Annotated in this window: 58 protein-coding genes and 1 pseudogene (2 of these 59 only partly in view); 39 read left to right on the top strand and 20 right to left on the bottom strand. The window is 67.7% G+C overall.

Annotated elements, in window-relative coordinates; all coding sequences use genetic code 11:
- The 8 genes from RT282_RS02820 to RT282_RS02855 all read right to left on the bottom strand — a co-directional run.
- A protein-coding gene (locus RT282_RS02820; RefSeq protein ID WP_313311644.1) for an ABC transporter substrate-binding protein crosses the window boundary here: on the bottom strand, positions 1–296 show its 5' portion. 949 nt of this gene lie to the left of the window's left edge; the window shows 296 of its 1,245 coding nt (coding positions 1–296); the start codon lies at positions 294–296; its stop codon lies beyond the left edge, outside the window.
- A 72-nt stretch (positions 297–368) separates the two neighbouring features.
- On the bottom strand, positions 369–1,469 hold the full coding sequence (locus RT282_RS02825; protein ID WP_313311645.1) for a cyclase family protein: 1,101 nt from the start codon (positions 1,467–1,469) through the stop codon (positions 369–371).
- A 233-nt stretch (positions 1,470–1,702) separates the two neighbouring features.
- Positions 1,703–2,680: a threonine dehydratase gene (locus RT282_RS02830; RefSeq protein ID WP_313311647.1), complete on the bottom strand. Its 978-nt coding sequence runs from the start codon at positions 2,678–2,680 to the stop codon at positions 1,703–1,705.
- 20 nt (positions 2,681–2,700) lie between these two features.
- Positions 2,701–3,411, bottom strand: coding sequence for a VOC family protein (locus tag RT282_RS02835; RefSeq protein WP_313311649.1), 711 nt, complete (start codon positions 3,409–3,411; stop codon positions 2,701–2,703).
- A complete protein-coding gene (locus RT282_RS02840) occupies positions 3,408–4,289 on the bottom strand; it encodes a PhzF family phenazine biosynthesis protein (protein WP_313311650.1) in 882 nt (293 codons plus the stop codon). Before RT282_RS02840 ends, RT282_RS02835 begins: the two co-directional genes overlap by 4 nt.
- Positions 4,290–4,471: 182 nt before the next feature.
- Complete coding sequence (locus RT282_RS02845; protein WP_312307123.1) at positions 4,472–5,653, bottom strand: PLP-dependent aminotransferase family protein; 1,182 nt, start codon at positions 5,651–5,653, stop codon at positions 4,472–4,474.
- A 135-nt stretch (positions 5,654–5,788) separates the two neighbouring features.
- Positions 5,789–6,658, bottom strand: a complete 870-nt coding sequence (locus RT282_RS02850; RefSeq protein ID WP_313312595.1) for a DMT family transporter — start codon at positions 6,656–6,658, stop codon at positions 5,789–5,791.
- 185 nt (positions 6,659–6,843) lie between these two features.
- Entirely contained in the window at positions 6,844–7,443 is a 600-nt protein-coding gene (locus RT282_RS02855; protein ID WP_313311652.1) for a LysE family translocator, read from the bottom strand.
- Between the two features lie 121 nt (positions 7,444–7,564).
- Between RT282_RS02855 and RT282_RS02860 the strand changes: the two genes are divergently transcribed.
- Positions 7,565–9,019: a PLP-dependent aminotransferase family protein gene (locus RT282_RS02860; protein ID WP_313311654.1), complete on the top strand. Its 1,455-nt coding sequence runs from the start codon at positions 7,565–7,567 to the stop codon at positions 9,017–9,019.
- A 111-nt stretch (positions 9,020–9,130) separates the two neighbouring features.
- Here the strand turns inward: RT282_RS02860 and RT282_RS02865 are convergent, their stop codons facing one another.
- The 9 genes from RT282_RS02865 to hppD all read right to left on the bottom strand — a co-directional run bounded on the left by RT282_RS02865 (position 9,131) and on the right by hppD (position 20,803).
- Positions 9,131–10,603 carry a nitronate monooxygenase gene (locus tag RT282_RS02865; RefSeq protein ID WP_313311655.1) on the bottom strand — a complete coding sequence of 491 codons (1,473 nt, stop codon included), beginning with the start codon at positions 10,601–10,603 and terminating at the stop codon, positions 9,131–9,133.
- A 152-nt stretch (positions 10,604–10,755) separates the two neighbouring features.
- Positions 10,756–11,982 (bottom strand): HDOD domain-containing protein, encoded by a 1,227-nt coding sequence (locus tag RT282_RS02870; protein WP_313311657.1) that lies wholly within the window; start codon positions 11,980–11,982, stop codon positions 10,756–10,758.
- Positions 11,983–12,058: 76 nt separating this feature from the next.
- Positions 12,059–13,306, bottom strand: a complete 1,248-nt coding sequence (flgL, locus tag RT282_RS02875; protein WP_313311658.1) for a flagellar hook-associated protein FlgL — start codon at positions 13,304–13,306, stop codon at positions 12,059–12,061.
- 49 nt (positions 13,307–13,355) lie between these two features.
- Positions 13,356–15,392 carry a flagellar hook-associated protein FlgK gene (gene flgK, locus RT282_RS02880; RefSeq protein WP_313311660.1) on the bottom strand — a complete coding sequence of 679 codons (2,037 nt, stop codon included), beginning with the start codon at positions 15,390–15,392 and terminating at the stop codon, positions 13,356–13,358.
- A gap of 60 nt (positions 15,393–15,452) precedes the next feature.
- Positions 15,453–16,394 carry a flagellar assembly peptidoglycan hydrolase FlgJ gene (flgJ, locus tag RT282_RS02885; protein ID WP_313311661.1) on the bottom strand — a complete coding sequence of 314 codons (942 nt, stop codon included), beginning with the start codon at positions 16,392–16,394 and terminating at the stop codon, positions 15,453–15,455.
- Between the two features lie 160 nt (positions 16,395–16,554).
- A complete protein-coding gene (locus RT282_RS02890) occupies positions 16,555–17,679 on the bottom strand; it encodes a flagellar basal body P-ring protein FlgI (RefSeq protein WP_313311662.1) in 1,125 nt (374 codons plus the stop codon).
- Between the two features lie 85 nt (positions 17,680–17,764).
- Positions 17,765–18,589, bottom strand: a complete 825-nt coding sequence (gene phhA / locus RT282_RS02895; protein WP_313311664.1) for a phenylalanine 4-monooxygenase — start codon at positions 18,587–18,589, stop codon at positions 17,765–17,767.
- Between the two features lie 46 nt (positions 18,590–18,635).
- The gene (locus tag RT282_RS02900) at positions 18,636–19,610 is read right to left on the bottom strand and encodes a Bug family tripartite tricarboxylate transporter substrate binding protein (protein ID WP_409519434.1); all 975 of its coding nucleotides are present in this window, start codon (positions 19,608–19,610) and stop codon (positions 18,636–18,638) included.
- Positions 19,611–19,681: 71 nt separating this feature from the next.
- Complete coding sequence (gene hppD / locus RT282_RS02905) at positions 19,682–20,803, bottom strand: 4-hydroxyphenylpyruvate dioxygenase (RefSeq protein WP_312306863.1); 1,122 nt, start codon at positions 20,801–20,803, stop codon at positions 19,682–19,684.
- Positions 20,804–21,006: 203 nt separating this feature from the next.
- Here hppD and RT282_RS02910 point away from each other — a divergent pair, with 203 nt between their 5' ends.
- From RT282_RS02910 to fabB, 6 genes are all read left to right on the top strand, one after another.
- Positions 21,007–21,498 (top strand): Lrp/AsnC family transcriptional regulator, encoded by a 492-nt coding sequence (locus tag RT282_RS02910; protein WP_312306864.1) that lies wholly within the window; start codon positions 21,007–21,009, stop codon positions 21,496–21,498.
- A gap of 250 nt (positions 21,499–21,748) precedes the next feature.
- Positions 21,749–22,381: a GNAT family N-acetyltransferase gene (locus RT282_RS02915; RefSeq protein ID WP_312306865.1), complete on the top strand. Its 633-nt coding sequence runs from the start codon at positions 21,749–21,751 to the stop codon at positions 22,379–22,381.
- Positions 22,382–22,454: 73 nt separating this feature from the next.
- Positions 22,455–23,339, top strand: coding sequence for an HlyC/CorC family transporter (locus RT282_RS02920; RefSeq protein ID WP_313080329.1), 885 nt, complete (start codon positions 22,455–22,457; stop codon positions 23,337–23,339).
- Positions 23,339–24,907, top strand: a complete 1,569-nt coding sequence (lnt, locus tag RT282_RS02925) for an apolipoprotein N-acyltransferase (RefSeq protein ID WP_313311665.1) — start codon at positions 23,339–23,341, stop codon at positions 24,905–24,907. The genes RT282_RS02920 and lnt overlap by 1 nt, the downstream gene beginning before the upstream one ends.
- Before the next feature lie 153 nt (positions 24,908–25,060).
- Positions 25,061–25,591: a bifunctional 3-hydroxydecanoyl-ACP dehydratase/trans-2-decenoyl-ACP isomerase gene (gene fabA, locus RT282_RS02930; RefSeq protein WP_312306868.1), complete on the top strand. Its 531-nt coding sequence runs from the start codon at positions 25,061–25,063 to the stop codon at positions 25,589–25,591.
- Positions 25,588–26,814 (top strand): beta-ketoacyl-ACP synthase I, encoded by a 1,227-nt coding sequence (gene fabB, locus RT282_RS02935; RefSeq protein WP_313311666.1) that lies wholly within the window; start codon positions 25,588–25,590, stop codon positions 26,812–26,814. The genes fabA and fabB overlap by 4 nt, the downstream gene beginning before the upstream one ends.
- Before the next feature lie 84 nt (positions 26,815–26,898).
- Here fabB and RT282_RS02940 read toward each other — a convergent pair whose 3' ends face one another.
- Positions 26,899–27,927 carry an integron integrase gene (locus RT282_RS02940; RefSeq protein WP_313312599.1) on the bottom strand — a complete coding sequence of 343 codons (1,029 nt, stop codon included), beginning with the start codon at positions 27,925–27,927 and terminating at the stop codon, positions 26,899–26,901.
- A 151-nt stretch (positions 27,928–28,078) separates the two neighbouring features.
- Here RT282_RS02940 and RT282_RS02945 point away from each other — a divergent pair, with 151 nt between their 5' ends.
- The 16 genes and pseudogenes from RT282_RS02945 (at position 28,079) to RT282_RS03015 (ending at position 36,091) form a co-directional block, all read left to right on the top strand.
- Complete coding sequence (locus RT282_RS02945) at positions 28,079–28,327, top strand: DUF1010 domain-containing protein (RefSeq protein WP_313311668.1); 249 nt, start codon at positions 28,079–28,081, stop codon at positions 28,325–28,327.
- Between the two features lie 10 nt (positions 28,328–28,337).
- On the top strand, positions 28,338–28,802 hold the full coding sequence (locus RT282_RS02950; RefSeq protein WP_182665735.1) for a GNAT family N-acetyltransferase: 465 nt from the start codon (positions 28,338–28,340) through the stop codon (positions 28,800–28,802).
- Positions 28,803–29,155: 353 nt separating this feature from the next.
- Positions 29,156–29,212, top strand: a pseudogene (locus RT282_RS17250) (DUF1010 domain-containing protein); the annotation flags it as partial.
- A gap of 339 nt (positions 29,213–29,551) precedes the next feature.
- Positions 29,552–29,947 (top strand): hypothetical protein, encoded by a 396-nt coding sequence (locus RT282_RS02955; RefSeq protein WP_313311669.1) that lies wholly within the window; start codon positions 29,552–29,554, stop codon positions 29,945–29,947.
- Positions 29,948–30,072: 125 nt separating this feature from the next.
- The gene (locus RT282_RS02960) at positions 30,073–30,261 is read left to right on the top strand and encodes a DUF1010 domain-containing protein (protein WP_409519436.1); all 189 of its coding nucleotides are present in this window, start codon (positions 30,073–30,075) and stop codon (positions 30,259–30,261) included.
- A gap of 8 nt (positions 30,262–30,269) precedes the next feature.
- On the top strand, positions 30,270–30,752 hold the full coding sequence (locus tag RT282_RS02965) for a hypothetical protein (RefSeq protein WP_313311670.1): 483 nt from the start codon (positions 30,270–30,272) through the stop codon (positions 30,750–30,752).
- 63 nt (positions 30,753–30,815) lie between these two features.
- Positions 30,816–31,271, top strand: coding sequence for a hypothetical protein (locus RT282_RS02970; RefSeq protein WP_313311672.1), 456 nt, complete (start codon positions 30,816–30,818; stop codon positions 31,269–31,271).
- A 64-nt stretch (positions 31,272–31,335) separates the two neighbouring features.
- Positions 31,336–31,923 carry a hypothetical protein gene (locus RT282_RS02975; protein WP_313311673.1) on the top strand — a complete coding sequence of 196 codons (588 nt, stop codon included), beginning with the start codon at positions 31,336–31,338 and terminating at the stop codon, positions 31,921–31,923.
- A gap of 121 nt (positions 31,924–32,044) precedes the next feature.
- Complete coding sequence (gene gspS2, locus RT282_RS02980; protein ID WP_313311674.1) at positions 32,045–32,791, top strand: type II secretion system pilot lipoprotein GspS-beta; 747 nt, start codon at positions 32,045–32,047, stop codon at positions 32,789–32,791.
- 111 nt (positions 32,792–32,902) lie between these two features.
- Positions 32,903–33,151, top strand: a complete 249-nt coding sequence (locus RT282_RS02985; protein ID WP_313311676.1) for a DUF1010 domain-containing protein — start codon at positions 32,903–32,905, stop codon at positions 33,149–33,151.
- 43 nt (positions 33,152–33,194) lie between these two features.
- The gene (locus RT282_RS02990) at positions 33,195–33,443 is read left to right on the top strand and encodes a DUF1010 domain-containing protein (RefSeq protein ID WP_409519458.1); all 249 of its coding nucleotides are present in this window, start codon (positions 33,195–33,197) and stop codon (positions 33,441–33,443) included.
- Positions 33,428–33,994 (top strand): hypothetical protein, encoded by a 567-nt coding sequence (locus tag RT282_RS02995; RefSeq protein WP_313311680.1) that lies wholly within the window; start codon positions 33,428–33,430, stop codon positions 33,992–33,994. Before RT282_RS02990 ends, RT282_RS02995 begins: the two co-directional genes overlap by 16 nt.
- Before the next feature lie 90 nt (positions 33,995–34,084).
- Complete coding sequence (locus RT282_RS03000) at positions 34,085–34,522, top strand: hypothetical protein (RefSeq protein WP_313311682.1); 438 nt, start codon at positions 34,085–34,087, stop codon at positions 34,520–34,522.
- A gap of 86 nt (positions 34,523–34,608) precedes the next feature.
- Positions 34,609–34,854, top strand: coding sequence for a DUF1010 domain-containing protein (locus tag RT282_RS03005; protein ID WP_313311683.1), 246 nt, complete (start codon positions 34,609–34,611; stop codon positions 34,852–34,854).
- A 17-nt stretch (positions 34,855–34,871) separates the two neighbouring features.
- A complete protein-coding gene (locus tag RT282_RS03010; protein ID WP_313311684.1) occupies positions 34,872–35,306 on the top strand; it encodes a hypothetical protein in 435 nt (144 codons plus the stop codon).
- 173 nt (positions 35,307–35,479) lie between these two features.
- Positions 35,480–36,091 (top strand): glutathione peroxidase, encoded by a 612-nt coding sequence (locus RT282_RS03015; protein WP_313311686.1) that lies wholly within the window; start codon positions 35,480–35,482, stop codon positions 36,089–36,091.
- A gap of 124 nt (positions 36,092–36,215) precedes the next feature.
- Here RT282_RS03015 and RT282_RS03020 read toward each other — a convergent pair whose 3' ends face one another.
- Entirely contained in the window at positions 36,216–36,578 is a 363-nt protein-coding gene (locus RT282_RS03020; RefSeq protein WP_313312601.1) for a hypothetical protein, read from the bottom strand.
- A gap of 1,019 nt (positions 36,579–37,597) precedes the next feature.
- Between RT282_RS03020 and RT282_RS03025 the strand changes: the two genes are divergently transcribed.
- From RT282_RS03025 to RT282_RS03080, 12 genes are all read left to right on the top strand, one after another.
- A complete protein-coding gene (locus RT282_RS03025; protein ID WP_313311687.1) occupies positions 37,598–38,836 on the top strand; it encodes a 3-methyl-2-oxobutanoate dehydrogenase (2-methylpropanoyl-transferring) subunit alpha in 1,239 nt (412 codons plus the stop codon).
- A 122-nt stretch (positions 38,837–38,958) separates the two neighbouring features.
- Positions 38,959–39,969 carry an alpha-ketoacid dehydrogenase subunit beta gene (locus RT282_RS03030; RefSeq protein ID WP_313312602.1) on the top strand — a complete coding sequence of 337 codons (1,011 nt, stop codon included), beginning with the start codon at positions 38,959–38,961 and terminating at the stop codon, positions 39,967–39,969.
- 1 nt (position 39,970) lies between these two features.
- Positions 39,971–41,290, top strand: coding sequence for a dihydrolipoamide acetyltransferase family protein (locus RT282_RS03035; protein WP_313311688.1), 1,320 nt, complete (start codon positions 39,971–39,973; stop codon positions 41,288–41,290).
- A 14-nt stretch (positions 41,291–41,304) separates the two neighbouring features.
- Positions 41,305–42,717 (top strand): dihydrolipoyl dehydrogenase, encoded by a 1,413-nt coding sequence (lpdA, locus tag RT282_RS03040; protein WP_313311690.1) that lies wholly within the window; start codon positions 41,305–41,307, stop codon positions 42,715–42,717.
- Positions 42,718–42,858: 141 nt separating this feature from the next.
- Entirely contained in the window at positions 42,859–43,836 is a 978-nt protein-coding gene (locus RT282_RS03045; protein ID WP_313311691.1) for a hypothetical protein, read from the top strand.
- 112 nt (positions 43,837–43,948) lie between these two features.
- Entirely contained in the window at positions 43,949–44,902 is a 954-nt protein-coding gene (gene glyQ, locus RT282_RS03050; RefSeq protein ID WP_312307072.1) for a glycine--tRNA ligase subunit alpha, read from the top strand.
- A gap of 90 nt (positions 44,903–44,992) precedes the next feature.
- Complete coding sequence (glyS, locus tag RT282_RS03055; RefSeq protein WP_313311693.1) at positions 44,993–47,179, top strand: glycine--tRNA ligase subunit beta; 2,187 nt, start codon at positions 44,993–44,995, stop codon at positions 47,177–47,179.
- Positions 47,176–47,820 carry a hypothetical protein gene (locus tag RT282_RS03060; RefSeq protein ID WP_313311695.1) on the top strand — a complete coding sequence of 215 codons (645 nt, stop codon included), beginning with the start codon at positions 47,176–47,178 and terminating at the stop codon, positions 47,818–47,820. The genes glyS and RT282_RS03060 overlap by 4 nt, the downstream gene beginning before the upstream one ends.
- Before the next feature lie 9 nt (positions 47,821–47,829).
- The gene (locus RT282_RS03065) at positions 47,830–48,435 is read left to right on the top strand and encodes an HAD-IIIA family hydrolase (protein WP_313311697.1); all 606 of its coding nucleotides are present in this window, start codon (positions 47,830–47,832) and stop codon (positions 48,433–48,435) included.
- Positions 48,436–48,503: 68 nt separating this feature from the next.
- The gene (locus tag RT282_RS03070; protein ID WP_313080291.1) at positions 48,504–49,250 is read left to right on the top strand and encodes a lysophospholipid acyltransferase family protein; all 747 of its coding nucleotides are present in this window, start codon (positions 48,504–48,506) and stop codon (positions 49,248–49,250) included.
- The gene (locus RT282_RS03075; RefSeq protein ID WP_313311699.1) at positions 49,247–50,137 is read left to right on the top strand and encodes a SprT family zinc-dependent metalloprotease; all 891 of its coding nucleotides are present in this window, start codon (positions 49,247–49,249) and stop codon (positions 50,135–50,137) included. The genes RT282_RS03070 and RT282_RS03075 overlap by 4 nt, the downstream gene beginning before the upstream one ends.
- A 33-nt stretch (positions 50,138–50,170) precedes the next feature.
- Positions 50,171–50,611, top strand: coding sequence for a rhodanese-like domain-containing protein (locus tag RT282_RS03080; RefSeq protein WP_313311700.1), 441 nt, complete (start codon positions 50,171–50,173; stop codon positions 50,609–50,611).
- A gap of 72 nt (positions 50,612–50,683) precedes the next feature.
- On the opposite strand, the gene lysM is transcribed toward RT282_RS03080, so the two are convergent.
- Positions 50,684–51,193, bottom strand: coding sequence for a peptidoglycan-binding protein LysM (gene lysM / locus RT282_RS03085; protein WP_312307104.1), 510 nt, complete (start codon positions 51,191–51,193; stop codon positions 50,684–50,686).
- A 161-nt stretch (positions 51,194–51,354) separates the two neighbouring features.
- Between lysM and RT282_RS03090 the strand changes: the two genes are divergently transcribed.
- The 4 genes from RT282_RS03090 to rfbA form a co-directional block, all read left to right on the top strand.
- Entirely contained in the window at positions 51,355–52,131 is a 777-nt protein-coding gene (locus RT282_RS03090) for a type III pantothenate kinase (protein WP_312307105.1), read from the top strand.
- Positions 52,132–52,233: 102 nt separating this feature from the next.
- The gene (rfbB, locus tag RT282_RS03095; RefSeq protein ID WP_313311702.1) at positions 52,234–53,301 is read left to right on the top strand and encodes a dTDP-glucose 4,6-dehydratase; all 1,068 of its coding nucleotides are present in this window, start codon (positions 52,234–52,236) and stop codon (positions 53,299–53,301) included.
- The gene (gene rfbD / locus RT282_RS03100) at positions 53,298–54,191 is read left to right on the top strand and encodes a dTDP-4-dehydrorhamnose reductase (RefSeq protein WP_313311704.1); all 894 of its coding nucleotides are present in this window, start codon (positions 53,298–53,300) and stop codon (positions 54,189–54,191) included. The genes rfbB and rfbD overlap by 4 nt, the downstream gene beginning before the upstream one ends.
- A gap of 12 nt (positions 54,192–54,203) precedes the next feature.
- Positions 54,204–54,530, top strand: partial view of a glucose-1-phosphate thymidylyltransferase RfbA gene (gene rfbA / locus RT282_RS03105; protein ID WP_313311705.1) — the 5' end (the start) only. It continues 561 nt past the right edge of the window; 327 of the gene's 888 nt are visible here — the first part of the coding sequence; the start codon lies at positions 54,204–54,206; its stop codon lies off the right edge, out of view.

The raw sequence follows: 54,530 nt of genomic DNA on the forward strand, positions 1-54,530 counted from the left end.
TCGCGCGCCTTGCTGGAGGCGATGTCGGCCTTGTTCTGGTGGTCGGCCGTGAACAGCTCGATCTTCTTGCCCAGCACCTGGCCGCCGAAGTCGTCGATGGCCATCTGGATGGCCGCCACGCTGCCCGGGCCGGTGATGTCGGCGAAGGGGCCGCTCAGATCGCTGAGGATGCCCACGCGCACGACGTCGTCCGAGATCTGGGCCATGGCGCTGGCGCCGGCCAAGGCGAGGACGGCGCTCAGCGCGGCGCGAGCGCACTGGCGCAGCGGAAACTGCAGGGAAAAGAGGCGGGGCATGGTGGTGTCTCCGGGTGTGGTTGTGTGAAGGAAAGCAGCAGGAACAGAAAAGCGAATAGGAGGTCGTGGCGCTCAAAGAGTGGCGATGGGCGTGACCGGCGAGCCGATGGCGCCGGGCAGGCGCAGCGGCGGCGCCGTGAGCAGGAAGCGCGTGCGGCCCAGGGCGTGCAGGGCGTCGGCCAGCTCGTCCAGGTACCACAGCTCGCCCAGCGGCAGGCCGAGCTTGAAGAGGCAGTGCTCGTGCAGCGGCAGCAGCGGGTGGGGCGCGCCATCGTCATGCACGCGCCGGGACGGGTGGCGCTCCACGGCGTAGTTGTCCGCCACCAGGGCGGCGATGCCGCTGTCGGTGATCCATTGCAGCAGCCGCGGGTCGCCGCCGTCCAGCGCCGCGCAGCTGTGGTGCAGGCGCTCGGGATCAGGTTGGCCCTGCATCGACAGCACCAGGCCGGCGAAGCCGGTGCGCAGCAGCAGCATGTCGCCGGGCTCGACGGCGGCGCCGCAGCGCTCCATGGCGTGCATGAGCTGGTCGTAGCCGATGTCCTGGAACTGCGTGCCGTAGACGCGGGCCAGGTCCACCAGCACGCCCCGGCCCTGCATGCCCTTGACGGCCAGGTTCTCCACCCCCAGCGCGCGCGCCACGCTGGCGTCTGCGGGGCGGCCCTCGCAGCACAGCGGGCGGTACGGCCCGGGGGCGCCGTCGGCATCGCTGTGCGGCAGTCCGTGGTCCACCGGGCCCAGCACGTGCTCGTGGCCCCGGTAGCCGTTGTAGTAGACAGTGCGCAGCCGCCCGTCGCCCTCGGGGTCGAACAGCGAGCCCACGTGGGCCAGAGAATCCCACTGCGTGGAGTACTGCAGCGACAGCAGCACCTGGTCGTCGCTGACCACGTCGGTGGCGCCAGCGTGGACGTGGCCGAGGGGGAAGTTGACGTAGGGCCGGCCGTCGGCCCTGCCTTCGGCCCGGGTGGGCGACAGGCGCGGCGGGTGGCGCCGGGCGTTGAGGGCGTTGCCGCCGGGCAGGTCCAGCGGCAGCGACAGGCAGAAGCTGCGGCCTTCGCGCACCTCCTGCGCGCCGCGGCGCACCTGCTCGGGGCCGATCAGGTTGGCCCGCCCCAGCTGGTCGTCCGGTCCGAAATCGCCCCAGTTAGAGCCCGGCGGGCGCTGTCTCCATCGCATGGCATGTCTCCCGGCCGCGCTTGGCGGCGGCCTGGGAGCAATGGTGTTGGTCCGGGCGCGCTGGAGTCAAACCGCGCGATGAAGTTTTTACGGTGCGAAACTCCGTTCCGGGTTAACCCGGTCGTGCTCTCCCCCGGTCTGGGCCTCTTTCATGAGGGCAAGGCTGTTCGGGTGACCGCCGGCATTGCGCGCGACGTTTCGTTGGTTGAAACCTGCGCGCCATGGCCACCGCGTCAGCCGGCCGCGAGCGTGCGGGCGAACACTCCGGCATCCACATTGCCGCCCGTCAGCGCCAGGCCCACGGCCTGGCCGGCCAGGCGGTCTTTCTCCTGCAGCGCGCCGGCCAGGGCGGCGGCGCCGGCGCCCTCGGCCACGTTGTGCGTGTCGGTGAATAGCGCGCGCATGGCGGCGGCCACCTCCTCGTCGCTGACCTGCACCACGTGGTCCAGGTGCTGCCGCAGCACGGCCAGCGCCTGCGGGTCGGCCACGCGCACCGCCATGCCGTCGGCCAGCGCGGTGCTCACCGGCGCCTCGACCACGCGGCCGGCGGCCAGCGATTCGGCGTAGGTGGGCGCGTGGCGGCTGACCACGCCGACGATGCGCACGCCGTGACCCAGTGCGAGCTTGGCGGCGATGGCCGCACAGGCGCCCGAGCCCAGGCCGATGGGCACGTAGGCGACCTGCAGGTGCGGCACGGCGCGCAGCAGCTCCCACCAGTAGGTGGCCACGCCGCGCACCAGGTCGGGGTGGTAGCTGGGCACCATGTGGGCGCCGCGCTGCGCCGCCAGGGCGATGGCGTGCTCGCGCGCGGCCTGGAAGTCGCCCCCGTGCTCGATGAGCTGCACGCCCAGGGCGCGCATGGCGGCGTTCTTCTCCACCGAATTGCCATGCGGCACGACGATGGTGCAGGCCACGCCGTGCTGGCGCGCGGCCCAGCCGATGCTCTGGCCGTGGTTGCCGCGCGTGGCGCTGATGACCTCGCGCGGCAGCTCGCCGCGGCGCGCCATCTGCGCGAAATAGGTCAGCCCGCCGCGGATCTTGAAGGCGCCCACGGGGTTGTGGTTCTCGTGCTTGAGCCAGCACTCGGTGCCCAGGCGCTGGCCCAGCTGGCCCCAGCGGTACTGGGGCGTGGCCTGGAACTGCTGGTAGACGGCGCGTGCGGCGTCCTCGATGTCGGACAGCGTGGGCAGCGGCGGGCAGGTGGCGGTCATGGATGCTTTCTCGGGCGGTGTCATTGCGGGGCGCGGCTGGACAGGCTGACCAGCCCCCGCGGCGTGCGCAGCGCGGCCAGCAGGCGCGGGGCGGCGGTGGCCTCCACGGCCACCTGGTGCACCCCGGCGGCAGTGCAGGCGCCGGCCAGGGCGTGGGCCTCGGGGTGCTCCAGGCGCAGGGACTGCAGCTGCACGCCGCTGTCCGGCAGGCTGTCGCAGGGGTGGCGCTCGCCCCACTCGATCAGCGTGGGCAGGCAGCCGTCCATCAGCCGCTGGCCGTCCTGGCGCACGGTGATGCGCCACTGCAGCAGGCCCAGTGGCGTGGGGCGGCTGGCGGTGATGATCTCGCCACGGTCCAGGCCGCGCGCGGCCAGCGCCGCGTGGCTGGCGGCGATGCCCGGCACGCGGGCGACCCAGTGGATGAGGCGCGGGCCGGCGCCCGCCACCTGCGCCTGCAGGGCCGGGTCATCCATGTCAAACCAGCGTCCAGCCCCCGCAGGGCTTGCGCTGACAGCTCCTGGATTGATAGCAATAATCTCCAGGTAGCTGCGCGGGTGCTCGGGGCTGGAGAGATTCAGCAGCCGGTTGTGCGTGCCCATCAGCGGGTGTTCGCCGCCCGCGGCCGGCTCCACGCCGAGGGTGCGCCGGCACCAGTCGGCGCCCTGGTCCAGGTCGGCGGCCAGGATGACCAGGTGGTCCACGCCGGGACGGCTGGAGGCATCGGCGGTCACAGCAGCACCTCGCCGCGCACGCAGGTGGTCGAGTGGCCGCCGATCCAGATCTCGCCGTCCTCCTGCCGCACGTGCACGCGGCCGGCGCGGCCCAGAGCCGTGCCCTGGGCGGCCACGTACTGTGCGGGTGCCAGGCCGGCGCCGATCAGCCACTGGGCCAGGGCAGCGTTCAGGCTGCCGGTGACGGGGTCTTCGGCCATGCCGTTGTTGCCGGGGAAGAAGGCGCGCACCTCGAAGGCTGGCTCATGGGTGCCCGGCGCATGCGGGGCCACCACGCCGACCTTGCCGCGCGGGCCGACCACGCCAACGTCCAGGCCCGCCAGCACGGCGGCGTCGGGTTGGAGCGCCAGCACCTGCCCGGCCGAAGCCAGCATCACGCCGCGCCAGTTCGGCCCGTTGTCGCACCAGGCGTGGTGCAGGATGTCGCTGCGCGACAGTCCCAGGCCGCGGGCGATCAGCTGCACCTCGGCCTCGGGGAGCGGGCCGCTCTTGATGAGCGGCGGCGCGGCAAAGGCCAGCTGCTGGCCGTGCTGGCGCAGCTGGACCAGGCCCACGCCGCATTCCTGCACGATGCGCCCCGGCTGGCGGGGCTGCCCGCCGGCCTGCAGCCAGGCGTGGCAGCTGCCCAGGGTGGGGTGGCCGGCGAACGGCAGCTCGCGCCCGGGGCTGAAGATGCGCACCCGGTAGTCGGCGCCGCCGGCGCGGCCGGCCTCGGTCGGCGGCAGCAGGAAGGTGGCCTCCGACAGGTTGGTCCAGTTCGTGAACCGCTGCATCTCGTCGTCGCTCAAGCCCTCGCCGTCCAGCACCACGGCCAGCGGGTTGCCGAGGTAGGGCGTGGCAGTGAAGACATCGACTTGGCTGAAGGGGCGCTGGCGCATGCGAAAGGTTCCGTATGAGTTATTGATGGTGTGCGCGTCGCCGGCGACCTTTGCAACCGGCGCCCGCCAGGCGAGGGCCGCCGTGCAAGGGCCGCCCCGCCGCACGGGCGGCGTCCCCCTTCCCGCGCGCAGCGCGAGAGAAGGGGGAAGCGGCGCAAGCCGCTCAGGGGGTTGCTCCTAATTCAGGGGGTTGTTCCCCGAATTGCCTTGGCCAGGGCGGCGATGGCCGTGCGGATCTGCTCTTCGCTGGCCGTGACGAAGGACAGGCGCAGCGTGCGCTCGTCGCCGCTTTCGGCATAGAAAGCGGCGCCGGGCACGAAGGCCACGTTGTGCTCCACGGCGCGCGGCAGCAGCTCCAGCGCGTTCACGCCTTCAGGCAGGCGCAGCCACAGGAACATGCCGCCGGCCGGGCGGTTCCAGGTCACGCCCAGGGGCTTGAGGTACTCGTCCAGCGCCGCCAGCATGGCCGCGCACTGGGCCTTGTACAGAGCGCGGATGGTGGGCACGTGCCGGTCCAGGAAGCCGTTCTTCATCACCTCGGCCACCAGGCGCTGGTTGAAGCTGGGTGTGTGCAAATCGGCCGCCTGCTTGGCTTGCAGCAGCTTGGGATAAATGTGGCGCGGCGCCACCAGGAAGCCCAGGCGCAGGCCGGGCGCCAGCACCTTGGAGAACGACCCCATGTAGATGCTGCCTTCCGGGTTGCGGGCCGTCAGGGGTTTGGGCGGCGGCTGGTCGAACCACAGGTCGCCGTAGGGGTTGTCCTCCACCAGGGGCAGGCCCAGCTCGGCGGCGCGCTCGGTCAGCTGCTGGCGGCGCGCCTCGGTCATGGTGCGCCCGGTGGGGTTCTGGAAGTTGGGCAGCACGTACAAAAAGCGCGCCTTGTCTGCGCCGCTGCCCACCTTGGCGGCCAGGTCGTCGACCAGCACGCCCTCGTCGTCGCTGGCCACGGCCACTACTTGCGGCTCCATGGGCGCGAAGGCCTGCAGCGCGCCCAGGTAGGTGGGCGTCTCCACCAGCACGCGGCTGCCCTCATCGATCAGCACCTTGGCGATCAGGTCCAGCGCCTGCTGGCTACCGGTGGTGATCAGCACCTGGTCCGGATCCACGTCCCAGGGCAGGAAGCCGGCGATGGCCTCGCGCAGCGGCGTGTAGCCCTCGCTGGCCGCGTACTGCAGGGCCGACACGCCGTCGTGCGCCAGCACCTGGGCAGCGGCCTGGGCGAAGGACTGGACGGGGAAGGTCTGCGGCGAGGGCAGGCCGCCGGCCAGGCTGATGATGCCGGGCTTCTCGGTCACCTTCAGGATCTCGCGGATCACGGAAGGGTTCATCTTGGCGGCGCGTTGCGCCAGGGTCCATGCGGTCATGGGAAGGTGTCTCCGACAGGAAAGGGCAGCGCTTTTAGCGCCGTCATGGTTGCAAGGATGCCGTTGTGCGGCGGGCGCCCGCGGCGCGGGTGGCCGCCGGGCGGGCGCAGCATACGGCATGGATTGCGGCGGTTATCAGCGTTTTTGCACGGGCAGGCGCCGGCCGATGGCCACCGTGGCCAGCACCGCCAGGCCGAAGCCCAGGCTCACCGCGTCCAGGCGCTCGCCCAGCAGCGGCACGGCGAACAGCATGCTCATGAAGGGCTGGGCTAGCTGTGTCTGGCTGACGCGCACCGTGCCTCCCAGTGCTAAACCGCGGTACCAGGCAAAAAAGCTCAGCCACATGGAAAACACCGCCACGTAGGCAAACCCGCCCCAGGCCGCGGCCGGCATGGCGGTGTGTGGCCACGACCACAGCGCCAGCGGCAGCGTGGCGGGCAGCGACAGCACCAGCGCCCAGCAGATGACCGCGTCGGCGCGCATGCGCTGCGCCAGCCGTCCGCCCCAGGCGTAGCCACCGGCGGCGCACAGCACGGCGGCCATCAGCAGCAGGTCGGCCGGATGCAGCGCCAGGCCTTCCTGGCCCGAGCGCAGCAGCGCATAGCCCACCACCAGGCCCGAGCCCAGCAGCGCGCAGGCCCAGAAGGCGCCCGAGGGCCGCTGGCGGTGCAACAGCGCGCCCGCCAGCGCCGTGGCCAGCGGCAGCAGCCCGATGATGACCGCCGCGTGCACCGCGCCCACGTGGCGCATGGCCCAGGAGGTGAGCAGCGGAAAGCCGAACACCACGCCCGCCGCCGTGAGGGCCAGCGGCGCCCAGTCGGCGCGCGCCGGCAGCGGCGCCCGCTGCCATGCCAGCAGCGCCACCGATAGCAGGCCCGCCACGGCGGCCCGACCCATGGCGATGAACAGGCCGCTCATCAGGGGCGCCTCGGGCGTGCCCACGGCCAGCCGGGTCATGGGCAGGGTCAGGGCGAAGATGGCCACGCCCAGCAAGCCCAGCAGCAGTCCGCGGGACTCGGCGGCACCCCCCGAGGCGCTGCGCGCCTCCCCCCTCGCGGGGGGCCACGCTGGTGGACTGGCAAAGCCAGATCCACGGCGTGCGCTGGCCTGGTGGGGCGCACCGTGATGCGGCAGGGCTGATGTCACTGGCTGCGGAGCATGACCCTCCAGCGGGCGCGATGGGGCGGTTGTCATGCCGCCACCATCCACAGTGCGGTGGCCACCAGCACGGCCGCCATGGCGCGGTTGAACCACAGCAGACGGCGGCCGTGGGCCAGCCAGTGGCGCAGCAGCGCGCCCAGCAGGGCGTAGGTGAAATTGCTGGTGAAGGCAAAGGCCAGCATCACCGGCAGCACCACGGCCAGGCGGGCCGTGCCGTCGTCGTGGCCGATGACCCAGCCGGCGACGATGGTCAGCGCCAGCAGCCAGGCCTTGATGTTCACGAACTGCAGCAGCACGCCCTGCCAGAAGCCCACCGACAGGCGGGACGCGTCGGCCTCGGACAGGCGCGCGGACTGCGCCAGCTTGAACGCCAGCCACAGCAGGTAGCCGATGCCCAGCGCCTTGATGCCCCAGCGCAGCGGCGGCATGGCCACCACGGCCGCGCCCAGGCCGGCGGCGCACAAAAGCAGCAGCAGGCTCCAGCCCACGGGCACGGCGACGACGAAGCGCATCGCCGCGGGCAGGCCGCGGTTGGCCGCCAGGGCGGTGGACAGCGTGGTGTTGGGGCCGGGCGTGAAGCTCATCGCGGTGGCCAGCACCAGCAGGGCAGTGAATTCGACCAGGGGCATGGGAGTGTGGGGTGGCAAAAAAGCACAGGCGAAGGGGACACTCTAGGCCCTGATGCCATTACAGTACCGGTACAGTACAGCCCCACACCCGCACAAACTGTATCGCTCGCGCCACCGACACATGCTCACCCGCACCCCCGACCGCACCCTGACCGACCAGCTGGCCGAGCGCTTTGCCGAGCGCATCCGCGCGCGGCTGCTGCCCGCCGGCGCCCGCCTGCCCTCGGTGCGCGAGTGCGCGCGCCAGCAGGGCGTGAGCCCGCACACCGTGGTCGCCGCCTACGACAAGCTGCTGGCCCAGGGCCTGGTGCAGGCCCAGCGCCAGCGCGGCTTCTTCGTGCGCGATTTGGGACAAAAAGTGGCTCCAGCCCAGGAGGGACAAGCGCTGGCAGCTATGGATATGGGAGCGGCCGTACCCACGCTGCAGGGCGCCCTGGGCGGCGGCGCGCGCGCCTCGGGCTCGCGCATCAACGCCACGGCGCTGATCCGCGGCATGTTCCACCAGCCCTCGGCCCGTCCGCAGCCGGGCGCCGGCGTGCTGCCCATGGCCTGGCTGCAGGAGGCGCGCTTCTTGCCCGCCGCCGTGCGCAAACTGGCGGCCGGCGGTGCGCTGGACCAGGGCTCGTTCAGCTATGGCGAGCCCATGGGCGACGCCGGCCTGCGCGCGGCGCTGGCGCGGCGACTGGCGGACCGGCAGATTCCCGCCGCGCCGCAGCAGATCATCACCACCATGGGTGCCACGCAGGCGCTGGACATCGTCAGCCGCGCGCTGCTCAAGGCGGGCGATCCGGTGCTGGTGGAAGAACCCGGCTGGAGCGTGGAGTTCGCCCGGCTGGACGCCTTGGGGATGCGCGTGCTGCCCGTGCCGCGCGGGCCTGACGGGCCCGACCTGGAGGTGATGGCGCGGCTGTGCGAGCTGCACTCGCCGCGCCTGTTCGTGAGTGTCAGCGTGCTGCACAACCCCACCGGCTACAGCCTGTCGCCGGCCAGCGCGCACCGCATCCTGCAGCTGGCGCAGCAGCACGACTTCTACATCGCCGAGGACGACACCTACGGCCACATCGCCCCCGAGCACGCCACGCGGCTATCGGCGCTGGACGGCCTGGCGCGCACCATCTACGTGAGCGGCTTTTCCAAGATCCTGGCGCCCAACTGGCGCATCGGCTACCTGGCGGCGCCGCCGCACCTGGTCGAGCGGCTGCTGGACACGAAGCTTTTGTCCACGCTGACCACGCCGTCGCTGCTGGAGAAGGCGCTGGCGCTGTGCATCGAGCAGGGCCAGCTGCGCCGCCACGGCGAGCGCATCCGCCAGGCACTGGCCCAGGCGCGCGCGCGCAGCGTGCAGCTGGCGCTGGAGGCGGGCTGCACCTTCGCTGCCGAGCCGGCCGGCATGTTCGGCTGGGTGGACACGGGCGTGGACACCGACGTGCTGGCCCAGCGCATGCTGGACGAGGGCTACCTGATCGCCCCCGGCGCGCTGTTCCACGCCACGCGCCAGCCCTGCACGCTGATGCGCATCAACTTCGGCACCACGCAGGAACCGGCGTTCTGGCGAGCACTCCGATCATCCCTCTGAGCCGCTACGCGGCTTCTCCCTTCTCTGGCGCGCAACGCGCTGGGAAGGGAGACGGCGCCACCGGACCGGCAAAGCCGGATCCACGGCGCCTGCTCGCATTACGAGCGCCCGTCAGCGTACCGGCGCATCCAGCCCCAGACGGTTGTTGACCAGCGCCAGGTTGTCCTGGTGACCTTGCAGCATGGCGTCCAGGCCGGCGCGCAATTCCTCGTGCTCCAGCTCGGCCAGCAGTTCGCGCACCTTGCGCGCCACCCAGCCCTGACCGCGGTTGAGAAAGGCCAGGCGCTCGCCCAGGTCCGGCACCGCCATGGCGCGCTCGTAAAAGTCGCCGGTGCGGCTGGAGGGCTGGGCGCCCAGGCTGCGCAGGGCGCGCAGCAGCATGCCGCACCACTTGACCTCGTCGTCGTGGACGGCCTCGATCAGCGCTCGCAAATCCTCCTGGCCCGGCTGCAGCGCGCGGGCGCTCTCCAGCGTGATGCGGGCGCCGGCGCGCTCGGCCTCCAGCAGCTCGTTCAGGCGTGCGGCGAGTGCGTCGTCGCGCTGGCGCTCGAACTGCGGCGCGTAGCACACGGGCGAGGCGTATTCCACCGCCGGCTCGGTCAGCAGCGCCAGGTGGGCGGCGGCGTCCTGCGCCAGCCGCTGCACCAGCGCGCCGGCCGGCACGATGGCGTCCACCTTGCCCACGCCCTCGCCGGCGTACAGGGCCATGTCCTCCAGCTCGCCGGTCATGGAGCGCAGCGGCGAGTCGGTGGAGAACAGATAGATGGGCCGCCCTTCCTCCTCGCCGATCACGGTGCGCGGGCTGGCCTGCGGGTCACCGCGCTCGCCGCGGGTCACCGGGCAGGCCAGCACCCGCACCGGCGCGTGCGGCGGCCAGTTGATGTGGAAGGCCTCGGTCAGCACCGTGTCGCCGGCCTGGGCGGCCAGCAGGTGCTGCTTGTGCACGTCGTGGGCGAAGGACTCCTCTGTGGCGATGAAGGCCGTGCCCAGCACGGCAGCCTGGGCGCCGGCGGCCAGCACGCGGGCCACGTCCTGGCCGTCGGCCAGGCCGCCGGCGGCGGCCACGGGCACCTCGGCCAGGGCCAGCACCTCGCCCAGCAGCTCGGCCAGCGGCTGGCGCCCGTGCACGTGGCCGCCGGCCTCGCGCCCCTGGGCGATCAGCGCATGGGCGCCTGCCGCCTGCGCGGCCAGCGCGTGCCGGGCCGAGCCGACCTGGTGCACCACGGTGATGCCGGCGGCGCGCAGCCGCTCGACGACCGGCGCGTGCACGTCCCAGAACAGGCCCACCACGGGCACCTGCAGGGCGATGCACAGGTCGATCTGCGAGGCCAGCAGGGCCGCGTCGGTGCCGGCCGGGATCAGGTTGACGCCAAAGCGCGCGTGGCCGGCGGCGCGCACGGCGGCGACCTCACGCTCGATCAGCGCCAGCGGCTCGCGCACCATGCCCAGAAAGCCGAAGCCCCCGGCCTGCGTGACCGCGGCCACCAGCTGCGAGCGCGACACCCCGCCCATGCCGGCCAGCACGATGGGCAGGCGGCAGCCGAGCAGGTCGCAAAGCGGGGTGCGGGGCAGGGTGGCGGGCATGCGGGTCTCCTTGCGTTGTGGGGTCGTGGCGGGCGCGGGCCACTATAGGCAGGAGCGGTTACATGCGCTGCCGTCGTTGCTATTAAATCAATAGCAGTCAGCGCTTGACTGGCGGGCGCTGGAGGCCAAAAACACTCCAAACCCGCGGCGCCTCAGCCGCGTGCCGGGCGCTCCACCACGCGTTCGGACAGCACGCGCAGCAGGGCGCGGTTGACGTGCTCGAGCGACATCTCGTGCAGCTCGCACAGCGCCGTGATGGCCTGCGTGTCGCCATCCTCCAGCGCGCAGGCCATCTCCAGGCTGGGGGCATACGGCCCGGTGCGCAGCACGGCGGCGTTGTACACGCGCTCGGACAGCGGCAGGCGGCGCAGGATGGCGCCCAGCGGCTCACCCAGCAGCTCGTCCATCTGCGACAGCAGGCCGCTCAGGTAGACCTCGCGGCGCAGCTCCTTGCCTTCGCCGGCGTCCAGCAGGTGCTCGGTGACCAGGGCGCGCAGCACCATGGTCTCGCGCACCGGGCGCAGGTCGGGTTCGGTGGCGCAGTGCGGCAGCTGCTCGGCCAGCCAGCGCGACAGCGAGCCGTAACCCATCATGACCAGGCCGCGGCGCAGCGAGTCCACGCCCGTGCGCAGGCCCAGGGCGGCCGAGTTGGTGTAGGTCAGGAAGCGGTAGGCCAGCAGCGGGTCCTCGCTCAGGATTTCCTCGAAGCGGTCGATGGACTGCTCCGCATCGATCGCCTTGAGCAGCTTTTGCACCACTTCGTACGACGGCTGCACGGGCTGGTGGCGCAGGCTGTAGAGCACGTCCTCCATGGGCCAGCCGGCCACGGCCAGCGCGCCGCTGGTGTCCAGGCAGTGGGTGAGCAGCGCGCGGCTGGCCACGTTGTCGTACATCTGCCCGCGGATCAAGGGGTTGGCCGGCGCGGGCGCGCCGCGCGGGGCGCTGGCCGACTGCAGGGCGCGCACGGCGTCGGCGCTGGTCAGGTGCAGCAGGCTGTTGTCGAACAGGCGCGCGGTGTCGGCGTCGGGCAGCTGCGCCAGCTCGCCCTGCCAGACCAGGCGCAGGCCCCGGCCGTGGGCGGCCTGGGCATGCTGGCGCAGCTGCGGCTCGTCCAGCCAGCTGCCGGGCAGGGCGATCCAGGGTGCGCCGCGCGGGGCGTGCTCCAGCAGCTCGGCGGCCAGCAGGGGCGAGCGCGGGGTGAGCAGCAGCGGCGGCGAGCTGGCCGTCCACAGCTCCTGCAGCGTGCGCAGCAGGTGCGGCGCATCCAGGCGCGCGCCGCCGGCGGGCTGCACGTACAGCTGCACGCCGGCCAGGCGCCGGGCGGCATTCCACAAGGGGCGATAGCCCAGTACCAGGCTGCCGAGGACGGATTGGACCATGGGGGCGAAGGCGGTTCGGGACGCAAAAAGAAGGCGCAATGCCGCGATTGTGGCGCGGCCAGGCCGCCTGCGGCGCCTAGCGCATGTAGTCGAACAGCGAGAGTTTTTGCACCTGAGCGTAGGACTGCAGGGCGGCCTGGTAGCCGGTGTGAGCGTTCTGAAAGTCCGAGATGCCTTGGACCATGTCCAGGTCCTCGGCGCGCGAGCGGTCGCCCTCCAGCTGCACGGAGCGCTTTTCCTGGTCGCTGGAGATGCGGTCGGCGCGGTTGAGCAGCTCGCCGGCGTAGCCGCGCATGTTGTGCAGCCGCTCCATGCCGGCGTCGATGTTGGCCAGGGCCTGGCCCACCGCCTGCGACGCGGCCACGCTGTCGCCGGCGCCGGCGATGCCGCGGATGGCCGAGTCCAGCGTGCCCATCAGGCTGGAGCTGGGCTTCATGCTGACCTCATCGCCGGCGGCGGGCGTGCCGGTCAGGTTGAAGGACATGACCGTGTCCGTGCCCTGCTTGATTTCGATGGGAATGGGCTGGCCGGCAGGCGCCGTGGCGGTGTGGGAGCTGGCCGCGGCGCCGTTGCGGCTCATGTCGTAGGCGACCGTGGTGGCGCCGGTGGCAGGGTCCACCGTCACGCCGGTGATCGTCAGCTTGTAGTCGGCACCGGCCAGCGCCTGGCGGTTGCTGGTGGTGATGGCGCTGGTCACCAGCGAGCTGCCCGGCGCGCGCGTCACGCCGGCGGTGTAGATGCCGTCGCGCACGGGGTCGAACATCAGCGTGGCGTGGCCGTCCAGCGTGGTGCTGATGTCCGTGCCGTTGCTGGCCGCCTGGCCCGGCAGGCCGTCGAAGCGGTAGTCCGTGCCCGACAAAAGCGGCCCGGCAAAGGCCTGCAGCGCGCTGCCCAGGGCGCCCAGCAGCGGCATGCCGTTGGTGTCCTTGCGGTTGATGACTTCGGTGAACTGGTCGCGCAGGCTTTGCAACTGGTTGGCGTAGGTCTTGCGGTCCTCGCTCTTGAGCGTGCCGCTGCCGGCGGCCACGACGAGCTGGCGCATCTCCTGCACCAACCCGACGGCGTCGCCCAGCGTCGATTCGGCCAGCGCCACGGCGCTGCGCTGCACCTCCAGGGTGCGCTGCTCGCTCTGGATGCGACTGATGCGGGTGAGCGCACGCTCGGCCTGGGCGGCGGCCACCGGGTCGTCGCTGGGGCGCACCACGCGCTTGCCCGAGGTGAGGTTCTCCTGCAGACCGACCAGGGTTTTCTGGCGCGTGGCCAAGTTGCGCACACTGGCGTCATACATGTTGGCCGTGCTCACGCGAAAGAAGCTGCTGGTCATGTGGGCTCCGCGAATAGGTGTTCGTTGGTCGTGTCGCTGCGGGCGGCGCTCAGCGGCCCATGGTCTGCAGCAGGTTGTCGAAGATGGTCTGCGCCACCTGCAGCATCTTGGCCGAGGCCTGGTAGGCCTGCTGGTACTGGATCAGCTTGGCCGCCTCCTCGTCCAGGTTGACGCCGGATACAGCGGTGCGGCTGGCCTCCAGGTTGCTGGCGATGGAGTCGGACAGGTGGGCCGCGTACATGGCGCTCTGCGCCCGCGTACCCACCTGCGCCATCAGGCCGGCATAGCCGTCGGCCAGGGTGGATTCGTCGAACATCTTCACGTCGCGCAGCTGCTGCAGGGCGCTGGCGTTGCCGGCGTTGCGGGTGTAGATGTCGCCGTACTGCGGATCCAGGGCGTTGCCCACGGTCACGGTGTCGCCGTCCTTGGGCGTGCCCTGCAGCGTGATGGACCAGCCGTCGATATGGATGGCCTGGCCCGGCACATAGGCGTAGGGCGGGCCGGTCAGCAGGGTGGGCGGGTTGGCGTTCATGTCCAGCGGCGTGCCGGTGGCGCCGCCCAGGGTGAACTGGCCATTGGCGTTGAAGGTCAGCGTGACGCCGCCGCCCGTGACCGGCGGTATCGGGCTGGGCGGTGGCGTGATGCTGCCGGTGGTCTGCACCCTCAAGCTGACGCCATTCCATTGCAGGCCCGTGGCCTTCAGGCCGGCCAGCTGCAGCGTGCCGCCATTGGACGTTCCCATGGCCGCGTTGATGGGGTTGGCGGCGGCCAGCTCGCGCGGCGAATACACCAGCATCTGCAGGTTGGCGGCGGCGCTGGCGAAGGGCTGGAACAGCACGCGCTCGTTGGCCGCCGGAGCGGGCGTGGCGTCGAAGTCGAAGGTCAGGCCGTCGATCTGCTGGTTGCGCAGGTCGTTCAGGTTGGTGAAGGCGAAGGCCTTGCCGTCCGACAGGCGCACCACCTGGCCGCCTGGAGGCGTGCCGGAAAAGCGCACCTCATAGTCCGAAGCGGCGAATTTCGTGGGTGAGAGCGCCGCGGCATTGCTCAGGTCGATACGGCCCTGGGCGCTGCCGCTGGTGGCGCCAGTCACCTGCGCCGGCAGGGCGAACAGCGGCTTGCCCGGCTGGCCGTCCAGCGTCAGGCCCATGGACTGCTGGTAGTTCATGGTCGTGCCGATGGCCAGCGCCATGCGCCCCAGCAGGTTGCGGCCCTCGGCCAGATCCTGGTTGGCAAAGCGCAGCAGGCCGGCCACCTCGCCGCCGCCCAGCATGCTCTCGTTGAGCTCCACCGGTGCCGCGCCCGGGCGCAGGAAGTACAGGCCCTGCTGGCGGCTGCCGGGAAACAGCTGTGATTCATCGAGGGACAGCTGCGCCGCCGTGCTGCCCAGCACCAGCGCCTGGCTGCCGCCCACGAACACGCCCACGGTGCCGTCGTCGGCCGGGATCTGCGTGGTCTGCACGTACTGGTTGAGCTCGCGGATGAGCTGGTCGCGCTGGTCCAGCAGGTCGTTGGGCGTCTGGCCGTTGCCCTTGACGCGGGCGATCTGCTCGTTGATGTCGGCGATGCTGGCGGCCAGGCTGTTGATGCGCACCACGTCGGTTTTGAGCTGCTCATTCACCGAGACCTCAATCTGCTGCAGCTGTTCGGCCGAGGAGCGCATGCGCGCCGCCAGCTCGTCCATGCGCGTCAGGGTGACGGTGCGCGCCGTGATGTCGGTGGGCGAATTGATCACGTCGCCCAGTGAGTTGAGCATGTCGCTGATGGCCGCGCCCAGGCCGCTGGTGCCGCCCTGGAAGACGTCCTGCAGCTGCGTGACGCGCTCGGCGCGCGTGGTGTCTGCCGCCTGCACGGCCTGCGCGGCGGCGGCCTGGCGCGTCAGCAGCTCGTTGTGGTTGCGCAGGATGGTGGCCACGTTCACGCCCTTGCCGATGTAGCCGGCGCCGGTGAACTGGCCGGGCACGGTCTGCATCACCACGCTCTGGCGCGAATAGCCGGCTACGCTGACGTTGGCGATGTTGTGGCCGGTGGTCTGCAGGGCTACCTGGTTGGCGAGGAGGGCGCGCGCGCCGACGTTGAGAAGGCTCATGGTGCTTTAGCGGGATGCGGGGCTTGTACGGTGTGCCGTTGGCTCGGGGACGCTGCGGCTTCAGGCCTGGACGCTGGACGCCGCCTGGCCGGCTGCTGGCACGCGGGCCACGGCCAGGGTGCTCTGGATGGCGCGGCTGAGCTTGCTGGCGTAGTTCGGATCGGTGGCGTAGCCGGCCTTTTGCAGCTCGGCCGCCCAGGCCTGGGCCGAATGGGTCTTGGCCAGGGCCTTTTCGTAGCGCGGGCTTTCGGTGATCAGCCGTGCGTAGTCGCGGAAGGAGTCGGCATACGAGTCGTAGGCGCGGAACTTGGCCGTCACCTTGCGCGGCTTGCCGTCGATGTATTCGGTGGTGGTGATCTCGGCCACCTTGCCGGTCCAGCCGCGCCCGGCCTTGATGCCGAACAGGTTGAAGGAGTTGCTGCCGTCCTTGTGACGGATCTCGCTCTTGCCCCAGCCGGTTTCGTGGCCGGCCTGGCCCAGCATGAAGCTGGCGGGGATGCCGCTCTCGCGCGCCACGGCCTCGGCGGCGCTGCGGTGGCCCTGCACGAAGTCCTCCTTGCCGCGCGGCGACGGCGCGCGCGGGTCGTCCGCAGCGCTGGGGGCGGGGCGCCGCTGCAGCGCATCCAGGCGCAGCGTGGCGCCGGGCATCAGCGTAGGAGCGTCGCCCTCGCCGCCCAGCTGGCGTGCCAGCTGGCGCTGGATGGCCTCGGCCAGGCCGCCGCTCTGGCCGGCCATCTGCACCGACAGCTGCTGGTCGAACAGGTCGTTGGCCAGGTTGCCCTCGGCGCCGTCCAGCAGGCCGGACTTCATGGTCGCCTCGCGCATGCTCTTGATCAGCTCGCGCATGAACAGCGACTCCAGCTGCTTGGCCGATTCCTTCACCGCCGCGCGCTGGCCCTCGCCGCCCTCGGCGGCCTGCACCTTCAGGTTGGATAGCGAACGGCCGTCCACGGCCAGCGCCTGACGCGCGGAGGCCATGGTTGTGTTGGGAAGCAAGCTCATCCCCGTCCTCCAGGGCACGCCCCTCGCCGGGTGCGCTGCCTCATGCCAGCAGACGCCGTGGATCCGGCTTCGCCGGTCCAGTGGCGTCGTCCCCCTTCCCGAATGGCGCAGCCATTTGAGAGAAGGGGAAAGCGGCGCAGCCGCTCAGGGGGTTGCCTCCTCATATCACCTCCAACTCGGCGTTCAGGGCGCCAGCCGCCTTGATGGCCTGCAGGATGGCCAGCAGGTCCTGCGGCGTGGCGCCCAGGGTGTTCAGGGCGCGCACCACGTCGGCCAGCTGCGGCGAGGCTGGCACCTGCATGACCTTGCCGGCGTCGGCCTGGATGGCGATGTCGCTCTTTTGCGCCACCACCGTCTGTCCGCGCGACAGCGGGTTGGGCTGGCTGATGACGGGCGTGCTGCTGATGACGATGGACAGGTTGCCGTGCGCGATGGCGCAGGGGCCCAGTGTCACGGCCTGGTTCAGCACGATGGAGCCGGTGCGCGCGTTGATCACCACCTTGGCCGATGGGGTGGATTCGGGCAGCTGCAGCTCTTCCAGCTCGGCGATGAAGTTCACGCGGGCGCCGGGGTCCAGAGGGGCGCGCACCTGCACCGTGCGGCCGTCCAGGGCCGTGGCGGTGTCGGGGCCGGAGCGGGCATTGATGGCCAGGGCCACCTTGCGCGCGGCCTGGAAGTCCGAGGCGTTCAATCCCAAGGTGATGGTGTCGCCGCCGTGCAGCGGCGTGGGCACGCTGCGCTCGACCTGCGCGCCCTCGGGAATGCGCCCGGCGCTCAGGTGGTTGACCTGCACCTTCGAGCCGCCGGCCGATGCCCCCGCGCCGCCCACCACCAAGTTGCCCTGCGCCAGGGCGTAGATCTCGCCGTCGGCGCCGCGCAGCGGCGTGGCGATCAGCGTGCCGCCCTTGAGCGACTTGGCGTTGCCGATGGAGGACACGGCCACGTCGATGTGCTGGCCGGGCTGGGCAAAGGCCGGCAGCTCGGCCGTGACCACCACCGTGGCCACGTTCTTGAGCTGCGGCACGCTGGTGCCCGGTGGCAGGGAAATGCCCATCTGCTGCAGGTAGTTGCCCATGGCCTGTGCAGTGATGGGCATCTGGGTGGACTGGTCGCCCGTGCCGTCCAGTCCCACCACCAGGCCATAGCCCGACAGCTGGTTGCTGCGCACGCCCTGCACGGCGGCGATTTCCTTGATGCGCAGGGCCTGCGCGGGCAGCGCCCACGTGAGCGCGAGCAGCGCCCACGCCAGGCCCAGGGCAATGCGAGGAAGGGGCAAGGATTTCATGGCCCCGATTGTCCGAAGGCCGCCGCGCGGCAAAGCGCGGAAAAGGAGGGTTTTTCCGCGCCTGACCGGGCGGATGCCCCGAAACTCAGTCGGCGTCGGCGGCGAATTCGGGCAGCCCGCGCAGCTCTTCGTACAGCGGGGTGAAGTCGCCCTCGGTCAGGTCGAACAGCTGCTGGAAGCTGTTGATGACGAAGTAGGTCTGCTGGTAGGTGTCGATCTTGTAGCGGGTGCGCATGGTGCGCGCCAGCTCCAGCGGCAGGCGGCGCGGCTCGGGCGATTGCACCGAGTAAGGCAGCTCGCCGGCCGAGCTGAGAATGCCGGCACCGTAGGCGCGCAGGGCGCCGCTCTCGCGGATCAGGCCGAACTCGATGGTGTACCAGTACAGGCGCGACAGCATCTCGCAGGCGCCCAGGCGCGCGGCCTTCAGGCCGCCCTCGCCGTAGCGCTGCACGTAGTCGGCAAACACCGGGTTGAACAGAAGCGGCACGTGGCCGAACAGGTCGTGGAACACGTCCGGCTCGACGATGTAGTCGAACTCCTCGGGCTTGCGGATCCAGTCCGTGACCGGGAACTTGCGGTTGGCCAGGAGCTGGAAGAACGGCACCTCGGGAATGAGTCCAGGCACGGCCACCAGCTCCCAGCCGGTGGCCTTGTACAGCCCCTCGTTCACGTCATCGAAACGCGGAATGCGCTCGCGCGCGCCCAGCGAAGGCAGGGCGGCGATGAAGGCCTCGCTGGCCAGCCCCGGCAGCTGGGCCGACTGGCGCTGGTACAGCCGGTGGTAGGTGTCGTGATCGGCCGCGGTGTAGGCGGCCCAGTTCTGCGCGCAGGTGTAGTCGTCCTGCGCACGGCTGTAGTCCCCGCGCGGGGGGCGTTCGGACTGGCCGTAGACGACGGGGGGCTGGCCCATGGGATGTCTCCTGTGGTGTGCGTGGCCGCCCGCCGCCGCCGCAGTCTTACTGCGTGCGGATCTTGGCGGCCTTGATCAGAAACTCGTACTTGTTGTATTCGGAGCGCACGAAGGTGCCGAAGCCCTCCAGCGTCAGCTCCTCGGGCTCCAGGCCCATGGCCTGGAACTGCTTCCTGCCTCCGGCCGAGCGCATGGCGGCCGAGAACGCATCCGCATAGCGGCGCGCCTCCGCCTCCGGCAGGTTGGCCGGCGCGAACAGGCCGAACCAGGTCGAAACGTTGAAGCCCGGCACCTCGCTGTTGATGCTGGGCACGCCGGGCAGGGCGCTGTCCGGCCCCAGCGAGGTGACGCCCAGCGCCTTGAGCTTGCCCTCGCGGATCAGCGGCAGCGAGGAGGCCAGGTTGTCGAACACCAGCGCCACGCTGCCGCCCTGCAGCGCCTTGAGCGCCGGGCCCGCGCCGGGGAACGGCTGGTGCGCCATGCGCGTGTTGGTGAGCGACTTGAACATCTCTCCGGCGATGTGGCCGATGCTGCCGGTGCCGCCCGAGCCGAAGACCAGCTGGTCCGGGTGGGCCTTCAGGTACTTGACCAGGTCGGTGGTGCTGCGAATGCCCAGGGCGTCGGCCTGGGCCGTGCTCATGACCAGCACGTTGGGCGTGCGCGCCACCAGGGCGATGGGTTTGAAGTCGCGGATCGGGTCGTAGGGGAAGTCCTTGGACAGCCAGGGGTTGACCGCGTGCGTGGCCACCGCGCCCATGATCAGCAGCCGCTCGGACGCCGGTGCCTTGGCCACTGCGGCCGCGCCCTGGCTGCCGCCGGCGCCGGGCCGGTTGTCCACTTGCACGGGGCCCAGCTGCGCCTGCGCGCCCTCGGCCAGGATGCGGGCGCTCTTGTCCAGCGGGCCGCCGGCGGCGTAGGGCACGACGATGGTCAGCGGCGCCTGCTTGGCCGCGGCCACGCCGCCAGCCGCCAGCCCCAAGGCCAGCAGCCCGCTTCCCACCACCTGCCGCGCCAACATCATGAAAGACATTTCCTCACCCCATTTGCAAAAAGGCGCGAGTATAGAAACGTCCCGTGAACGCGGCTGTCACTTCAGGGCTTGGTGCCTTCCAGCACGCCGCGGCGGATCTGGTCGCGCTCCAGCGACTCGAACAGCGCCTTGAAGTTGCCCTCGCCAAAGCCGTCGCGAAAGTCGCCGCGGCGCTCGATGAATTCGAAGAACACCGGGCCCAGCATGGGTGTGGAGAAGATCTGCAGCAGCAGGCGCGGCGTGCCGTCGGCCGTGGTGCCGTCCAGCAGGATGCCGCGCGACTGCAGCTCGGGCACCGGTTGGCCGTGGCCGGGCAGGCGCGATTCGAGCATCTCGTAGTAGATGTCGTTGGGCGCCGTGGCCAGCGGCACGCCGGCCAGGCCCAGCTTGTCCACCACGTCGGTCAGCTTGTCGCAGATCAGGGCGATGTGCTGGATGCCCTCGCCGTTGAACTGCATCAAAAATTCCTCGATCTGCCCGCCGCCCTGCTTGGATTCCTCGTTCAGAGGGATGCGGATCATGCCGTCGGGCGCCGTCATGGCCTTGCTGGTCAGGCCGGTGTATTCGCCCTGGATGTCGAAGTACCGGATCTCGCGGAAGTTGAACAGCTTCTCGTAGAAGTTGGCCCAAAAGCCCATGCGGCCGCGGTAGACGTTGTGCGTCAGGTGGTCGATCAGGTTCAGGCCATGGCCCTTGGGGCGATGGTCCACGCCGGGCAGCCACTCGAAGTCGATGTCGTAGATGGACTTGCCGTCCTCGAAACGGTCGATCAGGTACAGCGGCGCACCGCCGATGCCCTTGATGGCCGGCAGGCGCAGCTCCATCGGGCCCGTGGGAATGTCGATGGGCTGGGCGCCCAGCGCCAGCGCGCGCTCATAGGCCTTGTGCGCATCCTTGACGCGAAAGGCCAGGCCGCAGGCGGAGGGGCCATGCTCGGCGCCGAAGTAGGCCGCCTGGCTGCCGGGCTCGCGGTTCAGGATGAAGTTGATCTGGTTCTGGCGGTACAGCACCACGTCCTTGGAGCGGTGCCGGGCCACCAGGGTGAAGCCCAGCTTCTCGAACACGTCCTCCAGCACGCCGGGCGTGGGCGAGGTGAACTCGACGAACTCGAAGCCCATCAGGCCCATGGGATTTTCCCAGGCGGAGGTCTCGGTGGCGGCTTGTTGGGGCAGGGCGGCGGTCATGGGGCAGTCTCCTTGCGGACGATGTTGGCGTCGGGTCAATCCAATGACTGTAGGACCGGGGCCGCTCAGATTTAAGGCGAAGCGCGGGCCTTTTGCGGACTGGCGTGCAGGAATGTTGCGTCTGATCAAGGCGCCCTGCACGCCGATGGCGTTAGGGAATGCGTGCACGGCGCCCGCGCGGCGCCTGCCTAGAATCCGCGGCCATGAACAGCGACCGCAGCGCTCCCGCCCTGGACAAGCTCGACCGCGCCATCCTGCGCCGCCTGCAGGACAACGGCCGCGAAACCTATGACGTCATCGGCGAGCAGGTGGGTCTGTCGCCCAGCGCCGTGCTGCGCCGCGCCAAGCGGCTGGAGGAGTGCGGCGTGATCGACCGCTACGTGGCCCTGGTGCGGCCCGAGAGCGTGGGCCTGGGCCTGACGGCCTACATCAACGTGCGCCTGGAAAAGCTGACCGAGAGCCACAAGCGCAACCCCATGGACCTGTTTCGCGCCAGCGTGCAGACCTGGCCCGAGGTGGTGGAATGCGCCGCGCTGACGGGCGAGATGGACTATCTGCTGCGCGTGGTGGTGGCAGACATGGCGCACTACAGCCGCTTCATCATGGACACGCTGCTCAAGCATCCCAGCGTGGAAGACTGCAAGACCAGCTTCGTGCTGGACCGCGTAAAAGCCACCACGGCCGTGCCGGTGTGACTGCGGTTGGCTTCGAATACTCTGCTTTTGATAGCTGCCAGCACTTTGCTGTCAAGGGTTTGGGGCTGATTTGGCTTGAAAATCAAAAGCCGCACGATTTTGTTGCATTGCAGCAAATCGCCAGCCAAATGCTAGGGAAAACCCTAGAATGGCTCCCATCATGCCCGCCCCCGAGTCTCTGCTCCATTCCTTCCTGCCTGCCGGCACCACCGCCCTGCGCCCGCGCCGGCATTCCAACCGAGGATCTGCCATGAACTCCGTGATGGTGCCCATCCGCGCCCTGGGGCCGCAGCACCGCGCGCGCATCGCCGCCCACCTGCTGGCCCTGTCCGAGCGCGACCGCTATCTGCGCTTCGGCTATCCGGCCACCGACGTGCAGGTGGAGCGCTACGTGGAACTGCTGAACTTCGAGCGCGACGAGGTGCTGGGCATTTTCAATCGCAAGCTCGAACTCATCGCCCTGGCCCACGTGGCCTTCAGCGCCACGCAGGAATACAGCCGCTGCGCCGAGTTCGGCGTGTCGGTCTCGGGCAGCGCGCGCGGGCGGGGCTTTGGCGCGCGGCTGTTCGACCGCGCCATCCTGCTGGCGCGCCACCGCGGCGTGAGCATGATGTTCATCCACGCGCTGACCGAGAACACCGCGATGCTGAAGATTGCGCGCAACGCTGGCGCCACCGTGCACCACGACGGCCCCGAGTCCGAGGCCTGGCTGCAGCTGCCGCCGGCCGGCTTCGACACCCGCGTGTCCAAGCTGGTGGCCGAGCACTTCGGCGAGGTGGACTACCAGCTGAAAAAGCAGGCGCGCCAGTTCTGGGGCCTGCTGTCGGACGTGCAGGAGATCCGCCAGGGCGTGCGCGCCGGCCGGCACCAGGCCGCCGAATAGGCGCGCCTCGGGGCATCGGGGGCCGATCCGCTATCCTTGCGGCATCGCCCATCACCCCCCGCACCTGGCCACCGTGTCCGACCCGCACCCTGCGCGCCCGATTGAAGGCAACGAGGACAAGCGCTCCTTTCTGCAGCGCCTCATCGAGTTCATCCGCCCCGGCCCCGACTCCACCGACGAGCTGATTGCCACCCTGGCCGAGGCCGAGGACAACGAGGTCATCAACGCCGACGCCCGCGTCATGCTCGAACGCGTGCTGCGCATGGCCGAGATGACCGCCGCCGACGTGCTGGTGGCCCCGGCGCGCATGGACATGCTGGACATCGACGCGCCCGTGGACGAGTTGATGCACCAGGTCATCCAGACGGCCCACTCGCGCTTTCCCGTGTACCAGGGCGGGCGCGACAACATCATCGGCATCCTGCTGGCCAAGGACCTGCTCAAGCGCGCGCGCTCGCCCGAGCTGAGCATCCGCGCACTGGTGCGCCCGGCCCTTTTCGTGCCCGAAAGCAAGGGCCTGCATGAGCTGGTGCGCGAATTCCGCGGCACGCGCAACCACCTGGCCATCGTCATCGACGAGTTCGGCCGCACGGCCGGGCTGGTGACCTTCGAGGACGTGATCGAGCAGATCGTCGGCGAGATCGAGGACGAGTTCGACATCCACGAGGACGAGGGCGACATCTTCGCCTTGGCCGACGGCACCTGGCGTGTGAGCGGCCACACGCCGCTCCCGCGCGTGGCCGAGGCCTTCGACACCCAGCTGGCCGCCAGCGACCCGGAAGAAGAGTTCGACACCATCGGCGGGCTGATCGCCCACGAGCTGGGCCGCGTGCCGCGCAAGGGCGAGTCCGTCGAGCTGGGCGGCCTCCTGTTCGTGGTGCTGCACACCAAGGGCGGGGCCGTGCGCTGGTTCCGCGTGGCGCCCGCCAGCGGCGAATCCGCCAGCAACGAGGACTGATGCCGGCCGGCCCCTTGTCGCGCGGCCTGCTGCCCTGGCTGCTGACGGCCGCCGGTGGCCTGGCGCAGGCCGCGGCGCTGGCGCTGCCCGGCAACGGCCGGCCGCTGTGGTGGCTGCAGATCCTGTCGCTGGCGCTGCTGGCGCGCGTGCTGCTGGCCGTGCTGCGCACGCCGCGCGGTGGCTGGCGCGCTGCCGGCCTGGGCTGGCTGTTTGCCACTTGCTGGCTGGCCGGCACCTTCTGGTGGCTGTTCATCTCCATGCACACCTACGGGGGCCTGGCCGCGCCGCTGGCCGCCCTGGCGGTGCTGGGGCTGGCCGCCTTCCTGGGCAGCTACTACGCCGCAGCCTGTGGGTGTTTTTGGGCTCTGGCGCCCGCCAGTCGTGCGCTGGCAGCTATTGTTTTTGCAGCGCTGTGGCTGCTGGCGGAGCTGGCGCGCGGGCAGTGGTGGACGGGCTTTCCGTGGGGTGCCGGCGGCTATGCCCACGTGGACGGCCCCCTGGCCGTGCTGGCGCGCAGCGTGGGCGTGTACGGCATCGGCTTTGCCGCCGCGGCGCTGGCCATGGTGCTGGCGCAAGGGCGCGCCGCCGACCTGCGCGCGGCGCGCTGGTGGTCCGGCGCGGCGCTGGTGCTGCTGGCCTGGGCCGGCCTGGCCTGGCAGCGCGAGGCGGCCATCGGCGATGCGCAGCGCAATGCCGGCGCGCCGCTGTCGCTGGCGCTGCTGCAGGGCAACATTCCGCAGGACGAAAAATTCCAGGCCGGCAGCGGCGTGCCCCAGGCCCTGGCCTGGTACGGCGAGCAGCTGCGCGCCGCCAGCGCCCAGCTGGTGGTGGCGCCCGAGACCGCCATCCCCATGCTGCCCAGCCAGCTCATGCCCGGCTACCTGGAGGGCATCGCCCGGCACTACGGCAACGGCGACCAGGCCTTGCTGCTGGGCATCCCGCTGGGCAGCCTGGAGGAGGGCTATACCAACTCGGTCATGGGCTTCGCGCCCGGCCTGGGCACGCCCTACCGTTACGACAAGCACCACCTGGTGCCTTTCGGGGAGTTCATCCCGCCGCTGTTCAGGTGGTTCACCGAGATGATGAACATTCCCCTGGGCGACTTCGCGCGCGGCGCCGTAGGCCAGCCCTCGCTGGCCTTCGCCGGCCAGCGCCTGGCGCCCAATATCTGCTATGAGGACTTGTTCGGCGAGGAGCTGGCTGCGCGCTTCCTGGACGCCGCCCAGGCTCCGACCATCATGGTCAACGTCAGCAACATCGGCTGGTTCGGCGACAGCCTGGCCATCGACCAGCATCTGGCCATCAGCCGCATGCGCGCGCTGGAGTTCGAGCGGCCCATGGTGCGCGCCACCAACACCGGCGCCACCGCCGTCATCGACCACCGCGGCGCCGTCGGCTACCTGCTGGCGCCGCACACGCGCGGCGTGCTGCTGGGCCAGGTGCAGGGCCGGGCCGGCGCGGCCACGCCCTATGCCTGGTGGGCGGGGCGCCTGGGCCTGGCGCCGTTGTGGCTGGGGGGGCTGATGGTGGCGCTGCTGGCCTGGCGGCGGCGCATCCGGCGGACATAAAGATGCCTGCTTGACCTTGAACGCCGGTCAGGCGGCCCCGAACTTGGATAATGTACGCTTCTGCGGGCCATGCGCCCCCTCCCACCCGCCTTCCGTAGGCGGCACGCTCCTGCGGTTTTCTTGCAGGCACGCAAGCACTTCAACCTGATGACAATGGCTGAATCCTTCTCGTACGAACAGTTGATCGCCTCTGGCGAGGGCCGGCTGTTCTCGCCGGACAGCGGGCGCCTGCCCCTGCCGCCCATGCTGATGTTCGACCGCATCACCCATATCGACAGCGACGGCGGCGCGCACGGCCTGGGCAAGATCGTGGCCGAGCTGGACGTGAAGCCCGACCTGTGGTTCTTTGCCTGCCACTTCCAGGGCGATCCGGTCATGCCCGGCTGCCTGGGGCTGGACGCCATGTGGCAGCTCATCGGCTTCTACCTCACCTGGCTGCGCCTGCCGGGCCGCGGCCGCGCCCTGGGCGCCGGTGAGGTCAAGTTCACCGGCGAGGTCGGCCCCGAAGTGAAGCTGGTGACCTACGAGATCGACATCAAGCGCGTCATCAAGCGCAAACTCAACATGGCCATCGGCGATGCGCGTCTGCTAGCCGATGGCAAGGAAATCTACGTGGCCAACGACCTTCGCGTGGGTCTGTTCCTGCGTGAGGATCAGAAGGGCCAGGAAGCGACGGCGACATGAGCAGCAAGAGACGTGTGGTGATCACGGGCGCGGGCATCGTCTCGTGCATCGGCAACGACCTGGCTACGGTGGAGCAATCCCTGCGCGAAGGCCGCTCGGGCATCCGCGCCGTACCAAAGTTCACCGAGCTGGGCATGCGCAGCCAGGTCGGCGGCACGCCCGAGATCGACCTGGAAGCGCGCATCGACCGCAAGCAGCTGCGCTTCATGGGCGACGCCGCGGCCTACGCGCAGATCGCCCTGGAAGACGCCATTGCCCAGTCGGGCCTCACGCCAAGCCAGGTCAGCCACCCGCGCACCGGCCTCATCATGGGCTCGGGCGGCGGCTCGCCGGCCAACCAGATCGAGGCGGCCGACACGCTGCGCGACAAGGGCATCCGCCGCGTGGGGCCGTACCAGGTCACGCGCTGCATGAGCTCCACCGTGTCCGCCTGCCTGGCGACCAACTTCAAGGTCAAGGGCATCAACTACTCCATCACCTCGGCCTGCTCCACGTCGGCGCACTGCATCGGCGCGGCTGCGCAGCAGATCGCGTGGGGCATGCAGGACGTGATGCTGGCCGGCGGCGGCGAGGAAATGTCCTGGGGCATGGCGTTGCTGTTCGACGGCATGGGCGCCATGTCTGCTAAGTACAACGCCACGCCCGAGAAGGCCTCGCGCGCCTATGACGCCAACCGCGACGGCTTCGTCATCGCCGGCGGCGGCGGCGCGGTGGTGCTGGAGAGCCTGGAGCACGCCCAGGCACGTGGCGCAACCATCCTGGCCGAGGTGGTGGGCTTCGGCGCCACCAGCGACGGCGAGGACATGGTCGCGCCCTCGGGCGACGGCGCCGTGGCCTGCATGCGCCAGGCCATGGAAGGGCTGAATGGGCCCATCGACTACATCAACACCCACGGCACCTCCACGCCCGTGGGCGACATGCAGGAAGTGCGCGCCATGCGCGAGGTGTTCGGCGAGGCTGTGCCGCCGTTTTCCTCCACCAAGTCGCTCACCGGCCATTCGCTGGGCGCCACCGGTGTGCAGGAGGCGATCTACTGCCTGATCATGCTGCAGAAGGGTTTCATCGCAGGCTCCATCAATGTGGACACGCCGGACCCGGAGCTGGGCGACATGCCTCTGGTGACGAAGACGCGCGATGCGCAATTGGCGCAGGTGCTGAGCAACAGCTTTGGTTTTGGCGGAACAAATGCGTCGCTCGTACTGCGGCGCTGGGATGGAGCCTGAGTCTTCGTTCCTCTCTGGCATTTGCACCCGAAAAGCCGCTTCCGCAAGAAGCGGCTTTTTCATGCCCGGCACTCCAGGTATTTTCTATAACGCATCCAGCGGACTCAAAATGCCGCGCCCGCCCTTGTTCAACACGTGCGTGTAAATCATGGTCGTGCTGACGTCGGCATGGCCCAGCAATTCCTGCACCGTGCGAATGTCATAACCTGCCTGAAGCAAATGCGTGGCAAACGAATGGCGCAGCACATGCGGTGAAACCGGTTTGTCGATCTGCGCCAGTTTCGACGCTTCACGCACTGCGCGCTGCACTGATTCGGGATACACATGGTGACGCCGCTCCAGCAGCTCGCCTGTGCGTGCATCCGGACGCGGGTCCATGGAGCGCACCGGCGACGGAAACACCCACTGCCAGGCCCAGGCTTTGTCGGCATTCGGATATTTCACGGCCAGCGCATGCGGCAGGTGTACGCGGCCCAACCCGGCGGCCAAGTCTTTCTGATGCAGTGCTTGTGCCTTGCGCAGTTGCGCCTGCAGCGGCTCGATCAGGTTTTCGGGCAGAACCGTTACCCGGTCCTTGCCGCCCTTTCCTTCGCGAATGGTGATTTCGCGCCGCGTGAATTCCACATCTTTCACGCGCAGGCGCAGTGCTTCCATCAATCGCATTCCGGTGCCATACAGCAGCCGCACGATGAGGCCCATGGTGCCGTTGTCCATGTGCTGCAGCAACACGCGTACTTCGCAGGGCGTGAGCATCACCGGCAGCCGTTGCGGCCGTTTCGCTTGCACCACCTCGTCCAGCCAGGGAAGATCGATCGCCAGTACCTGCTTGTAGAGATACAGGATCGCCGCCTTGGCCTGGTTCTGGGTGGATGCCGATACCTGTCGATCTACCGCAAGGTAGCTCAAAAATGCTTCCACGTCGGGCGCGCCCATCTCCTGTGGATGGCGCTTGTTGTGATACAAAATGAAACGTCGCGCCCAGTCCAGGTATGCCTGCTCGGTTCGGATGCTGTAGTGACGCGTACGCAGGTGGGTGCGCATACGGTCCAGGAGCTTAGGCGGCTGGATGGGTGAACCCGAAGCTTCGGACGATGTGGCAGTGTCGGCAACCATCCGCAAATTTTTAGGTTTGCCTAAATGGTTGGCAAGACCGTGTTTACGAGGAGGGCTGCGCATCGGGTCCGTTGTTATCGTTCACCAAAACGAACTTTGAGGTTCGTCTAATTCTAGTTAGCCTGCCTTTTATTCCCGCTCATTTCAGCCCATGAATATTCAAGCGTCATTTACCCTCATAAGAATTTATCCACTGGGTGTTTGGCGTTTGCTCGGGCTTCGCCTGCGTAGGGTGCGCCAGTTTCAAGCCTTTTTGCCCTCTAGCCCTTGTGCAGCAAGCGCTGGCAGCTCCGGTTTTTGTATTCCGTGGCCCGTGCGGTCACTTTCGTTTTTGCGCTTTGGGTCTAACCCGGCGCTCAAGCCGACCCGCATACTGCGGGCGGCTTATCTTGTCCGTTAGCCAGCACACCATGCTCATCCGCAACTTCAAACCAGCCGATGCTGATGAATTGAGGCAAGTTTTCTATTTGTCCGTCCATGATCTTGCGAGAAATTTCTACACGCCAGAACAACTAGATGTTTGGGCGCCAGAGAGCTATGACAAACAGTCGTGGCTGCAAAGGCTCTCTGCGAACAATCCTTTCGTGGCCACTATTGACGGTCAGATTGCTGGATTCGCCGACCTCCAGAGCACTGGTTACATTGATCAATTCTTCGTTGCAAGCTCATTTGCCAGGCGTGGTGTTGGGGCGACACTGATGCATCACATACTTGGCGCGGCATTGGATAGGCGCATAGATCATGTGTATTCGCACGTTAGCTTGGCCGCAGAGCAATTCTTCTCCAATCATGGCTTCAGTGTTACTGAGCGCAGAGTGGTTCGCGTCAAAGACATCGAGATGGCGAATGCCAGAATGGAAAGAAGTGCTGGCTAACAATTCATTCAAGCCGACGCCGCTTCGCGGCGCGGCTTAATTCAGACGTTAGGTCATGAAAGTAATTAACCAATTCCCAGAGTCAGGAGAGGAAGCGGGGTTAGCCAAGAAGCTCAAGAAGGCATGGATTTTCATTACCCTAACGTGCCTCGCTTCTTCCCTTATTTCTGGACTAATCACTCTTGCAATACCAGGCTGCCATTGCGATGAAGGCGCAGGTTGCAATGGGTGTGGGCTAAATTTTATTTTTGAATTTCTTATCTTTGGGGGATTCATTGGTTTCATATTTTCTCTAATTCTTTGGCCATTCGTTGCCATAATAATAGGATTAATAGCAATCTTCAAAAGCCGTTCCTAACATCTCGCTCAAGCCGACCCGCCTTCGGCGGGCGGCTTATCTTTTTCGTTAGACCCTTGGGGAGGGTTCAATAGATGGCAAAAAAGGAAACGACTTCCAAGGCGGCTGCCACTAAGGCATCTAAGACTCTATCGAGCGGTTCCGCTTCGAAAGCTGCCAAATCAGCAGCCGGTAGTGCACTTTCACAGCGCAAGGCGCCCGAGAAGCAAACGTCCTCGGCCGCCGGAAAGGCCGCATCTAAGACTTTGCGCGACCCGAAGGCGGGAAAGGCTGCTAAGTCGGCGGCCGGCTCTGCTCTCACACAAAGGCCGGCTGCGGCGGCACGAAAATCTGCGGCCAGAGTACGAAAGGGCGACGGAACGGATAGTGGCGGACCACGCGGGAGGGGGAAATGAAGCTAAAGGATGCACTGGACAACTACTACGTTTATAGCGGGAAAGCCAGTGATATTGTCCGGCAGCTCGCCCTCGGTGGCATAGCGATAATTTGGCTGTTTCAAGTTGCCGAAGGCAGTTCACGCACGCTTCCGTCGGAGCTATTCCTCCCGCTCAAGCTAATTGTGGCGGCCTTGGCGGCCGATCTACTTCAGTACGCTGTTGGGGGCGTTCTGTGGAGCATGTACCACCGCTACAAGGAAGGTCGCACAGGCGCGGATGGCTCGTTCAAAGCGCCATTCATTATCAACTGGCCCGCAATCGGCTTCTATTATGCCAAAGTCGTCCTAGTAATTGTGGCCTACTGGTACCTTTGGTGTTTTCTGTCACTTGCTATCCAGCCAAGGGGCTAACAATTCATTCAAGCCGACGCCGCTTCGCGGCGCGGCTTAATTCAGGCGTTAGTCCCATCACCCGCTTTATGCGCGCAGTCAATTGTTCCAGCGCTCGGCCCTGATCCAAAGGTTTTCAAGCCTTTTTGGCCTCCAGCGCCTGTGTAGCAAGCGCCACCAGCTATCATTCTTGCAGCGCAGCGCCGCTCTCGTGGCCCAGCGCTTTTTCGTGGGCTGCGCCCTGGTCCAAGTCCGGGCGCTTCCTTTTGGCCTTCGGGTCTAACCCGGCGTTCAAGCCGACCCGCCTGCGGCGGGCGGCTTACCTTGGCCGTTAGGCAGAACTATGAAGCTTGACCGTGCAAGGCAACTCGAAATGCTTCAAGCACTTGCTGATGTCTACCCTAGATACACAGTGGATCTGGGTAATGGGAAGCCCAACAAGGAAGATCTGGAAAATCTTTGGTACCTCAAAGAGCAGAACCTCATCGAGGGTGCGCTTGAGATGTCGATTGAACAATCATTCATCTTCCAGGGCGTCCGAATTACTGCCAAGGGAGTTGATTTCCTTGCAGACGATGGTGGAGTTTCAGCGATATTGGGAACGGTCACCGTGAAGCTTCACGCCGACACTATCAAAGAACTGATGCTTGCCAGGGTTGAGAATTCAAGCGTCTCCTCTGAAAAGAAGTCCTGGCTGAAGAAACAATTGGAGATTGCGTCAAGCGAGACAATAAAGAAAATTGTTGGCGCAGTACTTGACGAAGGATTCAAACATGCACCTGACCTCATCCGTTTGGTCGAGCAGGCTGCGCGAAGCGCCGCCTAACCTATCGCTCAAGCCGACCCGCCTACGGCGGACGGCTTATCTTGGCCGTTAGGCATACAAAAAATGGATAAGCAAAAAATTGGAAAAAAATTGGTGACCTTGGCTGCGGGAGGCACGGCTATTTGGCTCTGCCTCCAAATCATTCTCATCTTTGGTATTGAGAAAAAATCTATTTTTCAGATTTTTTCAGACATTCTTGGTGGCGGTGCGATTGGAGCCACGGCTGGAATACTGTTTTTCATATTTTTCGGCTCAATCGGGTGGGTTTCTGGCGCAATCTACGGTGCCATAGGTTTGTTTTCACTAGCGCTAGGTGGCGCGCTAGGCGGCCTAGGTCTTGGGTCTTTGATTCATATTGTCAGAAATCCAGGTCACTACAATTTCAATATTCCAGTAATCGTAGTTGGCATCGTGCTTACATTCCTTATATACAAATTCGTTACAGCGAAGGTAGGTAATCTATATGACAAGCACGGACCGGAAATCGCTAAATGGTGTATGGAAAAGATGGGAAAGTAAAATTGTCTAACATAGCGCTCAAGCGGACGGCTACGCCGGCGCTTAGCTCACCTCGTTAGACCTCATGAACGAATATTTTCATACAGACACAGCAGAGGATCTCGTCGCCACTCTAGAGTTGGCGTGTGAATTCCTTGCAAAGAGCTATAACGATGAGCGCTACTGGAAGTGGTTCATTACCTCTATCCACTCAGTAGCTCAAAGTGCCGCTTCTCTTGTGCTCGAAGACGGCAATGGCTTCTTGGTGCAGAAACCCGGCGTAATGCAACGCATGCTTGAAGCGCACGCAAACGGCACCGCCCCAGTTGCACCGCACATGGATAACTTCATGCGCCTGATCGAGAAAACTCTTGTTAAAGAGAACCTTCGAGGTAGCGTTGAACCTCTTCAAGATGGCGGCCATACCAAATCGCTTCAATCATTGGATGATCTTCGCGATGGGTTCGCTCACTTCAACGTCAAGTCATGGTCCATAGAAATACTTCTCATTTTGGAGAGCGCCGCTAAGGCCGTAAACTTTGTAGAGCACTACATTTGCACCACGTCGGCAATTCTGTGGCACGACGAGCAGCATCAAGGGCGAGCGGCAATTGCCATCGAATCACTCAAAACGGAACTAGAGAAACTATGCGTCGAAGCCCAAGCTTCCTAGTGTCGTGCGGCCTAACTGGTAGTTCAACAGGACGTCTACCAGCTTCGCTTGCAGCCGCCTGTTAACGCGGGCGTTAGGCGCCTTAACAGGCAGTATCTGGCTTCGGAGAACAGCAGATGAAATGGCTACTCGTCGTAATGGTGATGAACACGCCCCTCAAGACGGACCTCGTTTTCCAATCGCTCGATTCCTGCCTGTCTGCCGAAGGCCAGATGCGGGCACAGTGGGCTGCCGTATACAACCGAGCCGTTGCAGCCAAAATGGAGTCGGACTCGCTGCAAATGATCAAGTCGCAGATCACCCATGGCACCTGCATTCCATCCAAGTAGTTGCGGGCGGTGGCCTAACAATTCGTCCAAGCCGACGCCGCTTCGCGGCGCGGCTTAACTCAGGTGTTAGATTCCGAAAAATCAGACAACAATCCTCTCAAAATATCATGAAAAAATTTACACTCGCATTTTTGATGAGCTTGATGTTTTTCTATTCAAGCTCTGCACTTTCTCTTGATAAGAACGGAAATTTTGAATCCAAACAAGAGCAAGGTGTCTATCTAATTGCCACATTAAAGAACATGGCGAAAGAGATTAACGCACAAACACCAATACAACTCGATGAATACACCAAATTAACAAGCGTTATCGCACTTCAAAAAACCATAACATTCAACTACCTACTGTATCGCACGAATTACAAAGATGTCAATCCACAAGAACTAAATAAAATTGCTCTTGAAAATTTGAGTCACTCCGCCTGCCAAAGCAAAGCCACCAAAAATCTCATTGATGCAGGCGTTGAGTATGTATATATTTATTTCAGCAATGATGGAAAGCAAATAACCAGAGCTTCCATTAAGAATTATCGTTGCTAAATTAATATACCAAGTAGACTTATCTTCTAACATTTCATCGCAGCCGACCGCCTACGGCGTCGGCTGAATTCAGGGCGTTAGCCTGCTTTTTATTCTTGCTCATTTCAGCCCATGAATATTCAAACGCAATTTACCCTCGCAAGCGTTTATCCGCTGGGTGTTTGGCGTTCGCTCGGGCTTCGCCTGCGTGGGTTGCGCCAGTTTCAAGCCTTTTTGGCCTCTAGCCCTTGTGCAGCAAGCGCTAGCAGCTCTGCTTTTCGTAGTTCGTGGCCTGTGCGGTCACTTTCGTTTTTGCGCTTTGGGTCTAACCCGGCGCTCAAGCCGACCCGCATACTGCGGGCGGCTTATCTTGTTCGTTAGTCCCATCAACCGATTCATGCGCGCAGCCACTTATTCCAGCGTTATGTCCTGTTCAAAAGGTTTTCAAGCCTTTTTGGGCTCCAGGGCTTGTGCGGCAAGCGCTACCAGCTATCATTTTTGCAGCGCTGCGCCGCTCTCGTGGCCCAGCGCTTTTTCGTGGGCTGCGCCCTTGTCCAAGTCCGGGCGCTCCCTTTTGGCCTTCGGGTCTAACCCGGCGTTCAAGCCGACCCGCCTACGGCGGGCGGCTTACCTTGGCCGTTGGGCATCAGAAGAACCATGGAGGAAATCGTGAAGCCTTGGAATCTGTTGTTTGTCGGCTTGCTCTTTCACGCACCTGCATTCACGCAAACCATCTATAAGTGCGGAAGCACATTCAGCCAAACACCATGCGCCGCCGACGCCAAGAAGATTGAAGTCAAACCTGCCGTGGGTATCGATTGCTCTGACTACAAGAACACGCTCTCGGATGCTTGTCGAAGCAAGACGGCCCCCAATGCTGCCACCGAGGTCTCAGAGGCACGCGCGAAAGTACAAAAGCAGATCGACGCCTTGCCTCCAACGTTGCCGCCGCCTCCGGAAGTCGTCGACGCAAACAAGAAGCGCTGCGTTGCAAGGATCCTGGCAATGCTCAAGGATCCCGAGTCGGCGAGAGTGGGAGAAGTAAGTCGCGCGTCGGGTCCTGCACCAGACTACGAAAGCATCAGAGGTTGGTTCCCAAGCATTGCGTACACCGTGAGCGTCAATGCGAAGAACAGTTATGGAGGCTACACAGGGAGTAAGACCTGGCTGTGTTCTTTTGACCTTTCTGAAAAAGAACTTCTGCGGGCTCGCTCGTTTGAATAGTCGATTGCCACTGACGCCCAACCCTTCCATCGAGAGGACGTCGCCCGGCAAGCCGGGCGCCGCCTCTCATGTCAAACGTTGGGCATCACCATGACGATTCAGCAAATTCCCAATGTCCGAGTTTGGTTGCAGGGCCGGGACTACGTCGAATCTGCCGAAATCCTGCTGGACTACAACCGCGTCCAACCTGCCGCCGTTGTGGCCGGCTTGGCCATCGAGATATTCATTAAGTCATTCCTCGCTACCCGCCATGCAACGGGTCATGCCAGAACCGAGCGTGGCCATAGCGGGACCGCTATGTTCCAGAAGCTGCCCGCCACACTGCAAGATGAGTTGCTGGTTTGCTTCAGCGAAGTTGATACCGCAGTGGATTTCGTCGCTGAACTGACAAAGCATGACGGTGCCTTCGTCTTGGGACGATATTGGTACGAACCCACGGCATCTAAAGTGCTCAGCTCGGATACCGTTTATTTCGCGCGGCATCTCTGCGAAACAGTGTTCCTCTTGGGCCAGAAACGCAGTGCTTAGTTGCGAGCAGCGATGCCCAACCCGTCATTCCAGCGGACCGCCTACGGCAGCCGCTGAATTCAAACGTTAGTCCCATCACCCGCTTCATGCGCGCAGCCACTTGTTCTAACGCTCTGCCTTGTCCAAGGGGTTTTCAAGCCTTTTTGGCCTCCAGCGCTTTTGCAGCAAGCGCCACCAGCTATCATTCTTGCAGCGCTGCGCCGCTTTCGTGGCCCAGCGCTTTTTCATGGGCTGCGCCCTTGTCCAAGTCCGGGCGCTCCCTTTTGGCCTTCGGGTCTAACCCGGCGTTCAAGCCGACCCGCCTACGGCGGGCGGCTTACCTTGGGCGTTAGGCTCCGAAAGTAGGCCCATGCGCATCCTCAAAGCGGGGCTCATCTATTTCTTGCTGGTGTTCGGCACTGGTTTCGCGCTGGCGTTTATCCGGATTCCTTTCCTGGTCCCGGCCTTTGGCGTGCGAGCGGCCGAGCTCATGGAAACGCCCGTGATGCGCGCGGTCATTGTCTGGGCGTCTCGGCGTCTGGCGCATCGGAACTCCGAGCTCTCACGTTCCAGCCGGCTCGGTGCCGGCCTGCTGGCGTTTGTTTTTCTGGTCACGGCTGAGCTAGCTGTCGCCTACGCGCTTGGTGCTCGTTCGCCTGCCGCGTATGTCGCGTCTCGTGATCCGGTTTCCGGCAGCGTGTACCTGGCTTCGCTGCTCTTCTTCGCATGGGCTCCGGCCGTGTGGAACACGCGGCCGGGGTCCAACAATTCGCCCAAGACGACACCGCTTCGCGGAGCGGCTTGACACCAGCATTGGGTCCTATCGGCATGGTGGCGCCTTACACCGGCTGACCCCAGCGCCCTCGACCCGCCTGGGTGGATGGGGGGCTGCCTGCAGGCCCGGCGCCAACACGCAGGCAGGATCACAATCGGCGCGTTCCACCTTCCCCCTTCCATCTTCCGCAGGAGCCCCCGTCCATGTCCGTCCGTGCCCTGGCGCTGTGGTGCGCCGCCGTCTCGACCCTGCCGGCCCTGGCCCAGGCCCCGGCGTCCCAGCCTGCGGCCGGCCCCGCTCTGGCGGCCCAGGCGACGCAGCCTGCCCCGTCCCACTGCCCGGCGCTGCTGCAGCACACCTTTCCGCGCCTGCAGGACGAGAGCCCGCAGTCCCTGTGCCAATACGCCGGCAAGGTGCTGCTGGTGGTCAACACGGCCAGCTACTGCGGCTTCACCTACCAGTACGAGGGGCTGGAGGCGCTCTACAAGAAGTACAAGGACCGCGGCCTGGTGGTGCTGGGCTTTCCGTCCAACGACTTCTTCCAGGAAAAGAGCGACAACAAGGACATCGCGGACTTTTGCTACAACACTTATGGGGTGGTCTTCCCGATGTTCGCGCGCAGCGCGGTGCGTGGGTCTGACGCCAACCCCCTGTACCAGCAACTGGCGCAGGCCACGGGCAAAAAGCCGAGCTGGAACTTCAACAAGTACCTGATCGACCGCTCGGGCCGCATGGTCACGCACTACGGCAGCAAGGTCGAGCCCAACGACAAGGCCTTCGTGCAGCAGCTGGAGGCGCTGTTGGCGCAGCGCTGAGGCGCCTGACATGCGCCAAACGGGGGGCACACGCGTACCAACGCCCGCCGTTCCGAGGCAAGGCCCGCGTGCCGCCCGATCAGTGCGGACCGGCCTGGCAAGCGCCGCGGCCGCCGCCCAACGGTCACACCTTCAGCGAGCGCTCGATATCGGTCAGCTTGTAGCGCGCCAGGGCCAGGTTGCCCTTGTTGCGGTCCAGCACCAGGTATAGAAACAGGCCATCCGCATTCGGCACCATGCGGATCAGGTGGTACTGGTCGCCCAGGGTGATCAGGATGTCTTCCATGCCCCTCTTGATGCCCAGCGTCTCCATGGTCTTGAGCTTGGCGCGCACCACCTGGGTGTTGCCGGCGGCTGCCAGCTCCAGGTTCATGCCGCCGCCGGCCTGGGCCAGGCACATGCCGCTGCGGTAGTCCACCAGCGCGGCAGCGACGGCGCCGTCGATGGTCATGACGGTGTCCATGGAAGACTTCAGATTGGTGCTCATGCTCGTTGCGTCTCGGTTGTCGTTGATGAGGTAATGGCGGATCGTTGTCAGCTTGCCCAACTGCTCCATGAGCACGAACCACAGGGTCTGCGGGTCGCTGTTGGGCAGGCGGTAGGTCTGCCTATGGGCGCGCCCCGGCGTGGAGACGAAGCGGGAGATTTCGATGTCCTCCATCACCGCGTTGGGCAGCAGCAAGAACCACACGGCGGGCGCGCACTGAACGGTGGGGTGGGCCAGCACGGAGGGCAGCGTGGAAAAGCCGCCGGGGCCGACCAGCACGGCCAAGCCATCCACCGCGGCAGGCAGTTGCAGGCCGTGGCCCCGCGCGGGCCGGTACCAGCTGATCTCAGGCCCGCCTTGCACACCGCCTAGCGGCATGTGTTCCCAGGCGCCATGCGCGGCTGCGCCGGTTACGCCCAGTTGGGCCAGCGCGTAGGTGCCGATGCTGGAGGTCAGGTCCAGGGTGGCGACGTGAGGGATGTGCTTCAAAAATCGTTTCCTTTGCCGGTTGTTCGGCTCTCCCATCCGCAAGGCAGCGTTGTCGCCAATGACGTGCGTTCAGCAAGCGGCTGGCCTGGCAGCCACTAGTGCCGGCTTCGTGTGGCGTGCAGATGGGTATCAATCTGTTTCAAAGGGCGCCGCGAAATGTAGGGGGACGCAGCGATAACCAGCCCTGATCTGAGAAAAACCCGGACAGCGTCTTGGTGTTTTCCCTGTTTACTTTTCACTATTTGGGGTTTTCTGATAGATAAATTCAACCGAGCGGTCGAAGTGATGGTTATGACTAAAGAGCGTCTGTTGGGGGAGATGCATCGGCAACCGGCGAAACAAGGGCGAGCGCGCGCAGCCGCACGGGGCTGCGCGCGCAGGGGCGCTGCTGCGAACCGCCTGGCGCATCCAACCTTCTAGAATCGCTGCAGCGCCACAGCGCTCATGGGACCGGAGCGCCACGATCTGGCGCCTTCCAGTCCTTGTCCCGAAACGACCGCGCGACACAATCGCGCGCCAGGAGACCGCGGATGACCACGCACACAGCCCCGTTGCGGCTGCATGTGCCCGAGCCCACCGGGCGGCCGGGTTGCAGCACCGACTTTTCCTACCTCTCCGTCTCGCCTGCCGGCGAGGTGCGCAGGCCCCCCACCGATACCCCCGCCGCCGACACGGCCGACCTGGCGACCAGCCTGGTGCGGGTGCTGGACGACGGGGGCCGCGCCGTAGGCCCCTGGGCCCCAAGCATCCACCCCGAGCGGCTGCGCCGCGGCCTGCGCGCCATGATGAAGACGCGCATCTTCGACGCGCGCATGCTGATGGCGCAGCGCAAGAAAAAACTGTCGTTCTACATGCAGTGCCTGGGCGAGGAGGCCATCGCCGTGGCGCACGCGCAGGCACTGGCCGAGGGCGACATGTGCTTTCCCACCTATCGCCAGCAGGGCCTGCTGCTGTCGCGCGACGACATTCCGATGTCCGAGCTGATCTGCCAGCTGATGAGCAACGAGGGCGATCCGCTCAAGGGCCGGCAGCTGCCCGTCATGTACTCGTACAAGCGCGCGGGTTTTTTCTCCATCTCGGGCAACCTGGCCACGCAGGTCATCCAGGCCGTGGGCTGGGCCATGGCCAGCGCCATCAAGGGCGACACGAAGATCGCCTCCGCCTGGATCGGCGACGGCGCCACGGCCGAGGCCGACTTCCACACCGCGCTGACCTTCGCCCACGTGTACCGCGCGCCGGTCATCATCAACGTGGTCAACAACCAGTGGGCCATCTCCACCTTCCAGTCGATCGCCGGTGGCGAGGGCACGACGTTTGCCCAGCGCGGCGTGGGCGTGGGCGTGGCCTCGCTGCGCGTCGATGGCAACGACTTCCTGGCGGTGTACGCCGCCTCGCGCTGGGCGGCCGAGCGCGCCCGCACCAACAACGGCCCGACGCTGATCGAGTGGGAGACCTACCGCGCCGGCCCGCACTCCACCTCCGACGACCCGAGCAAGTACCGGCCGCAGGATGACTGGCAGCGCTTTCCGCTGGGCGACCCGATCGCGCGCCTGAAACAGCACCTGATCGCCATCGGCGAATGGAGCGATGAGCAGCACGCCGCCGCACAGAAAGAGCTCGAGGCCGAGGTGCTGGCCGCAGAGAAGGAGGCCGAGCGCCACGGCACCCTGCTGGAGGGCCGCGCCGCCAGCGCCGCCACCATCTTCGAGGGTGTGTACAAGGACATGCCGGAGCACCTGCGCCGGCAGCGCCAGCAGATGGGAGTGTGACGATGGCCACGACAGAAGACACCGCAAAGGCCATTCAGCAGGCCGAACCCGTGACCGCGCAGGAGCAAAAGCGCGACGAGCGCCGTGCCGAGGCGCAGGCGCCGGGCGCCGGCAGCGTGCCCATGACCATGATCCAGGCCCTGCGTTCGGCCATGGACGTGATGATGGAGCGCGACGACAACGTCATCGTCTACGGCCAGGACGTGGGCTACTTCGGCGGCGTGTTCCGCGTCACCGAAGGGCTGCAGGCCAAGTACGGCAAGACCCGCTGCTTCGACGCGCCCATCTCCGAGGGCGGCATCGTCGGCACGGCCATCGGCATGGCGGCCTATGGCCTCAAGCCCGTGGTCGAGATCCAGTTCGCCGACTACTTCTACCCGGCCACGGACCAGATCGTGTCCGAGGCGGCGCGCATGCGCCACCGCTCCAACGGCGACTTCACCGCGCCCATGACCATCCGCATGCCCTGCGGCGGCGGCATCTACGGCGGGCAGACGCACAGCCAGAGCCCGGAGGCGTTCTTCACCCACGTCTGCGGCCTGCGCACGGTCATGCCCAGCAACCCGTATGACGCCAAGGGCCTGCTGATCGCCTCCATCGAGTGCGAGGACCCGGTCATCTTCCTGGAGCCCAAGCGCCTGTACAACGGCCCGTTCGACGGCCACCACGACCGGCCGGTGGTGCCCTGGTCCAAGCATGAGCTGGGGCGGGTGCCCGAGGGCTACTACCGCGTGCCGCTGGACAGCGCCGCGGTCTTCCGCTCCGGCAAGGAGGTCACCGTGCTGACCTACGGCACCATGGTCTGGGTGGCCGAATGCGCCGCGCGCGAGGCCGGCGTGGACGCGGAGGTCATCGACCTGCGCTCCATCTGGCCGCTGGACCTGGAGACGATCGTCAATTCGGTCAAGAAGACCGGCCGCTGCGTCGTGGTGCACGAGGCCACGCGCACCAGCGGCTTCGGCGCCGAGCTGGCGGCGCTGGTGCAGGAGCACTGCTTCTGGCACCTGGAGGCGCCCATCGAGCGCGTGACGGGCTGGGACACGCCCTATCCGCACGCCCAGGAATGGGACTACTTCCCCGGCCCCGCCCGCGTGGGCGCGGCCTTGAAGCGCGCTGTCGGCAAGGAGGCATGACATGGGTATTTACGTGATCCGCATGCCCGACATCGGCGAGGGCATTGCCGAGGTGGAACTGGTGGCCTGGCACGTGCAGCCCGGCGACACGGTGGCCGAGGACCAGCCGATCGCCGACGTGATGACGGACAAGGCCACGGTGGAGATCCCCGCGCACGTGCACGGCAAGGTGCTGGCCCTGGGCGGCGCTGTGGGCCAGGTGCTGGCCGTGGGCGCCGAACTCGTGCGGCTGGAGGTCGAGGGCGAAGGGAACTTCAAGGAAAATCAGGCTCCAGCGCCCGCCGGTCAAGCGCAAGCAGCTATTGAATCGGTAGCAAAACCGCCGGCCGCGGCGGTGCCTGCACCGGCCGCACCGGCGCCGTCGCCCACCCCGTCCCCTGTGCCGACCCCTGCTCCGGCCCGCTCTGCCGCGCCACGCGCCGCGGCCGTGGCGCGCAGCCCGGGCGAGCGCCCGCTGGCCTCGCCGGCCGTGCGCCGACTGGCGCAGGACCGCGGCATCGACCTGCGTTTCGTGCACGGCAGCGGCCCGGCCGGGCAGATCCGCCACGAGGACTTGGACGTCTACATGGCCGGCGCAGGCCAGCCGGCGGGGCAGGGCGGCTCGCAGTACGTGCAGCGCCACGGCGAGGAGCAAATCCCCGTCATCGGCCTGCGCCGCAAGATCGCGCAGAAGATGCAGGAGGCCAAGCGCCGCATCCCGCATTTTTCTTACGTCGAGGAGATCGACGTGACCGAGCTGGAGCAGCTCCGCCAGCGGCTGAACCAGTTGCACGGCGCCACGCGCGGCAAGCTCACGCTGCTGCCCTTCCTGGCGCGCGCCATGGTGCTGGCGCTGCGCGACTTTCCGCAGATTAACGCCCGCTACGACGACGAGGCCGGCACCGTCACACGCTACGAGGCGGTGCACCTGGGCGTGGCCACGCAGACCGACGCCGGCCTGATGGTGCCGGTGCTGCGCCACGCCGAAAGCCTGGACCTGTGGAGCTGCGCCGCGGCCATCACCCGCGTGGCCGAGGGAGCGCGCACCGGCAAGGCGGCGCGCGAGGAGCTGTCGGGCTCGACCATCACGCTGACCAGCCTGGGGGCGCTGGGCGGCATCGCCAGCACGCCGGTCATCAACCACCCGGAGGTGGCCATCGTCGGCGTGAACCGCATGGTGCAGCGGCCGATGTTCGGCAGCGACGGCCAGGTGGTGGCGCGCCAGCTCATGAACCTGTCCTCGTCCTTCGACCACCGCGTGGTCGACGGCATGGACGCGGCGCGCTTCATCCAGGCCATGCGCGCGCTGCTGGAAACCCCGGCGCTGCTGTTCGTCGAATGAGGAGTGGCCAAAACATGACGACAACGACGACGAAAGACATCACCACGAAGCTGCTGGTCATCGGCGGCGGCCCTGGCGGTTATGTGGCCGCCATCCGCGCCGGGCAGCTCGGCATTCCCACGGTGCTGGTCGAGGGCGAACGCCTGGGCGGCACGTGCCTGACCATCGGCTGCATCCCGTCCAAGGCGCTGATCCACGCCGCCGAGGTGTTTGAGCAGGCGCGGCACAACGCGGCCGGCTCGGCGCTGGGAGTAAGCGCCGGCGAGCCGACGCTGGACCTGGCGCAGACCGTGCGCTGGAAGGACGGCATCGTCCAGCGCCTGACGGGCGGCGTCGGCGGCCTGCTGCGCAAGGCGGGCGTGCAGGTGCTCAAGGGCTGGGCGCAGATCGAGGACGGCAAGACCGTCACCGTGCAGGTGGGCGAGGGCGCCGAGGCCGTGCGGGTGCGCTGCGAGCATCTGCTGCTGGCCACCGGCTCGGAGCCCGTGGCGCTGCCCAGCATGCCGTTCGGCGGCGCCATCTGGTCATCCACCGACGCCCTGTCGCCCGACGTGCTGCCGCGCCGCCTGGTGGTGGTGGGCGCCGGCTATATCGGGCTGGAGCTGGGCATCGCCTATCGCAAGCTGGGCGTGGAGGTGACCGTGGTCGAGGCCGCGCAGCGGGTGCTGCCCAGCTACGACGAGGAGCTGACGCAGCCGGTGCTCGAATCGCTCAAGAAGAGCGGCGTGGTGCTGCACCTGGGCTGCAGCGTGCAGGGCTGGGACGAGGGCCAGGGCGTGCACGTGCGCAACGCCCGCGCCGACGAGTTCGCCCTGCCGGCCGACCGCGTGCTGGTGGCCGTCGGCCGCCGACCGCGCACCACGGGCTTCGGGCTGGAGTCGCTGCAGCTGGACATGGCCGGGCGCCACGTCGCCATCGACGCGCATTGCCGCACCTCCATGCGCGGCGTGTGGGCCATCGGCGACGTGACCGGCGAGCCCATGCTGGCGCACCGCGCCATGGCCCAGGGCGAATGCGTGGCCGAGCAGATCGCGGGCCACAACCGCCGCTTCGAGCCGATGGCGATTCCCGCCGTGTGCTTCACCGACCCCGAGGTCGTGGTCGTCGGCAAGACCCCGGCCGAGGCCCGCGCTGCCGGCATGGAGTGCATCGACGCGGCCTTCCCGTTCGCCGCCAACGGCCGCGCCATGACGCTGGAGGCCACGGGCGGCTTCGTGCGCGTGGTCGCGCGCAAGGACAACCACCTGATCCTGGGCTGGCAGGCCGTCGGCCAGGGCGTGGCCGAGCTGGCCGCCGCCTTCGGCCAGTCCATCGAGATGGGCGCGCGGCTGGAGGACGTGGCCCACACCATCCACGCCCACCCGACGCTGGGCGAGGCGGTGCAGGAGGCCGCGCTGCGGGCCCTGGGCCACGCCTTGCACATCTGACGTGCAGCGCACGAGGAGCGGCGCGCCGGCTGCGGTCGGCGCGTTTGCTTTTTCAGGGGCGGGGCGTCGCCTCTTTGCCATCGCACCTGCGCCGCCGGCGGCACAATCCCGGCGTTTCCTGACTCAGAATTTTCCGCACGCATGAGCCTCGCGCCTTCCCCGCTGCACGTGCACTACATGCGCGACGACCTTGCCGCGCTGCTGCCCGCGCCTGACCTCCTGGCCGTCTTCGGCTTCGGCCCCGACGCACCCAGCTCAAACGACCCACGCTACCTGCGCGTGCCGCTCGCGCCTTGGGGCGCGCCGGCGCTCGAAACCTGGCGCGCCGCCGCCCCGGTCACCTGCGGGCGCGAGGGTGCGGTGCAATGGTCGTCGGACGGCGCCTGGCTGTTCGGCGCGATCGAGGTCGACGAGGCGAGCGCCGGCGGCATCACGGCGGCCGCGCGCACGGCGTACGCTGAGCTGACCCGCTTCGTGCGCGCGCGCGGCTTTCCCCACCTGATCCGCATCTGGAACTACCTGGACGCCATCACCCACGGCGAAGGCGACGGCGAGCGCTACCGCGAGTTCTGCGTGGGCCGCGCCCAGGGCCTGGGGCCGGTGGACGTCGCCACACTGCCCGCCGCCACCGCCATCGGCCGGTGCGACGGCACGCGCGTGCTGCAGGTCTACTGGCTGGCCGCGCAGGTGCCGGGAACGCCCTTGGAAAACCCGCGCCAGGTCAGCGCCTACCGCTACCCGCGCCAGTACGGCCCGCAGTCGCCCAGCTTCGCGCGTGCCATGCTGCCGCCGACGGCCGATCGCACTCCGCTGCTGCTCTCGGGCACGGCCGCGGTGGTCGGGCACGCCTCGCAACACGCCGGGTCGCTGTCCGCGCAGATCGACGAGACCCTGTGCAACTTCGATGCACTCCTGCAGGCCGCGCGTGCGCGCCAGCCCGCGCTGCCCGCCACGCTCGGTGCCGGCACGCGCCTGAAGGTCTACGTGCGCGACGCGGCCGACCTGCCCACGGTGGAGCGCATGCTGCGCGAGCGGCTGGCCGGTGTGCCCTTCATCGTGCTGCATGCGGCTGTCTGCCGCAGCGAACTGGCGGTGGAGATCGACGGCGTGCACGGCTGAGCAGGCGGACACCAGCCCTGCGGCGGGCGGGACAGGAGGCAGCGCCTAAAATCCGTCCTTCGCGCACGCCCCGCCGTGCGCCTTTTCTTTTGCCCGCCCCGCTTTCCCCGCCATGCTGACCTTCCAACAGATCATCCTGAAACTGCAGTCCTACTGGGCCGAACAGGGCTGCGCGCTCCTGCAGCCCTACGACATGGAAGTGGGAGCCGGCACCTCGCACACCGCCACCTTCCTGCGCGCCATCGGCCCCGAGCCCTGGCGCGCCGCCTACGTGCAGCCCAGCCGCCGCCCCAAGGACGGGCGCTACGGTGACAACCCCAACCGCCTGCAGCACTACTACCAGTACCAGGTGGTGCTCAAGCCCGCGCCGGCCAACATCCTGGAGCTGTACCTGGGCAGCCTGCAGGCCCTCGGGTTCGACCTGAAGAAGAACGACATCCGCTTCGTCGAGGACGACTGGGAGAACCCCACGCTGGGCGCCTGGGGCCTGGGCTGGGAGGTGTGGCTGAACGGCATGGAGGTCACGCAGTTCACCTATTTCCAGCAGGTCGGCGGCATCGACTGCAAGCCCGCCACGGGCGAGATCACCTACGGCCTGGAGCGTCTGGCCATGTACCTGCAGGGGGTGGACAACGTCTACAACCTGACCTGGACCGAGGCGCCCGATGGCACGAAGCTGAGCTACGGCGACGTCTACCACCAGAACGAGGTGGAGCAGTCCACCTACAACTTCGAGCATTCCGACGCCGATTTCCTGTTCACCGCCTTCGGCGCACATGAAAAACAGGCCCAACACCTGGTGGCCGAACAGCTGGCCCTGCCGGCCTACGAGCAGGTGCTCAAGGCCGCCCACACCTTCAACCTGCTGGACGCGCGCGGCGCGATCAGCGTGACCGAGCGTGCCGCCTACATCGGCCGCATCCGCAACCTGGCCCGCGCCGTGGCCAAGAGCTACCTGGACAGCCGCGCCCGCCTGGGCTTTCCGATGGCCCCGCGTGCGCACGCCGACGAGGTGCTGGCCGAGCTGGCCCGCCAGGCCGAGCAGCAGCAGAAGAAGGCCGCCTGACGCGCGCCCGCAGCCGCCTCCGTATTTTTCTCACAAAAACAGCCTCCAGCCCTTGCCAGGCAAGCGCGAGCAGCTATCCAATTTTTCGTCATGACCGCACCCAACCTGCTTGTTGAACTGTTCGTGGAAGAGCTGCCCCCGAAGGCGCTGCAAAAGCTGGGCGACGCCTTCGCCGGCGTGCTGCACGAGCAGCTGGCGGCCCAGGGCCTGGCCGGCGCGGGTTCGCGCGTCACGGCCTATGCCTCGCCCCGGCGCCTGGCGGCCCACGTCACCCAGGTGCTGGCCGCCGCGCCGGACAAGGCCGTGTCGCAAAAGCTCATGCCCGTGGCCGTGGGCCTGGACGCGCAGGGCCAGGCCACGCCAGCGCTCTTGAAGAAGCTGGCCGCGCTGGGCCTGGATGCGGCGGCGCTCGGGGGCCTGAAGCGCGTGAACGACGGCAAGGCCGAGGTGCTGTTCCACGAGAGCATGGCGCGCGGCGCCACCCTGGCCGAGGGGCTGCAAAAGGCGCTGGACGAAGCCATTGCCAAGCTGCCCATCCCCAAGGTCATGCGCTACCAGCTGCAGGATGGCTGGAGCAGCGTGCACTTCGTGCGCCCGGCGCACGGCCTGGTCGCGCTGCATGGCAGCGAGGTGGTGACCGGCGTGCAGGCGCTGGGCCTGACCGCAGGGCGTGAGACGCATGGCCACCGCTTCGAGGCGCAGGCCGAGTCCATCGCCCTGCGTGACGCCGACAGCTACGCGCAGCAATTGCGCGAAGAAGGCGCCGTGATCGCCAGCTTCGCCGAGCGTCGCGCCGAGATCGCGCGCCAGCTGGCTGCCGCCGCGGCCCAGGTGGGCGGCGGCGTGCGGCCCATCGAAGACGACGCACTGCTCGATGAAGTGACGGCCCTGGTCGAGCGCCCCAACGTGCTGGTCTGCGCCTTCGAGGAAGAATTCCTGGCCGTGCCGCAGGAATGCCTGATCCTGACCATGAAGGCCAACCAGAAGTACTTCCCGCTGCTGGACGGGCAAGGGCGCCTCACGCACCGTTTCCTCGTGGTGAGCAACATCAGCCCTCAGGATCCCACCGCCGTCATCCAGGGCAACGAGCGTGTGGTGCGCCCGCGCCTGGCGGACGCGAAATTCTTCTTCGACCAGGACCGCAAGAAGCCCCTGGCCAGCCGTGTGGAGCAGCTGGCCAAGGTGGTCTACCACAACAAGCTGGGCACGCAGGGCGAGCGCGTGGAGCGCGTGCGGCACATCGCCAAGGCCATTGCCGCGCAGCTGTTCGATGCCCTGGCCGGCCAGCACGCCGAGCAGCTCGACTCCGACAGCGGCGAGCTGGCGCGCGAGTACCTGCTGACCTGCGTGGACAACGCCGCGCTGCTGGCCAAGGCGGATCTGGTCACCGACATGGTGGGCGAGTTCCCCGAGCTGCAGGGCGTGATGGGCAGCTACTACGCCGTGGGCGACGGCCTGCCGGATGAAGTGGCTCACGCCATCGAGGACCACTACAAGCCGCGCTTTGCCGGCGACGAGCTGCCGCGCGAGAACGTCGGCCTGGTCGTGGCCCTGGCCGACAAGCTGGAAACGCTGGTCGGCATGTTCGGCATCGGCAACCTGCCCACCGGCGACCGCGACCCGTTCGCGCTGCGCCGCCATGCGCTGGGCGTGATCCGCATGCTGATCGAGAAGCAGCAGCCCTTGGATATTAGGGCTCTGGTTAGTTCTGCAGTGCGCGCGTTTGATGAGAAGTTGCTTGACGGTGACGGAGACAACTACCTGGTCGCTCTGTACGCTTTCTTCAATGATCGCCTCAGCGGGTATCTACGTGAGACTGGGGCCAGCATTCAGGAGGTGACTGCAGTTATTAATTCAGACCTTTCCTGGAAAGACATGCCTAAGGCACTTGAGGCCGTGCGCGCCTTCGCCACGCTGGCCGAGGCCCCGGCCCTGGCGGCGGCCAACAAGCGCGTCGCCAACATCCTGAAAAAGGCCGAGGCCGAAGGCGCCGTGGACCCGCACGTCAACGAGGAGCTGCTGCAGGAGCAGGCCGAACAAGACCTGTACGCCGCGCTGCAGCGCTTCGTGCCCGAGGCCGACGCCCAGTTCGACCGCGGTGATTACACCGCCAGCCTGCAGACCCTGGCCGTGCTGCGCGCGCCGGTGGACGCCTTCTTCGACGACGTCATGGTCAACACCGATGACCTGGCCGTGCGCCTGAACCGCCAGGGCCTGCTCAAGCGTCTGCACCAGGCCATGAACCGCGTGGCCGATCTGTCCCGTCTGGCCGTGTGACGCCGCCGGCCGCGCGCCCCGACACCGCTGCAGCAGCCCGTGCATCCCGGGCCGCCTGGCTGGCCTTCGCGCCGCTGGCGGCCGTGGTGGGACTGCGCTGGGTGCTGGGCTGGCTGCAGGACCGGGCCGAACCGACCCCCGCCTGGCCGCTGTCGCCCTTCGCCGGCGCGCAGGACCCGTGGGCCTGGCTGCCCACCGCCGGCCTTGCGCTGCTGGCGCTTGCCGTGGCGCTGCTCATCCTGCGCGTCGTGCGCCGCCGTTGGGGCGCGCGGGCGCTGGGCGGCCTGCTGGCGGCGCTGTGGATCGCCGCGGCGCTGGCGGCCTGCGCGGCCCAGGTGCTGCACTTCATGAACCTGCGCGGCCTGGCGCCGCAGGCCCAGCCGCTGGCCGCCAGCGTGCTGGGCAGCCGCGCCGTGGCACCCAGCGCGCGCGGGCCGGGCGGCACGCTGCTGGTGCTGCAGCTGCCCGGCGAAGCCGGCCCGCAGCAGCTGATGGCGGACGACCCGGGCGCTGCCCGCCTGGCACCCGGCCAGGCCCTGGCGCTGCAGTGGTCGCGCGGGCGCTGGTGGGGGCGCTACGCCACCGGCTGGCAGCTGGCGGCAAAACCGCAGGTGCCGGCCAGCGGCGCGGGCAGGGAATAATCCAGCGCCATGAAGCTCGCCATCCTGGACCGTGACGGCACCCTCAACGCCCTGGGGGCCGGCGGCCTCATCGCCTCTCCCGCCGAATGGCAACCCGTGCCGGGGGCGCTGGAGGCCGTGGCCCGGCTGAACCAGGCCGGCTGGCGCGTGGTGGTGGCCACCAACCAGCCGGGGCTGGGCGGCGGGGTATTCGACACGCAGACGCTGGTGGCCATCCACGCGCGCATGCACCGCGAGCTGGGCGCCCTGGGCGGTCGCATCGACGCGGTCTTCTACTGCCCGCACGCCGAGGGCGAGGACTGCGCCTGCCGCAAGCCCGCGCCCGGGCTGATGCTGCAGATCCGCGAGCGCTGCGCGCTGGAGGGCGGGGAGATCGCCGTCATCGGCAGCTGCCTGGCGCACCTGCAGGCGGCGCAGGACCTGGGGGCGCAGCTGCACCTGGTGTGCACTGGGCGCTCGGCCCACCTGCAGCCGCACGCGCCGCTGCCCCCCGGCTGGCCTGCCGTCACCCGGGCCCATGCCAGCCTGCAGGACGTGGTGGATCTGCTGGTCGGGCAGGGCGGCAGCGCGCCGGCGGCTCCCTCCTTTCCATCTTCCGCTTCCTCCTGCTCTTGAAACAATAGCTGCCAGCGCTTGCCCCACAAGGGCTGGAGGCCTAAAACATCTGAAAGCAGCCGACATCCATGGCATTCATTCGCTCCGTCTTGCACCTGCTGGTGATGGTCGTCACCGTCGTTCCCTACACCCTGGGCGTGCTGCTGGCCAGGCTCATCTCCGGGCGCAGCGGCCCGGCCTACCGCGTGGCGCGCGCCTGGCTCACGCTATGCATCGACGCGGCGCGCTGGCTGCTGGGCATACGCACCCAGGTGCAGGGCATGGAGGGGCTGCAGGCCCTGGGCGCGGGCGGCGCCGTGCTGCTGGTCAAGCACCAGTCCACGTACGAGACCTTTCTCATGCCCTCGCTCATGCCGCGCCCGCTGGCCTACGTGTTCAAGAAGGAGCTGCTGTCCGTGCCCTTCTTCGGCTGGTCCATCGGCAGCCTGGACATGATCCATATCGACCGCGGCCAGCCCACGCGCGCCTTCGCCCGCGTGCTGCAACAGGGCCGGCGGCTGCTTTCGCAGGGCACTTGGGTCATCATGTTCCCCGAGGGCACGCGCATCCCGCGCGGCCAGCAGGGCGAGTACAAGAGCGGCGGCGCCCGCTTGGCCATCAGCGCCGGCGTGCCGGTGGTGCCGGTGGCCGTGACCTCGGCGCGCGTGTGGCCGGCCAAGGCCTTCGTCAAGCGGCCCGGCGTGGTGCACGTGTCCGTCGGCCGGCCCATCCCCACCGAGGGCCGCAAGCCCGAGGAGCTGATGGCCGAGGTGCAGGCCTGGATCGAGGGCGAAATGCGCCGCCTGGACCCCGAGGCCTACCCCGCCCAGCCATGAACGGCCCCGTGCGCGGCCGCCTGGTGCAGCTGGCGCTGGACCTGTGGGACGCCGTCGATTTGCAGCCAAAACCGGGTGAAACGCCCGCCATTCAAGCGCCGACAGCTATTAAACCTGAAGCGCCGCAGACTGACGCCGCACTGCGCCACCCGCAGGCCAACCGGCGCACTGCCCTGCAGGGCGTGGCGGTGGACTATCTGCTGCAGCGCGCCCGCAGGCGCAGCATCGGCTTTCGCGTGGACGGCGACGGGCTGTCGGTGCGCGCCCCCAACAGCGCCAGCATCGGCGCCATCGAATCGGCCCTGCAGGCCAAGGCCGGCTGGATCGTGCGCAAGCTGGCCGAGCAGCGCGACTACCAGCGCCGCCTGGAGGGCGCCCGCATCGCCTGGGGCGACGGCGCGCGGCTGCCCTACCTGGGCGCGCCCCTGGCCGTGGTGCTGGACGGCGCCCGCCGCGGCGCCCAGCTGGTGCCCGCACCGCAGGAGGGCGGCGCGCCCGCCACGCTGCACGTGCCGCTGGCGCGCAGCGCTAATCCTGAGCAGGTGCGCGACGCCGTGCAGGCCTGGCTGATGCGCCAGGCGCGCGCCCACTTCACGGGGCGGCTGGAGCACTTCGCCCCGCTGCTGCAGGTGCGCTGGACGCGGCTGGCCCTGTCCAGCGCCCAGTCGCGCTGGGGCAGCGCGCGCGCCGATGGCTCGATCCGGCTGAACTGGCGGCTGATGCACTTCTCGCCTGCCGTCATCGACTACGTGGTGGCGCACGAGCTGGCGCACCTGCGCGTCATGGACCACAGCCCGCGCTTTTGGGACACCGTGGCCACCGTGGTGCCCGACTACGCCGCCCTGCGCCAGCGTCTGCGCGACGAGCCCACGCCGCCCTGGCAGTAGTCCGGGGGCGGTCGGTGCGCCACAATGCCCGCCATGACCGATACCCGCGCACTGCCCCCGCTGCCCGAGCAACCCGTGCCCGCCCAGGGCTACGCCGGCGACATCAGTCCGCACCTGGCCTGGCAATGGGCGCAGTCCGGCAAGGCGGTGCTGGTGGACGTGCGCACCGACGCCGAGCGCGAATGGGTGGGCGCCGTGCCCGGCGCCGTGCCCGTGGCCTGGAAGCAGTGGCCGGGCATGGCCCTGAACGAGCGCTTCGACGACCAACTGCGCGCCGCCGTGCCGCCCGGCGGCCAGGTGCTGCTGCTGTGCCGCAGCGGCGTGCGCTCCATCGCCGCGGCGCGCCGCGCCACGGAGCTGGGCCTGCGCGCCTACAGCATCCTGGAAGGCTTCGAGGGCGACGCCGACGAACACGGCCAGCGGGGCTGCAAGGGCGGCTGGCGCCTGCGCGGCCTGCCCTGGAAGCAGGGCTGACGCTTCCAAGAAAATAGCTGCCAGCGCTTGTCTGGCAAGCGCTGGTAGCCGTTTTGGTCTGAAGCCGAGGGCTTATTTGGCCAGCGGCGGGATGCGCAGCTTCTGGCCCGGGTAGATCTTGTCCGGGTGGGTCAGCATGGGCTTGTTGGCCTCGAAGATCACCGGATACTTGTTGGCGTCGCCATAGAACTTCTTGGCGATGGCGCTGAGCGTGTCGCCGCGCACCACGTCGTGGTACTGGGCCTCGGGCTCGGGGTTGGTGACGGCCATCTGGTTGTCCACGCTGGTCACGCTGGCCACGTTGCCGCAGCACAGCGTCACCTTTTCCTTGACGGCCTGGGTGGGCGCGGTGCCATGCACCGTGACCTTGCCCTGGCTGCCGTCGAACTGCACCTTGACGTCGCTCACGCCCAGGTTCTGCGCGGCGATATAGCCCTCGATGGCCTTGCCGGCCTTGGCGTTGAGGTCTTCCTGCGAAGGCTGTGCGGGCGCGGCAGCGGCTGCTGGAGGCGTGGCCGCGTGTGCATCCTTGCCTCCAAACAGCTTTTCTCCGGCTTCCTTGACGAAACTGAACAGGCCCATGGCAAAACTCCTTGTGGTTGCGAGAAACAATTGGAATGGGTGCCGGCCACTGTAAGCCGTGCGGCCGCCCCCGGCGTGTCGGACGGGCACCCGCCTCACCATCGTTGACAAACCGGTGCCGCCGGGCGCGGGGCGGCGCGCCGTGGCGATAATCCGCTCCCATGACATTTCTCGCCATCGACGTGGGCAACACCCGCCTGAAGTGGGCGCTGTTCGACTCCGCCCGGCCCGGCGCAGCGGTGCACGCCCACGGCGTGGAGTTCCTGGACCATATCGAGCGCCTGGGCGAAGGCCCGTGGGCGCAACTGCCCGCGCCCGCGCACATGCTGGGCTGCGTGGTGGCGGGCGACGCCGTCAAGCGCCGCGTGGCCGAGCAGATGGAGCTGTGGGACGTGCCCGCGCACTGGGTCGTGTCTTCGGCCGAGGAGGCCGGCGTGGTCAACGGCTACGACCACCCCACGCGCCTGGGCGCCGACCGCTGGGTGGCCATGATCGGCGCGCGCCACCGCATGCTGACCCAGGGCCCGGCGCGCCCGCTGATCGTGGTGATGGTGGGCACGGCGGTGACGGTGGAGGCGCTGGACGCCTCCGGGCGCTTTCTGGGCGGGCTGATCCTGCCCGGCCACGGCATCATGCTGCGCGCGCTGGAGAGCGGCACCGCCGGCCTGCACGTGCCCACGGGCGAGGTGCGGCCCTTCCCGTCCAATACCAGCGACGCGCTGACCAGCGGCGGCACCTACGCCATCGCCGGCGCCGTGGAGCGCATGTACCAGCACCTGCTGGCCCACTGCGGCCAGGAGCCGGCGTGCATCATGACCGGCGGCGCCGGCTGGAAGATGGCGCCCAGCATGACGCGGCCCTTCGAGCTGGTGGAAAACCTGATCTTCGACGGCCTGCTGGAGGTCGCCGCACGCCGCTTCGCGCCGGCGGCCGCGTAACGCACGGTCACGTGCGCAGGCGTCGCGGCTGAGACAATCCGGTGTTTTCGCCCGGCCAAAGCCGGGCTGCACCCCTGCAGGACAAGGAAAGACTTCTCACCCATGATTCTCGTCACTGGCGGCGCCGGCTTCATCGGCGCCAATTTCGTGCTTGACTGGCTGGCCGCGTGCGACGAGCCGGTGGTCAACCTGGACAAGCTGACCTACGCGGGCAACGTGCACAACCTGGACAGTTTGCAGGGCGATGCGCGCCACGTTTTCGTGCAGGGCGACATCGGCGACAGCGCGCTGGCGGCGCGCCTGCTGGCCGAGCACCGCCCGCGGGCCATTGTCAACTTCGCGGCCGAGTCGCACGTGGACCGCTCCATCCACGGCCCTGCGGAGTTCATCCAGACCAACGTGGTCGGCACCTTCCGGCTGCTGGAGGCGGCACGGCAGTACTGGAGCGCGCTGCCTGCAGACGAGAAGGCGGCATTCCGCTTCCTGCACGTCTCCACCGACGAGGTCTACGGCACGCTGGCGCCCGATGCGCCGGCCTTCACCGAAAGCCACAACTACGAGCCCAACAGCCCGTACTCGGCCAGCAAGGCCGCCAGCGACCACCTGGTGCGGGCCTGGCACCACACCTACGGCCTGCCGGTGCTCACCACCAACTGCAGCAACAACTACGGCCCGCTGCACTTTCCCGAAAAACTCATCCCGCTGATGATCGTCAACGCCCTGGCCGGCAAGAGCCTGCCGGTGTACGGCGACGGCATGCAGGTGCGCGACTGGCTGTACGTGCGCGACCACTGCAGCGCCATCCGCCGGGTGCTGCAGGCGGGGCGCCTGGGCGAGACCTACAACATCGGCGGCTGGAACGAGAAGGCCAACATCGACATCGTGACAACCGTGTGCGCACTGCTGGACGAGCTGCGCCCGCGCGCCGATGGCAAGAGCTACGCCGCGCAGATCGCCTACGTGGCCGACCGGCCCGGCCACGACCGGCGCTATGCCATCGACGCACGCAAGATCGAGCGCGAGCTGGGCTGGACGCCGGCCGAGACCTTCGAGACCGGCATCCGCAAGACCGTGCAGTGGTATCTGGACCACCCGGGCTGGGTGGCGCAGGTGCAAAGCGGCGCCTACCGCGACTGGGTGGCCAGGCAGTACGAGGGCGCTGCGGCATGACGCACATCCTGCTGCTGGGCAGCGGTGGCCAGGTCGGCTGGGAGCTGCAGCGCAGCCTGGCCGTGCTGGGGCGGGTCACCGCGCTGGACCACGACAGTACCGAATACTGTGGCGACTTCCGCAACCCCGAGGGCGTGCGCGAGACCGTGCGCGCCCTGCGCCCCGACGTGATCGTCAACGCCGCCGCCCACACCGCCGTGGACAAGGCCGAGGGCGAGCCCGAGCTGGCCCGGCTGCTCAACGCCACCACCCCCGGCGTGCTGGCCGAGGAATCTGCCCGCCTGAACGCCTGGCTGGTGCACTACAGCACCGACTACGTCTTCGACGGCAGCGGCAGCCGCCCCTGGACCGAGGCCGACGCGCCCGCGCCCCTGTCGGTCTACGGCGCCACCAAGCTGGAGGGCGAGCGGCTGATCCAGCAGGCCGGCTGCCGGCACCTGATCCTGCGCACCAGCTGGGTGTATGCCGCGCGCGGCGGCAACTTCGCCAAGACCATGCTGCGGCTGGCCCAGGAGCGTGAGCGCCTGACGGTCATCGACGACCAGTGGGGCGCGCCCACCGGCGCCGACCTGCTGGCCGACGTGACGGCGCACGCCATCACGCACCTGCAAAGCCGCCCCGACGACGGCGGCCTGTACCACTGCGTGGCCGGTGGCGAAACCAACTGGCATTCCTATGCAAAATACGTGCTAGCCCAGGCGGAGAAAGCGCCGGCAGCTATCAAAATAAAAGCAACCGACGTGGCGCCCGTGCCCACCAGCGCCTTCCCTACGCCGGCGCGGCGCCCGCACAACTCGCGCCTGGACACCACGCGGCTGCAGGCCACCTTCGGCCTCACCCTGCCGCCCTGGCAGCAGGGCGTGGCGCGCATGCTCGCCGAAATCCTCTGATCCCCTCCACCCATGACGACACAACGCAAGGGCATCATCCTGGCCGGCGGCTCCGGCACACGGCTGCACCCGGCCACGCTGGCCATCAGCAAGCAGCTGCTGCCCGTCTACGACAAGCCCATGATCTACTACCCGCTCAGCACCCTGATGTTGGCGGGCATCCGCGAGATCCTGATCATCAGCACGCCCCAGGACACGCCGCGCTTTGCGCAATTGCTGGGCGACGGCAGCCAGTGGGGCCTGCAGCTGCACTACGCCGTGCAGGAGAGCCCGGACGGCCTGGCGCAGGCCTTCCTGATCGGCGAACAGTTCCTGGCCGGCAGCCCCAGCGCCCTGGTG

It is taken from the genome of Pulveribacter sp. (genome assembly GCF_032079985.1).
Taxonomy (GTDB): Bacteria; Pseudomonadota; Gammaproteobacteria; order Burkholderiales; family Burkholderiaceae_C; genus Melaminivora.

What these genes read in the sequence shown, in the direction of transcription:
- RT282_RS02985 (WP_313311676.1), top strand. Translation starts at nt 32,903, where the DNA reads ATGAATATTCAAACGCAATTTACCCTCGCAAGCGTTTATCCGCTGGGT.
- RT282_RS03080 (WP_313311700.1), top strand. Translation starts at nt 50,171, where the DNA reads ATGACCGATACCCGCGCACTGCCCCCGCTGCCCGAGCAACCCGTGCCC.
- lnt (WP_313311665.1), top strand. Translation starts at nt 23,339, where the DNA reads ATGCCGGCCGGCCCCTTGTCGCGCGGCCTGCTGCCCTGGCTGCTGACG.
- glyS (WP_313311693.1), top strand. Translation starts at nt 44,993, where the DNA reads ATGACCGCACCCAACCTGCTTGTTGAACTGTTCGTGGAAGAGCTGCCC.
- lpdA (WP_313311690.1), top strand. Translation starts at nt 41,305, where the DNA reads ATGACGACAACGACGACGAAAGACATCACCACGAAGCTGCTGGTCATC.
- RT282_RS03020 (WP_313312601.1), bottom strand. Translation starts at nt 36,578, where the DNA reads ATGAGCACCAATCTGAAGTCTTCCATGGACACCGTCATGACCATCGAC.
- RT282_RS02995 (WP_313311680.1), top strand. Translation starts at nt 33,428, where the DNA reads ATGGAGGAAATCGTGAAGCCTTGGAATCTGTTGTTTGTCGGCTTGCTC.
- RT282_RS03075 (WP_313311699.1), top strand. Translation starts at nt 49,247, where the DNA reads ATGAACGGCCCCGTGCGCGGCCGCCTGGTGCAGCTGGCGCTGGACCTG.
- RT282_RS02855 (WP_313311652.1), bottom strand. Translation starts at nt 7,443, where the DNA reads ATGCCCCTGGTCGAATTCACTGCCCTGCTGGTGCTGGCCACCGCGATG.
- RT282_RS03015 (WP_313311686.1), top strand. Translation starts at nt 35,480, where the DNA reads ATGTCCGTCCGTGCCCTGGCGCTGTGGTGCGCCGCCGTCTCGACCCTG.
- flgL (WP_313311658.1), bottom strand. Translation starts at nt 13,306, where the DNA reads ATGACCAGCAGCTTCTTTCGCGTGAGCACGGCCAACATGTATGACGCC.
- RT282_RS02915 (WP_312306865.1), top strand. Translation starts at nt 21,749, where the DNA reads ATGAACTCCGTGATGGTGCCCATCCGCGCCCTGGGGCCGCAGCACCGC.
- phhA (WP_313311664.1), bottom strand. Translation starts at nt 18,589, where the DNA reads ATGGGCCAGCCCCCCGTCGTCTACGGCCAGTCCGAACGCCCCCCGCGC.
- RT282_RS02955 (WP_313311669.1), top strand. Translation starts at nt 29,552, where the DNA reads ATGAAGCTAAAGGATGCACTGGACAACTACTACGTTTATAGCGGGAAA.
- RT282_RS02940 (WP_313312599.1), bottom strand. Translation starts at nt 27,927, where the DNA reads ATGGTTGCCGACACTGCCACATCGTCCGAAGCTTCGGGTTCACCCATC.
- RT282_RS02900 (WP_409519434.1), bottom strand. Translation starts at nt 19,610, where the DNA reads ATGATGTTGGCGCGGCAGGTGGTGGGAAGCGGGCTGCTGGCCTTGGGG.
- RT282_RS02830 (WP_313311647.1), bottom strand. Translation starts at nt 2,680, where the DNA reads ATGACCGCCACCTGCCCGCCGCTGCCCACGCTGTCCGACATCGAGGAC.
- RT282_RS03000 (WP_313311682.1), top strand. Translation starts at nt 34,085, where the DNA reads ATGACGATTCAGCAAATTCCCAATGTCCGAGTTTGGTTGCAGGGCCGG.
- RT282_RS03025 (WP_313311687.1), top strand. Translation starts at nt 37,598, where the DNA reads ATGACCACGCACACAGCCCCGTTGCGGCTGCATGTGCCCGAGCCCACC.
- RT282_RS02965 (WP_313311670.1), top strand. Translation starts at nt 30,270, where the DNA reads ATGAAGCTTGACCGTGCAAGGCAACTCGAAATGCTTCAAGCACTTGCT.
- fabA (WP_312306868.1), top strand. Translation starts at nt 25,061, where the DNA reads ATGGCTGAATCCTTCTCGTACGAACAGTTGATCGCCTCTGGCGAGGGC.
- RT282_RS02870 (WP_313311657.1), bottom strand. Translation starts at nt 11,982, where the DNA reads ATGGTCCAATCCGTCCTCGGCAGCCTGGTACTGGGCTATCGCCCCTTG.
- hppD (WP_312306863.1), bottom strand. Translation starts at nt 20,803, where the DNA reads ATGACCGCCGCCCTGCCCCAACAAGCCGCCACCGAGACCTCCGCCTGG.
- RT282_RS02990 (WP_409519458.1), top strand. Translation starts at nt 33,195, where the DNA reads ATGTCCTGTTCAAAAGGTTTTCAAGCCTTTTTGGGCTCCAGGGCTTGT.
- rfbD (WP_313311704.1), top strand. Translation starts at nt 53,298, where the DNA reads ATGACGCACATCCTGCTGCTGGGCAGCGGTGGCCAGGTCGGCTGGGAG.
- RT282_RS03035 (WP_313311688.1), top strand. Translation starts at nt 39,971, where the DNA reads ATGGGTATTTACGTGATCCGCATGCCCGACATCGGCGAGGGCATTGCC.
- RT282_RS02845 (WP_312307123.1), bottom strand. Translation starts at nt 5,653, where the DNA reads ATGACCGCATGGACCCTGGCGCAACGCGCCGCCAAGATGAACCCTTCC.
- RT282_RS02890 (WP_313311662.1), bottom strand. Translation starts at nt 17,679, where the DNA reads ATGAAATCCTTGCCCCTTCCTCGCATTGCCCTGGGCCTGGCGTGGGCG.
- rfbB (WP_313311702.1), top strand. Translation starts at nt 52,234, where the DNA reads ATGATTCTCGTCACTGGCGGCGCCGGCTTCATCGGCGCCAATTTCGTG.
- RT282_RS03005 (WP_313311683.1), top strand. Translation starts at nt 34,609, where the DNA reads ATGCGCGCAGCCACTTGTTCTAACGCTCTGCCTTGTCCAAGGGGTTTT.
- RT282_RS02945 (WP_313311668.1), top strand. Translation starts at nt 28,079, where the DNA reads ATGAATATTCAAGCGTCATTTACCCTCATAAGAATTTATCCACTGGGT.
- flgK (WP_313311660.1), bottom strand. Translation starts at nt 15,392, where the DNA reads ATGAGCCTTCTCAACGTCGGCGCGCGCGCCCTCCTCGCCAACCAGGTA.
- RT282_RS02975 (WP_313311673.1), top strand. Translation starts at nt 31,336, where the DNA reads ATGAACGAATATTTTCATACAGACACAGCAGAGGATCTCGTCGCCACT.
- fabB (WP_313311666.1), top strand. Translation starts at nt 25,588, where the DNA reads ATGAGCAGCAAGAGACGTGTGGTGATCACGGGCGCGGGCATCGTCTCG.
- RT282_RS02970 (WP_313311672.1), top strand. Translation starts at nt 30,816, where the DNA reads ATGGATAAGCAAAAAATTGGAAAAAAATTGGTGACCTTGGCTGCGGGA.
- RT282_RS03030 (WP_313312602.1), top strand. Translation starts at nt 38,959, where the DNA reads ATGACCATGATCCAGGCCCTGCGTTCGGCCATGGACGTGATGATGGAG.
- RT282_RS02950 (WP_182665735.1), top strand. Translation starts at nt 28,338, where the DNA reads ATGCTCATCCGCAACTTCAAACCAGCCGATGCTGATGAATTGAGGCAA.
- RT282_RS03065 (WP_313311697.1), top strand. Translation starts at nt 47,830, where the DNA reads ATGAAGCTCGCCATCCTGGACCGTGACGGCACCCTCAACGCCCTGGGG.
- RT282_RS02860 (WP_313311654.1), top strand. Translation starts at nt 7,565, where the DNA reads ATGCTCACCCGCACCCCCGACCGCACCCTGACCGACCAGCTGGCCGAG.
- gspS2 (WP_313311674.1), top strand. Translation starts at nt 32,045, where the DNA reads ATGGCTACTCGTCGTAATGGTGATGAACACGCCCCTCAAGACGGACCT.
- flgJ (WP_313311661.1), bottom strand. Translation starts at nt 16,394, where the DNA reads ATGAGCTTGCTTCCCAACACAACCATGGCCTCCGCGCGTCAGGCGCTG.
- RT282_RS03090 (WP_312307105.1), top strand. Translation starts at nt 51,355, where the DNA reads ATGACATTTCTCGCCATCGACGTGGGCAACACCCGCCTGAAGTGGGCG.
- RT282_RS02910 (WP_312306864.1), top strand. Translation starts at nt 21,007, where the DNA reads ATGAACAGCGACCGCAGCGCTCCCGCCCTGGACAAGCTCGACCGCGCC.
- glyQ (WP_312307072.1), top strand. Translation starts at nt 43,949, where the DNA reads ATGCTGACCTTCCAACAGATCATCCTGAAACTGCAGTCCTACTGGGCC.
- RT282_RS03070 (WP_313080291.1), top strand. Translation starts at nt 48,504, where the DNA reads ATGGCATTCATTCGCTCCGTCTTGCACCTGCTGGTGATGGTCGTCACC.
- lysM (WP_312307104.1), bottom strand. Translation starts at nt 51,193, where the DNA reads ATGGGCCTGTTCAGTTTCGTCAAGGAAGCCGGAGAAAAGCTGTTTGGA.
- RT282_RS02840 (WP_313311650.1), bottom strand. Translation starts at nt 4,289, where the DNA reads ATGCGCCAGCGCCCCTTCAGCCAAGTCGATGTCTTCACTGCCACGCCC.
- RT282_RS02825 (WP_313311645.1), bottom strand. Translation starts at nt 1,469, where the DNA reads ATGCGATGGAGACAGCGCCCGCCGGGCTCTAACTGGGGCGATTTCGGA.
- RT282_RS02865 (WP_313311655.1), bottom strand. Translation starts at nt 10,603, where the DNA reads ATGCCCGCCACCCTGCCCCGCACCCCGCTTTGCGACCTGCTCGGCTGC.
- RT282_RS03045 (WP_313311691.1), top strand. Translation starts at nt 42,859, where the DNA reads ATGAGCCTCGCGCCTTCCCCGCTGCACGTGCACTACATGCGCGACGAC.
- RT282_RS03010 (WP_313311684.1), top strand. Translation starts at nt 34,872, where the DNA reads ATGCGCATCCTCAAAGCGGGGCTCATCTATTTCTTGCTGGTGTTCGGC.